Origin of the sequence: Embleya sp. NPDC005971 (assembly GCF_040629175.1) — a bacterium.
Lineage (GTDB): Bacteria > Actinomycetota > Actinomycetes > Streptomycetales > Streptomycetaceae > Embleya.
On record NZ_JBEXUX010000037.1, the window covers coordinates 57,672 to 102,930 of the forward strand.

Consider the following 45,259-nt stretch of genomic DNA (forward strand, 5'->3'; position numbering starts at 1 on the left):
GCCGGCGACGGTGCAGTGCAAGGGACCGAACCTGTTCGGCGAGTCGAGTTGGTGGAAGCTGACGTCGACCTCGGTGGGGGCCCGACCACCCGGGACGCGGGCGTTGGCCGCAGTGCAGACGAGTTGGTGGATCGCCTCCACGGGCACCTGGGCGGCGTCCACGGGCAGCGTGAGCGTGACGCTGCCGTTGCCGGTGTCGACGCCGACCCGGCCGACCAGATCCGCGAGGGCGCTCATCAGTCCCTGTCGACGTTCGGCCTCGGTCGGTCCCTTCAACAGCAGGGTGATCGCTTCGCCCGGGTCGACAGGCGTTTCGGTGGGCCGGGACACCGCTTGCACACCGGCGAAAGACACGAAGAACAGGCGGACCCGGTCGGGGACGGCGCCGATTTGCGGAACACCGCTGGCCGGGGGCCCGACTCCGTGTGGCGTCGTGGTGGAGATGCCGCATCCGGCGACGAGGGCGGCCACGAGAGCGGCGACCACGGTGGTGGGGAGCTTCACTGATCCTCCGGACGTTCGTGTCCGACCTCGCCCGACGACGCGGGCTCGCCGTCGTGATCGGCTCCGGCTGCGCCGATGCCGTCGAGGTGTCGGGGAGCCGACACGGCGGCCGGCGGTGCGAGTGGGAGTTCGATGGTGAACACGGTGCCCTCGCCCGCGGTGGAGGCCGCCCGCAGGGTACCGCCGTGCAGGTGGATGTTCTCGCGGGCGATGGCAAGTCCCAGGCCGCTGCCGTCGGATCGGGTCCGGGCCGAGTCGGCTTTGTAGAAGCGGTCGAAGATGTGCGCGAGCACGGCCGGATCGATGCCGGGACCGTGGTCGACGACGTCGAGCACGATCCGGTCGCCGGCGCGGCGCAGCACGACCCGGACGGGGCCGCCGCCGTGCCGCAGCGCGTTGCCGACCAGGTTGGCGAGGGCGACGTCGAAGCGTCGAGGGTCCAGGACGGCGCGGATCCCGTCGGGGAGTTCGGTGTCGACCCGGTCGCTCCAGCCGCGGGCTCGCAGGGTCCGGCGTACCGAGGTGGAGACGTCGACCTCGTCGGTGTGCAGGGTGGCGGCGCCCGCGTCGAAGCGGGAGATCTCCATGAGGTCGTCGACCATGCGCGCGAGTTTGCGGGTCTCCTCGGCCACCAGTCGGAGCGCTTCGGAGGTGTCGGGGTCCAGATGGGCGGTGTCCTCGTCGAGGACCTCGGTGACGGCGACCATCGCCGCGAGGGGGGTGCGCAGTTCGTGGGAGACGTCGGCGGCGAACCGGCGGGCACCGGCTTCGAGGCGGCGCAGTTCGGTGGCGTCGCGTTCGATGGTGTCGGCCATCGTGTTGAACGTCGCGGTCAGGTCCGCGAGTTCGTCGTTGCCGCGGACGGGGATGCGGGTGTCGAGGTCGCCCTCGGTGATGCGGTGGGCTCCCGCGCGGAGCCGCCGTACCGGGCGAAGGACGTGCGCGGCGGCGAAGAGCGCCGGGACGAGGGCGAGGCCGACGGCGGGGAGCGCGCCGTAGCGGGCCGCGGTGACCAGGGCGTGGATGTCGGCTTGCTCGCCACGCAGGGACATTTCGGCGTACACCACGATCCGGGTGGGGGTGTCGTCGTGCCCCGCGTGCAGGATCGGCATCCCGATGACCAGCCACGGGCCGTCGGGGCGCGCGACGCGCTGGGCCACCGCGCCGTTCTCCCGCAACACCGCGGAGCGCAGGGCCGCGGTGATCGCGCCGGGATCGCCGGGCGCCTCGGCGGGGACGAGTGGGCCGTCCTGGTACGAGACGTGCGTGTGCCAGTCGCGCGGGGTGCCCGCGCGGTCGAGCAGGACGGTCAGCCCCAGCAGGCTCTCCGTGCTGGGCGGATACGGCAGGTCGGGTGCACGCGAGTCGAGTTGGGCGCGCAGTTCGTCGGTCGCGGCGCTCTGGGTGCGGTCCAGGATCGCGTCGCGGGCCTTGTCGTACGTCAGCGCGGAGGTGATCAGGGCGCTGAACGCGGCGACGAGGAGAAAGGCGACGACCAGCCGGGGACGAAGACCCCGCAGCGACCACCGGCGTCCGAGGGTTCGCGGCGACCGGGACGCGGAACGCGCGGCGGAGGCGGTCACAGCGGACCGAAGCGGTAACCGAATCCGCGGACCGTCTGCACGTAGCGGGGTCGGCGCGGGTCGTCCTCGACCTTTCCGCGCAGGCGCAGCACACACGCGTCGACCAACCGGGCGTCCCCGGCGTAGCTGTGCTCCCAGACACGTTCGAGGAGGAGGTCGCGGCTGTACACGCGCCCGGAGGAGGCGGACAGGTACAGCAGCAGTTTGAGTTCGGAGGGCGCGAGCGTGAGCTCGGTTCCGTTCTTGGACACGATGAGCGCGGCCCGGTCGATCGTCAGATCGCCGTACCGGTCGACCTGCGGCGCCATCGGGTCCGCGACGGTGGCGTCCTCGGCGTCGGCGGGAACGGCGCGGCGCAGGGCCGCCTTGACGCGGGCGCCCAGGACCTCGCCGCCGGCCGGCTTGACGACGTAGTCGTCCGCGCCCGCCTCCAGGCCGACCACGACGTCGATGTCGTCGCCGCGAGCGGTGAGGATGATGATCGGGAGTTGGTGTCGCTCCCGGATCCGGCGGCACACCTCCAGGCCGTTCATGCCCGGCAACATCAGGTCCAGCAGGACGAGATCGGGGCGAAAGTCCTCCAGGGTGGCGAGTCCGGCCTCCCCGGTGGGCGCGACGGCGACCTCGTGGCCGCGCCGCCGAAGCGCGATACCGACGCCCCTTTGGACTGCGGGATCGTCTTCGATAAGCAATACGCGTGGCATGGTGGTGACAATTCCCTGCTGAGTCGTCACGGCGGATCATAAGGATTACGGGGGTTGTGTCCGGGCCGTCCGAAGACCGTGTGGTGCGGCAATGGACGGCAGGCAGCGGTGCCCTTCGACTTTACGACGGATTGCGGGGTGCCGGTCCCGTGCCGAACCGGTCGGCGGGCGGGTCGGCGCCTGTTTGCGCGGCTCAGGGCCTCGTTGACCACCGTATGGTCCCGGGATGACGGATCCGTGCGCGATATGTGACGAGACGATGACAGCCTCCGGTTTCGATATCCGAACGTGTTTGGCTCGGCGAGCAGTCGAACGAAGACCCGGGATATCGAGACAGGAATACCCATGACGATCGGTGGAATACGTCGCGGCGACATCGCGAGGGGCGCGGGTGCGGCAATAGCCCTCGTCGTGACCGCGGCCGCCCTCACGAGTTGCGGTGGCGGCTCCGACACAGCGGCGAACCGACGCGTCGGCGGCACCCACCAGGCGGCCCGCCCGGTGCCGGGCGCCGCCGATGTCGAATCGCCGACCGGCCCGGGTCCGAAGGAGAGCGGCAAGGTCGATCCATCGATCTCGCGGCACTCGGAGGACGGCGGCAAGTCGGTCAACCTCACCCTCGACGACGGCCCGGACGGCGTGTGGACGCCCCGCTTCCTGGATCTGCTCGAAAAGCACAAGGCCAAGGCCGTGTTCTGCGTCCTGGGGCCCAACGCCAAGGCCAACCCCGAACTGCTGGGCAGGATCGTCGACGCCGGCCACCGCCTGTGCAACCACTCGGTGCATCACGACACCGGCATGGACAAGAAGCCCGTCGACTACCAGACGCAGGAGATCCTCGACGCCAAGAACATGATCGACCAGGCGTCCGGAGGCCGACGGATCTGGTACTACCGCGCACCCGGTGGCGCGTTCACCCCGGAAAGCCGCCGGATCGCCGCCGATCACGGCATGCGCCCCCTCGGTTGGAACGTCGACCCGAGCGACTACCAGCGCCCCGGAGTCGACGCCATCGTCACCCGCGTCCAACAACAACTGACCAAGGGCCCCACCGTTTTGATGCACGACGGGGGCGGCAATCGCGAACAGTCCTTTCAGGCGCTCGAGAAGCTCCTGACGTGGTTCGACGAACAGGGTTACCGCTACAGCTTCCCGCAGGCGTGAACCTGCTTCGACGACCGACACGGCCCGCCCCGGCCCGCGACACGCGCGCCCCGCCCCGGTGTGCGCGCCCCCCCGAACCAAGCGGCCGGCCGGTCAAGCGACCGGCCGGCCTCCTCGTGGAACTCTCAATACCCGTCCGTGAGTCGGGTGACATCCACGGAGGTCGCGCCGCTCTTCGGCTCCGGTATGCCCGCCCACAGGGCCGCCAGCGCGGCGAACGTGGCCACCAGGGCGACGGCGCCGGTCCGCCCATGCGCCCAACGGGCCCGAAAGCGGATCGGATCCTCGACCAGGAACTTGGAAAGTACGGCGGCGGCAACGGAAACGGCCACGACGACAGCCGTCCGCCCCCACCCCGAGAAGCCGAGGCGTTCCTCGTCCAGCAGCAGATAGACCGGCCAGTGCCACAGGTAGAGGCTGTACGAGATCAGACCGGTCCAGCGCAGCGCAGCGCCGCCCAGGACCCGGCCGACGGGGCTGCCCGGCGCCCGGGTGAGGCAGGAGATGAGGAGGGCGGCGGCCAGCGCGTGCAGGAACATTCCCCCCTGGAACAGTGAGGGGGAATCCTCGCCGTCGGCCAGGACCCAGTACCCGCCGATGCCGCACACCAGGGCCAACGAGAGCCACCCGGCCGGGCGCTCGCCCAGTCGGGCCACGGCGCGAGTGGCCGGTCCGGTGGCCATCACAGCGCCCAACAGCAGGGAGAAGGCACGAGTGTCGGTGCCTTCGTACACCCGGGTACTGTCGATCGGATCGGCGAGATGGAGCATCAGGGCCAGCGAGGCGAGAGCTCCCGTCGCCGCGACGACGGCGACGTTTCGGCCCGCGTTCCGGCCCCGGGCCACCAGAACCAGGAGCAGCGGCCAGAACAGATAGAACTGCTCCTCGACGGCGATGCTCCACAGATGGCTGAAGACGCGGGTGTCGCCGGAGTTCCAGTAGCCCATCCGGTCCGCGATGAAGTGCCAGTTGGCGAGGTTCGCCACCACCCACGGACCGTCGTCGAGCGCGTTGCGGATCAGCGCGGGCGAGCCGAAGGCCCACACCAGCAACGAGGTACCGGACACCATGGCGGCGAGCGCGGGCAGGAGGCGGCGCGCCCGCCGGCCCCAGAACGCGATGAGGTTGATGCGGCCGTTCCCGGCCGCCGCCTCCTTGAGCAGCAGTCCGGTGATCAGGAACCCGGACAGCACGAAGAACAGGTCGACGCCCAGGAAGCCGCCGCCGAAGTTTCCGGCGTGAAAGAGCAACACCGCCGCGACGGCCACACCGCGCAGACCGTCCAGCGGTCCGATGTGCGCTTTGACGGAGGTGAGCGGGCTCTTGGGCGTCGCGGACGGCGTGGGAACCCGCCGATGGATACGCCGAGGGGAAGTCTGCGCAGGCATGGGGTATTTCTCCGAAAGACGCGGGGCGGAACGAGCCCGGGCCCGTTCCGCCCCTCGATCGTGTTGGCCGGGGAGGCGAGCGCGTCGCCCGGGGTCGACTACTTGCAGCCGAGGCGTCCGTACACCTTGTCGCCGGTCCACGACCCGGTGGCCCAGCGGTCCACCGCCGCCGGTGCGAAGGAGTACTGCCTGCCGAGTTCCTTGCCCAGCCAGTTGGCGAACGCGGCGGAACCCTGCTGACAGGAGTGGATGCCGTCGTTGCTCCGCTGCGCCTTGGCAGCGGCGCTGTCGGTGCCCCACAGGGCCGCGGCGTCGAGGAAGTGCACCTTGCCCGGGTGCTTGTCCGCCACCTCTTTGGCCGACTTCGGGGCGGACTTGATCTCGGCCTCGTGCCGCTTGTAGAAGTCGTCGATTCTGAACGGCGGCGCGGAGACGATGACGAGTTCGGCGCCCGCGTCGGTCACCGTCTTGACCAGTCGTTCGTAACTCGCTTGTTGTTCCGCCGCCTTGCCCCAGTCGTAGGTCGTGATCTGGTAGACGACGACGTTCGGTTTGAAGGAGCCGAGTTCCTTCGGCAGTTCTTCCCAGGTGGATTGGGCCACCTCGCCGATGACACCGCCGCCACCGGCCGCCGCCATCGATTTGAACTCCGTGCCGTTGGCCTTCATCGCCGCCCCGAGCGCGGGGGCCTCGACTTCGCCGATGGAGTCACCCATCCACAGCAGCTTGGCGAGCTTTGCGTTCTTGTTCCCGGCGCCGGACGGTTCCTGGCCGGCGCGGGCCGTGCCGGCGGGGGCGGAGGTCGAGGATACGGTCGAATCGGATCGGCCGTCGGCGGCCCCGCGTTGCTTGTCCGAGTCGTCGCAGGCGGTGAGTCCGAGGAGCCCCGTCGCGGTGACGAGGGCGATTCCCATGGTCAGCCGGACAGGGCGCCGACGGCGGGTGGAGGGGTTGGTTGTGCTGTTCATGCCGTTCAGTAGAGCCGCTGGAATCCCTCCCCGGAGGGGTCGTCATCGTTTCATCACATGCTGCGAGAGGAACAGTCATCCGCCATGTCCGGGGCCGACGCAGGCGGGCAACGGGGGTACGCCGCGGCCTCGGTCGGCAACTCCGGCGTGTCCTCCCGGGATTCGAGCTTCCGTGGGCCGTCGCGCGGTCCCGACCGTCACCGGGTTGCCGTCCGGCGCCGAGCGCGCCTTCGCCGCCGATGCCGACTTCGTCGGGTGCGATGCCGTCCTGCCGCTTCGCTCGACGCTGGTCGCCGCTGCGTCGATTCGGGTGAACTACCGTGCGGATCAGGCCAATACGACGAAGGGCATGACGGCGCCCGGGGGCGCGGAGGCCAACGCTGGCGGTCGACCCGGAGTAGCCTGCGGGGATGACCGACGTGATCATCCTGCACGGTGCCTGGCATCAACCGGCTCACTACGATGACCTGGTCGGGCTGCTGCGCTCCCGAGATCTGAGTGTGGAAGTGCCCGACCTCCACGAGCTGTCGTTGGCCGACGGCACCGCCCTGGTCGAGGACATCGTCACCGCCTCCGAACAGCCTCCGCTGGTGGTCGGGCACTCCTTCGGAGGTGTGACCGCCGGAACGGTACGCGGCGCGGCGGGACTGATCTTCCTGGCCGGTTGGCTTCTCGATGTCGGTGAGTCACCCGCGCAACTCCTGGAGGAAGTCGCGAAGGAAACCGGTGCCCCCGTCGAAGGGCTGCTCGCCACCCTCGACGACAACGGGCGGCTTCGACTCGATCCCGAGGATGCTCGAAAGAACCTCTACGGTGACGTCGACGAAGCGGCGGCCACCCGCGCGATCGAGCTGCTGCGTCCGGAACCGCCCTCGATCTTCGGGGCCACACCCGGCCACGTGAGCTGGCGCGACACACCCTCGCTCTATGTCGCCGCCCGCGACGACCGTGCCATCGCGGCTCCACTGGTCGGGCGCTTCGCGGCCCGTTGCTCGGCCTCGGAGACATGGGAGAGCAGTCACTCGCCCCACCTGAGCCGGACCGCGGCTGTCGCCGATCTCATCCACCGCCGGCGACGAAACGCGAGTGGTTGACCAACCCGCGCGTGCCGTGCGCATTGGCACATCCGGGAACCGGCGGCCATCGGGCCGACTTCCTCCGCTCGGGGCCCGCTCGGTCCATGCTCGACCTCGCGCACGGTGATCGCGTACACCGCGGCGGGATCGACCTTCGCCGCACGGCGCTGCGCCGCCCGGGCGGCGGGGGTGGACACACCCGACACGGCGCGACCCCGCCGGGAAGCGATGGCGGGGTCGCGTCGCGCTTTCGTCTCGCCGGCGGGCACCTGCCGCGCCCATGCGGCACGGCAGACCGGTGGCCTACGCCGGATCGCACGGACCGCCGGCCGGCGGCGCTACCGCATGCACCCCTCGTAGACCGGCTGCGCGTACTCCTCGGCCAGTCTCTCGCCCCATCCCTCGCCCAGAGCGTAGTGGTAGGCCGCGACGGCCTGGGACATACGGGTACGAATGGCGACCACTGCCGACCCGGAGTCGGCCGACGGAATCGAGGTCGGTAGCCGGGGCGGTGGTGCGGGCGAGCGGCGTGCTCAGGTGAGGAGCTCGGCGAGTCGGGCCATTTCGGTGGGCGGGTCGACCACCGGTTGGATGAGGAGTTCGTCGACGCCTGCCTGTTCCAGGGCAGTGATGCGGGTGAGGACATCGTCGCGTGTGCCGATCAGGGCCAGGATGTCCATCAGCGAGGGTAGAACCAGGTCCCGGTCCTGCGGCGCGATGCGCCCGAGGTAGTTGGGGTAGAGCTGGGTGTACCGGTCCGGCGCGACGGCGGTGGTGCCACGCCGGACCAGGAGTTCACGAACCGCCTCGCGTTCATCGGGGCCGAGTTGCTCTGCGAAGGCGGGCGCGTCCGCGGCGTAGTTCAGAAACGACAGGACGAGGTGACCTGTCGCATCCCGAGCCGCGTCGCCGTGCGGATCCTCGTTCTCGTGCAGCAGGTGGAGCGAGGTGACCACGTAGGAGTTCACGGGGGAGTCGGGGTCGCGGGACGTGCCGTGAACGGCTTGGCGGCGGGCGTCCTGGAGTGCGCGCCAGGCGGTCGGTTCGAGCAGGCCGAAGGAGATCAGGCCGGTGCCGCGGCGGCCGGCGACGGCAGCGGCCTTGGATCCGAGCGCGGCCACGACGAACTCGATGGGATCGGTGGTGTTCACGTGCGCCCCGGCGTGGAGGAACCGGATGTCGCGGACCCGGTCACCTTCGCGGTACTCGGTCGAACGCCCGGCACACAGATCCTGCAACCCCGCGGTGAATCCCTCCAGCGCGGACGTCGTGGTCGGCGGCATGCCCAAGGTGCGACGGGCGGTGTTCCCGGTGCCCACCCCGCAGATGATCCGGCCCGGCGCCAAGGCATTGAGACCGGCGATCCCGCTCGCGGCGGCCGGGGCCGAGCGCAGCGCCGGTGAGGTCACGCCGATACCCAGCTTGATGCGCCGAGTGGCCTTCGCACACAGGCTCAAGGCGACGAAGGGGTCACCGTGGACCATCGGGGTGTCGTTCACCCAGAAGCTGTGCAGGCCCAATTCCTCGGCCCGCACGGCGAGATCCTCCACACCGGGGCGAGCGGCAACCACGACACCTGCACGCATCAAGCCTCCAAGCCACGAGAACCGACCCGAACATGCTCATACTGGCAGGTCCCAGGTTTGCGCGAGATGCGAGTGGGAGCGTCTTTCGTGTCGGGCCGGCCGAGGCCAGGGTTTTGACGCAGCGAGTCACCCACGAGGAGCCGGCCTGCGTTTCGTCGCCGGCGATATCGTGCTTCGGAGCGTGTGCCTGGCTTCGGCCGCGTTCCAGTTCTCCTTCGCCGCCATGATGACCGTCTACCTGCTCTTCCTGCCGCGGGAACTGCACCTGCCGGGCATCGTCGTCGGGTTGGCGCTCGCGGCGGCGGGACCGGGTGCGCTCCTGGGCTCGCTGTCGGCCGCCCGCCTGCCGAGCCGGTTCGGCCATGGCGCGGTGCTCGTGGCCGCGGCGGCACTCGGCGACGGCGCGTTCCTGTGCGTGCCTGCGCCGCACGGCTCCTCTGCGGTGACGGTTCCCGCGCTCCTTGCGGCCGGCTTCGTGTTCGGGATGGGCGGACAGTTGGTGAATGTCACGGTCATGGCGGTGCGGCAGGCCGTCACTCCGGACGGGATGCAGGGCCGCGTGGCCGCGACGATCACGTTTGTCGGCATGGGGTTGGCCCCGCTCGGTTCCCTGGTCGGCGGATTCCTCACGGAGGAGTGGGGGCTGCGCACCAGCCTGTTGGTAACGGCCGCGGGCATGATGTCGTCCCCGGTGGTGATGGCTTCGTCCCCGCTCGCATGCCTGGGACGGGAACTGCCGACCTCGCACGACGTGCCGCCGACAGCCCGGGTCCGGGCAACTCCTGCGGCGTGACGTCACGATGTGATGCCTTCGTGTCACGCCTTCTCGGTGACAGCACAATCGCCGAGGAGGACGTCATGTCGCCAACACACAAGGACGAGGCTCCGGTCCTCGTCGACGCGCCGGTCGTCCAGGGCCGGTACGTCGACCTCGACCAGCGGATCGTCGACACCACGAAGCACGAGTTGGCCGACCGGCTCGTCACCTTTCTCGAAACGGGGATCCCGCCGGCGGGCCTGTTCGCGCCGGACGCGTTCTGCGACTTCACGCTGCCGCAGTGGCGCCTGCAGGCACGGGGAATCGACGACCTCGTCGCGCTGCGCAAGGCCGGGCACCCCGGCGCCGGTCGGGTGCCCCGGTCGCGGTTCGACGCCACGACGACGGGCTTCGTCCTGGAAGTCGAGGAACAGTGGGAGCAGGACGACGAATCCTGGTACTGCCGGGAGTTGTTCCGCGCCGACGTGATCGACGGGTCGATCTCGCAGCTCTCGGTGTACTGCACCGGCGACTGGGATCGAGCCCGCGTCGCGGAACACGCCAGGTCCGTACACCTGCACAAACCGTGACCGCGGGTCGGGCCGCAGTATGATCCGATCATGGAGTCTGCGGCCGACAAGGTCGCCGCCGCCCGGGCGGAACTGCTGGCGGCTTATTACGAGGCCCGCGACAACGGTGACGCCGAAGGTATGGCCGCGGCGGCGCTGAGACTGCCGTCGAGTCAGTACTTCGGCACAGATGCGGGTCAGGTGCCCGCCCTGATTCACGAGGCGTACACGGTCGCGGTCGGGCCGGCGAGCCGCTGCCGACTCGCCGCCGCGCTCGCGCGGGCGTGGGCCTACGGAGGCGAGGCCCGGCGAGCGGTGGCATTCGCCCGGGAAGCGGTCACGATCGCCGACCGCCTGGGTGACCCCGAGGTCGTCGCCGACGCCCTCGACGCCGCGCTGCTCGCAAACTGGGGGCCGGACGACTTCGCCGAACGGCCGGCCCTCTCGGCGCGTCTGGCCGACGTCGCGGCCCACCTCATCGATCCCGCACAGCGGCTGACCGCTCAGCTGTGGTGTCTGACCACCGCGTGGGAATGCCTGGACGTGGTCGCCGTACAGCGCCGGCTTCGGGCGCTCGACATCATCGCCGAGGAGTCGGGCTCGGCCCGCGCCGCCTTCTTCGCCGCGTCCCGCCGGGCCATGCACGCCCTTGTCACCGGCGACCTCGACACAGCCGATCGGCTCATCGCGATCACCCACGACCTGGGCGGCAAGGCCGCCGAGCCGGACCGGGAGGCGGTCGTGCACAGTCTCGTTGCCGCCCGGGCACGACAGATCGGTGACACCGCGACCCTGCGGAGCGAGGCCGCCGCGTTCGAGGCGTACGGTGCGGGCGAGGGGGTGCCCTCGGTGTCCGCCGAAGCCGCGGTGCTCTGGCTCGCCGCAGACGAACCCGACCGTGCGCGGCAGCTCTTGCACCGGCTCACCGGCGCCGGGCTGGGGACCGTGGCCCGCGATGTCGACTTCCTGCTCACCGTCACTTCGCTGGTCGAGGTCGCCGCCACGCTGCACAGCGACGCCATCGTGGCCGACGGTGTCCGCCTGCTGGAACCCTTTGCGGGCCGAGCGGTGCTCAACGCCGGTGCGGTGACCTTCCACGGCGTGGTCGACGACTACCTCCACCGCGCCGAACAAGCACTCGGCGGGCCCTCCGCGACGCGGTGGCGCGACAACGCGGCATCCGCCTACCGGCGAATCGGGGCCGCCTGGTGGCGGGACCGGCTGATCGCCCCCGCAGCGGCGATGCGGCCGGCCCCTCCCGTCACCGTGCACCTGCATCGGGACGGCACACTCGGCTGGGTCGTCGGCGCCGACGGCACGACGGTCGTGCTGCCGGACCTCAAGGGACTGTTCTACCTGCGTGAACTGCTCCGCAGCCCAGGCGTCGAGTCGAGCGTGCTCGACCTGTCCGCCGCGGCACCGGGTCATGCCGGCGTGGTCACCGAATCGGATACGGCCGAAGTGGTCGACAGACAGGCTCTGGCGGCCTACCACGACCGGCTGCGTGCCATCGACGTCGAACTGGACGAAGCCGAGTCGTGGACCGACCAGGCCGGACTCGACCGATTGCGGCTCGAACGCGAGGCCCTGCTCGCCGAGGTACGCACCGCCACCGGCCTCGGCGGTCGACGCCGACGCTTCTCCTCCGCGCACGAGCGAGCGAGAATCGCCGTGCGCAAGGCGATCGCGTCGACCCTCGACCGGATCGAGCTCCACGATGCCCCGCTCGCGCGGCTGCTGCGCGACACCATTCACACCGGAGCGTCCTGTCGCTACGACCCGGACCCCGCTCGGCCGGTGACCTGGCTGCTCGACAGCCCGACAACCGAAGAGTGATTCCCGACCGTGGCAGAGGCCCGGGTCGCCCGACCTTCGCTCGCCCGCGTGTGGTCAGGGCGCTTTCGGGCCGTCGACCGTGTGCGGTAGGTCCAGGCCGGCCAGTACGGCGTCGGCGCGATGGCGCCAGGTGTACCGGTCCAGGACCTGCCGTCGGGCCTCCGCGCCCAGGGCTCGGCGCAACCCCCGATCGGCGATCAACTCCCGTACGGCGTGCGCCCATGCGGCCGGGTCGTCGGGTGGTCGGATCAAGGAGTTGACCCGATCGGTCAACACCTCGTGCAGGACCGGGAGGTCGGACGCGACGATCGCCCGGCCGTAGGACATGTACTCGAACAGCTTCATCGGGGACGTCCATCGACCGGTCTCCGCGAGCCTGCCCGTCACGTACACCTTCTCCTCGTACGGCGCCAACACGACGTCGAAGAGCGGGTAGTAGCCGGGCAGCGCGGCCGGCGGCCGATGGCCGTGGAAGTACACGTTGCCCGGGGTGCCGGGCCGTTCCCAGCGCTCTCGGTCCTCGGGTGTGCCGCCGACCAGGTGGAAGTCCAGGTCCGGGAGTCGGTGGGCGAGGTCGAGGATCAGGCCGATGCCGCGGCCGTCGTAGAGGTGGCCCACGTAGCCGACCCGGGGCACGTCCCGGCGGCCGGGCAACCGCACGACCTCCGTGGGCGGTTGGGGCGGGTCGGCGCAATCGGGGCTGATCAGGATCGGAAGCGGAGCCGGGTCCGCGTACTTGGCCCGCAGGTCGCGGGCGAGCGCGTGGGTGATCACCACGACCCGGGCGAGCCGGGGCCGGGCGAGCAGGTGCCGTTCGGTTTCGGGCGGGGACAGGTCCTCGCGCAGTTGGTGGACCTCGTACACGAACGGTGCCAGATCCGCGGCGGCGGCGAGGCTGTAGGGATCCCGGCCGTAGATCAGGTCGGGGACGCCGTCCTCGACCAGCAGTTCGCGGACGCGTTCGGCGCGGTGCCGGTATCCCGCGGGGGTGTACTCGGGGACCGGCACGGTGTGGATCGGGAATCGATGCCTGACCCCGTAGTAGGCGTACACGTCGTCGACCGGATGGGTGCCGGGCGCGGCGTACAGGCGAATTTGGTGCCCGGCCGAGGCGAACGCGTCGCACATGCGCATGACATGGACGTTGTTGGCCCAGAGCGAGGGGATGCTGCCGCCGTGCAGGTAGGCGATGCGCATGTCCGATCGGCCCTTCGTCGAGGGGTGGGGCTCGGATGCGCGCGGAGACGGCGACGCCGGCTCATCATCACTCGTGATCACCCGAGTGCCAAGAGTGACGCGTGGGGGAGGGTGATAACCGGTCGGGGTCGAGCGAAGCGGGAAGGGGCGGTGTGGTCACGGGCGTACGACGGGTGCGGCCGGGTGATCACAGGCGTGCCAAGGGCGAGTGGGCGGTGTCCGTCCGATGGAGTAGGCGTGGCACGGGTCCCGGCACAACGTCCGGATCCGGGTGCCGCGGTGGTCTTCGCGAGGGTGGGGCTGATAGGCAGTGGCGCCGCATGCGTCGGCGCCGGCCGGTGCTGGTGGGCCGGATCGAACGACCTGTGGGAGGCGTATGTCCGACACGTTCGACGGCACCGGATCCTCCGATGATGCCGCCGATACCCGACCGCGCGTCGACGGCTATCCCGCCCGGGCGGGTGTGCGGGCCGGCGACACCCTCCGGCTGCATGTCTCGACCCGGGCCCGCAGGTTCCGAGCCGACTTCTACCGCTGCGGCGTGGGGCTGCGATACATGGGTCGGTTGGCGGGCGAGGGCCGCTTCGCGCCCGACGGTCGACCCGAAGGGGACTGGCGTTGGCCCGCGTACGACTTCCCCGTTCCCGGCGACTGGCCCTCGGGCGTGTACCTCGCCGTGCTCCACGCCGCGGCCGACACGCCGCCGTACCCCGCGTTCGATCGGGCCGAAACACTGGACGCGCGCCACGCGCGGATCCTGTTCGTGGTCACCCCGCGCGGCCCCACCAGGGCACGCATCCTGTACAAGGTCCCGCTGTTCACCTACCACGCCTACAACGAGAGCGGCGGTGGCAGCCTGTATCGATCGCGATTCGACGACGGCGTCGCACCGCCCGGCGGAACCAGGTCCGTCGGCCTGCGTCGGCCCGGCGGGGGAATCGGCGGCCCGGTCAAGGGGCACCCCGACGCGCACGACCCGCGCACCCCGCGTCAGACGTTCGCACACTGGGACGCCCCGTTCATCGCGTGGCTCGAAGGCGCCGGCTTCGCGGTCGACTACTGCACCGACCTCGACCTGCACGAGTCGTACCGACCCCTGGACGGATACCGCCTGTTGTTGTCCGTCGGCCACGACGAGTACTGGAGCGCCGCCACCCGCCGACACGTCACCGCCTTTCGCGACCGAGGCGGCAACATCGCCTTCTTCGGCGCCAACACCTGCTGGTGGCGGGTCACGGTCGGCGCCGGCGGCAGCGTCCTGCACTGCGCCAAGTACCCGCCGGGCGTCCCCGTGCACGCCGACGTGGACGGGCTGCGCCAAGTCCCCGGCCACTGGTGGGAGATCGCACCGGAGAACACCCTCACGGGCGTCAGCTACCGCAACGCGGGCGGCCACTGGAGCGGGCGCCGGACCGGCCTGGGCCTGACCGTTCGCCACGCCGACCACCCGCTGTTCGCCGGCACCGGACTGCGCGACGGCGACGTTCTCGGCGCCGAACACGCCCTGGTCGGCTACGAATGCGACGGAGCCGCGCTGAGTCGGGGCCCGGACGGCACGCTCGCGCCGACGGGGGAGGACCGGAGTCCGGCGGGGTTCACGATCCTGGGCGTCGCCGAACTCCCCACCGACCCGAACTCCGGTTGGTACCACCCGATTCGCGAGCGGGAGAGCGGAATCCGAGCCGCGACCATGGGTCTGTACACACACGGCGGCACGGTCTTCACCGCCGCCACGACCGACTGGGCGCGGGTCCTGCCCTTGGACGAACGGGTGCGCACCGTGACGCGCAACGTGGTGACGCTGCTGTCGGCCCGGTGATTTCGAGAAACGACGTCGTGACGCCCGCCCACTCGTTCGCGCCGCCGCCCGCGCGGTTGTGCCGCGCCGCGCGGGAGGGCGGTCCGACGTTTCCGGCCAATTTTCCGGCGGTTCGATCGAGCGAGCGGGCCGGATACCGCGTTGACGGGGTTCGGCTCCGGTACTACCGGCCCCGGGTCCGACCGGCGAACTCGCTGCTGGGCGTACTTTCCCGGGTTCGGCCTTCTCGGCTCGGCCCGATGCACGCAAGGCGGATTCCGGCTGAACCGACTCCGCTCACCACGGAACGCGACACCTTCACGACTTCTTGTATTCGCCGCCGTCGGGACCCAGCATGACGATCCCGGCCTTTGCCGCCGACGGCGGGGAGCCGGCAACCGAAGGGAGTCCGATATGCAGGACGACATCGAACTGATCTCGGAAGAGGAACTGCCGGAACTGGCCCTGATGATCGACGTGCCGAGCTGAGGCGGACCGACCGACACGCGGCGGATCGGCGATCGCCGGTCCGCCGCTCCCGCACCGGGATCACGGGAAGGCAGTCACGATGCGCGTGGAACCAGATGCCGGGCAAAGCGTGAGAGAACGCGCGGCGTTGGCGCGGATGACCTGCTCCGTCCTGGCCCGAGCCGACCTCGTGGCGACCCCTCACGAGGCGACCCACCCCGCCGTCGTCGAGACCGCCCACCTCGCCCAGCGCGTGCTGCACAAGGACCCACCGGACGCGCAGCGCCTCGCCGCCCTCGGCCGGCTGCTCGATCACGCCAGAGCCGACATCGCCGATCCACCCGCCGAACTCCCCTGGCCGGTCGACCTGGTCGCCCCGCGCGCACATCTGGACCGCAGCGTCGCCCGGGCCCTGAAGGCGATCCCGAAGCCGAAAGGGCACGAAGACGGGGACGGCGCGGAACCCGCACGCACCTCGACCACGGTCGCCTGGCGCGCGCAGGACACCGAGACATGGCACGCGACGACCGTGCTCCTTGCCGCCGCCTGGCCCGAAGCGAACGCCGAACTCCGAGAAATCCTGGTCCAGATCGCCCTGTTGCACGGGGCGGCCATCGACGGATTCACCGACTTCTCGGTACACGGCGCGGTGTTCGTGCGCCGCGACCGCCTGGAGCCGGGCGCCGACGGCCTGCCGGGCCCGGTCCGATTGGCCGAAGCGCTCGTGCACGAGGGAACGCACACCCGCTGCAACGCGGCGTCGGTCGCCGACGAGCCCTTCCTGCGTCCGGCCGAGGGCGACGGCCCGCTGGTGGCCACCCCGCTGCGCGCCGACCCGCGACCGCTCACCGGCCTGTTCCAGCAGGCGGTGGTGCTGGCCAGGAGCGTGCTGCTGTACCGACGCGTCCTGGACACCGGCACCGGCGTGGGCGGGAACGCGGGCACCGGTGCGGGCGGCACGCGCGCCACGGCCGCGATCCGGGCCCGCCTGGAGCAACTGGAGCGATCCGCGACCCAGGCCGCGGGCACCCTGGTCGAGCATCGGCACGCGCTGACCGATCACGGCCTCGCCGTGCTGGACCAGGTCGCCCCGGTCGTCGAGGCGACTCGGGTGCGTGGGTGATGCCCGAGTCGGCGTGGGATCCCCAGGTGTTCAGCCCCTACGATAGCGACCCCGACACGGTGTTCGCGCGGATCGCGGCGCGCTCGCCGCACTTCGACGCCGTCGACGCCTCCGGCGGCCGACCGATCCTGGTCGGCAGCGCGGCGGGGCACGACCGCGAGCGCGTCGCCGCGAGCGCGCGCGGCGAACTCCTGGAACGCGTCGGCAACATCCTGGCCGGCCGCGCCGCCGAAGCGGACGCGAGCATGATCGGGACGTACGCGGAACTGTGTCGCAAGGGTGTCCCGGCGCTCGACCCGGCCGGCGACGACCCGGCACCAGCGCGGCCGCCGCACACCGCACCGACCGCCCGGGAGACCCGGCGACTCTGGGTCCGGGGACACCGGTTCGACAGCGGCGAGGAAACCTACCTGCCCGCCGATGCCGTCTTCCTGCACCACCGGCCGCCGACCGGCTGCGACCCGGGGCCGCGTGCGGGCTCGACCGGGGTCGCCTCGCATCCCGACCCGGCGTCGGCCGCCGAACACGCCGCCTGGGAAGTGCTCGAACGCGACCTGGTGCGGCGTAGCTGGTACGGCCTCGACCCACCACCCGTGCGGCTCCTTCCGGCCGGACCGCCGGAGCCCCTGGCGAAGCTGCTGCCCGAACTCGGCGTGCTCGCCACCACCCTCGACCTCGCAGCCCCCGACGGCGCCCGCTGCGTGGTCGTCTGCCTGCACGCCCCCGATGGCACCCGCCAGTCCTTCGGCGCCCGCTGCGGCCCCGAGGCGGATCTGCCGACGCTGATCGAGAAGGCGGCCTACGAGGCCCTGATGGTGCGCTGGAGCATGGACACGGCGGTGGCCCGGGCCACCTGGGAACGGTGGCGGGGCGGCAGCCCTCCGGAAACGGCCGTGCAACACGCCCTGTGGGCCTATCACGTACAGGACAGCCTGAGTTCATGGACCACGCGGTCGACGCGGCAGAACGTGCCGCCCTTTGAGGCGGGACTGTTCGAGGAGGGCACGGCACATCCACCGGGCTCGACGCCGCCCGTCGTGCCCTCCGGCCTCGACGCCCTGTCCGCGCACACGGGCCGCGAGATCGTCCTCGTGGACACCACCGCGGGCCCGGCCCGCGCGCTCGGCGCGACGGTGATCCGGGTCGTCGCCCCCGGGGCCGCCGGGCTTCCCGCCGGGCCGGACGACGCGCACCGGCACACACCGACGACCCCACGCGGACCCCACCCCTTCGGTTGACCGACCGAGCGCAACGACCGAAAGCGGACCCGGAACACCGCCCCGGCCCCGGATCGGATCGGCGGCCGGACCACCCGAACGCCGAAGTGCCCCGGCAGCGGGGCCGTCACGCGTTGAGGAGCCAATGTGCCAAGGACCCACACCACCACGCGCCGAACCACATCCATACACCCCGCCACGCCCGCCACCCCCCGCGAGTCACCCGCGCACCCGTACTATGCCGACGCTCACGCGGCCGACTACGACCGCTGGTTCGGCAAACCGGGAATCACCGACGCCACCGTGGACACCCTCGCCGCGCTCGCCGGCCCCGGCCCCGTGCTGGAACTGGGCGTAGGCACCGGCCGCATCGCACTGCCCCTGGCCGCACGCGGCATCCGCGTCCACGGCGTCGACGCCTCGGAGCCGATGATCCGCCGGCTGCGCGGCAAACCCGGCGGCGAGGACATCCCCATCACCGTCGGCGACTTCGCCACCGTCCCGGTCCCCGGCACCTTCTCGCTGATCTACCTCGCCGGCGGAACCTTCTTCGAACTCCCCGACGGCACCGCCCGACAACGCTGCCTCACCGCCGCCGCGACCCACCTCGAACCGGGCGGCCTCCTCGTCTTCGACGCGCACCTCCCGGAAGCCCTGGCGGTCGCCGCAGCCTCCGGCATCCCCGAAGTCGTCGCCGAAACCGACGAACACCTCATCCTGTGCCACCGCCGGATCGACCCTGCCACCCAGACCTACCGATCCCACTACCTCATCCACGAAGCCGACCGCACCCGGCACCTGCGCGTCTCGTTCCACTACGCGTCGCCCGGCGAACTCGACCTGACGGCCCGGCAATCCGGCCTGCGCCTCAAACACCGCCGGGGCACCTGGTCCGGCGACCCCTTCACACAAGCCAGCACCTACCACGTCTCCGCCTACGAACGGGACACCGAGGAGACGCCGTGACGGAGCCCGGCACCGACCCCCGAAACACGAGCACAGGTCAACAAACCCAACCCTTCACCCCGAACCCGAACCCGAACCCGAACCCGAGTCCGACCTCGAACCGACCGTCCATCGAACCCGGGCCACCCACCTGCGCGTTCCCGTTCCCGCACCAAGACGGCCTCGGCCCCATCCCCGAGTTCGCCGCGCTGCGCCGCGACAACCCCTGCGCCCGCATCCGACTGCCCAGCGGCGACCCCGCGTGGCTGGTCACCCGCTACGCGGACGTACGCACCGTCCTGGGCGACCCCCGCTTCAGCCGCACCCGCGCCACCCGCAGCCCGGGCCCCAGGATGGCCGCCGTCCCCACCCTGCCGGACTCGATCCTGGCCGCCGACCCGCCGGAGCACACCCGGCTGCGCAAACTCGTCGCCGCCGCCTTCACCGCCCGCCGCGCCGAGGCGATGCGCCACGACATCGCCCGCCTGGTCGCCGACCTCCTCGACGCCCTCACCGACCACGGCCCCCCGGCCGACCTCGTCCCACTCCTGTGCCGCCCCCTGCCTCTCGCCGTCATCTGCGACCTGCTCGGCACCCCACGCGAGCACGGCGACCGCCTCGACACCTGGTGCGACGCGCTGCGCAGCCTCACCGCGATACCCGACACCGCCGTCACCGACGCGGTCACCGAGATGACCGGCTACATGACCACCCTGATCGCGGCCAAACGCAACCACCCGGCCGACGACATGCTCAGCGCCCTGATCGCCGCACGCGACCACGAGGAGCGCCTCACCGAGGACGAACTGATCTCCTTCTGCGTCGTCCTCCTGGCCGGCGGCTACGGCACCACCGCCGACCGCCTGGCCGGCCTGATCCACCTCCTCCTCGACACCCCGACCCACTACCGCCGGCTGCGCGACCGGCCGGAAATGGTGCCCACGGCCGTCGAGGAACTCCTGCGCTACGCCCAGACCAACGTCCAGGCCAACCTGCGCGTGGCCACCGAACCCATGACCCTCGCCGGCGTCCGCATCGCCGAAGGTGAAGCCGTGATGGCCGTCAACTCCGCGGCCAACCACGACGATTCCGTGTTCCCCGACCCCGAGGACCTGGACCTGACCCGAACTCCCAACCCCCACCTCGCCTTCGGCCACGGTGTCCATCACTGCGTCGGCGCCCAGTTGGCCAGGGCACAACTCCAGGAAGCCGTCACCGCCCTGCTCCACCGTTTCCCGACACTGCGTCAAGCCGGCTCACCCACCTGGAAATCCGGCCTCAAAACCAGAGCCCCCCGCACACTCCCGATCACCTGGTAGCCCGATGCCCGAGCCCAACGCCGAGCCCAACGCCGAATCCGACGCCGAATCCGACGCCGACCCCGAGAGCAACGCCGAACAACCGCCGCCGGCCCGCCCCCGCGTAGACCTCTCGCGATGCATCGCCTCAGGCATCTGCACCGCCACGGCCCCGAACCACTTCACGCGATCCCCGGATGGCAAAGCCCAGCCCCACCCCGACGCGCCTCCGTGGAACACCGAAGCGCAAGACGCCGCATCACTTTGCCCCATGGAAGCGATCCACCTCCCGCCACGATCCGGATCGCATACCCCCGAATGAAAGGGCCGCGACCCGCGACATCCAGCCGGCGCGGGGCCTCGGTGGAACCGCCGTCCGATACCTCCGCCGTATACGGATCCGGCGGGTATCGGATCGGGTTCGTCGTAAGCCGGTGAACGACACCTTGCGCACGTCCGGGTGGCGGACGAGGTGCGCGCCGACCGTCTCGCCGGGACCGGTGATCACATGGAACGCACCGGCCGGGAGCCCGGCATCACGCAGGATCGCGGCCAACTCCAGCGCCGCGATGGGCGTCTTCTCGTCGACCTTGAGCACCACGCTGTTGCCGGCCGCGAGCGCCGGTGGCCTGCGACGGACGCAGCGGGAAACCGCACTCGCGGGCACCGATCCCGGTGAACTCCTCCATGCGCGCGCCGATCACGCCGATCACCCGGTCCAGGACCGCCGTCCGAGCCGCTGACGGCGCTGCCGGCGACCCGCCTGCGGCACGCACGGCGCAGGACGGCGCCGACGTCGACGCCCGGGGGAGAGTTGTTGCCGCTTGGAGTCGCCGCGCGCCATGGGTGCCCCGTTCGCCTGTGCTCGGGGTCCAGGAGTTCGGTGGCGCTCGGGCGCGCCACCGAACTCTTCGACGCCGTGGTCGGCGATCCGCGAGGCAGTGGATGTGAGGAGGACGGCTTCGAGACCCCACAGGTCACCCGGTTGGCGAGGGCCTGGTGCGCGGAGTGGCGGCTGGGCAGGCTAGTTTGCTCGGGTGAGTCTCCTTGATGATGTGGCCGAGCGCGACGGCTGGCGATGCTGGGTGTGCGACGAACCGGTCGACCCCGACAAGTCGGTGAACGACCCGCAGGGGCCCAGTGTCGACAGTCGGACCACCGACCGGAAGGCCAAGGTCGCCGAGCGGCTCGCGCACCGCGGGTGCAATTCCCGCAAGGGTGCGGTCAAGGTGGTCATCGCCTGGCCGGACCGTCCGTACGTGGTCGAACCCGCCCCGCTGATCGCCGTTGCCGCGCGACTGGAGCGCAAGGGGGGTCGCGAGATGGTGGGCCGTTGTCCGACCCGGCAGGACGCCCAAGCGGCGGCGGATTGGCTGGTGGACCGGTTCTCCCGATTGGCACCGGGGCTGCCGGTGACCGCCGACATCGAGGCGGGTGGCGGCCAGTTCCTCGTCATCCTGTCCACCGGCCGTCGCTGAGCGGGGATCGGCGGCGCACTCGTGCCGCAGGGCGCCGAGCCCTCGTCGTCGCTCACGTGCAGCCTTGACGCTTTGCATGATGACTCCGGCCGGCGAAAGGTCGACCGTCCGGTCGACCCGCCGGGGGGCGCGCTCGTCGATTCGCCCGCCCGATCCACGCCGTCGCCGCCCGCCTGAGCTTCACCGTTCCCGCGCGACGCTGCGGCCCGCGCCTCACAGTCGGACTGCGACATCAACCGACCGACGACGGTTGTCTGTTCCGGCCGTGTGGGCGGCGACGCGGGACGCCTCGTGTGCGGCGGGGGCAACACGGCGGCACCGTTTTACGACGGTGCCGCCGCTCGCGTCGGGCGTGATCAGCGCGAGGTCCTCCGGCGGGCGTAGACGAGGGATCCGAAGCCGATGGCGACCGATCCGGCTGCGGCGCCGGCCAGGATCAGCCCGGGCTGCGATCCGCTCCCGCCGGTCCGGGCGAGTTCGGGGTTCACCGGTGCCGGGGCCTGTTCCGGCGCCGCGGACTCGGACTCGGGCACCGGTGCCGCAGCGGGCTTCGACGGGGTGAGTGAGGCCGGTTCCGTGCGGGGCTTCGACGAGGCTGCGGTGGGAGTCCCCGAGGCGGGCCGGGTGTGCGCGTCGTGTCCGCCGCCCGCCGCCGCAGTGGCGGGGGAGGACTTGCCGGTGGGGGCGGGGACGGAACTGCCACTGCCGTCGAAGACCACGTCCGAGCAGGAGTAGAACGCCTCGCCGCTGTCGGAGCGTTGCCAGACGATGTAGATCAGGTGACGGCCGGACCGCGCCGGCAAGCGGCCCTGGACCACGTAGGAGCCGTTTTCGAGCGAGGGATCGGTCGCCGTCACGAACGGCGCCGCCTCCAGGTCGGACCAGCGAAGGGGCTTGGTGACGTCGAAGCCGTTCTTGGTGATGTAGTACTCGAACGTGCCCTTGTGGGGCGCGGTGGCCTTGTAGCGGAACGTGTACGACCCCCCGGAGGGCAGGTTGGCCGTCGGCCAGTCGGCGCGCGGGAGATCGAGACCGGCGTACTGGGGGTTGTTCGCGCTGCACAGTTTGCCGTCGGGAATGATCTGCCGATGCCTGCCTGCGGCATCGGCGATGTTGACCGCGTTCGGGTCGTAGAACGGGGCGGGGTCGTCGCCCACCGCAGCCTTGGCGGCGCGGCACGCCGGGAGTCGGAAGTTCTCCGGATTCTCGCCCCCCTGGGTCGAACACAACTGGATACGACTCGGAGGATTCAGCGACGTGCCATGCGCGAACGCCGTTCCCGTGCCTATTCCGGAGAGAACGAGCGCGAGCGTGAACGGAAACGCTGCCAGAATTTGCACCGGATGCTTCTTCACCGACGGTTGTCCTTCGTTCGTGTGGGGTACGGGGGCTGCATTGGAACCTAACGTCAACGAGGAAGCCGAAGAAGGGATTACGAAGGAATCGGTCCGATCCAGAGCAGCGTTTATGTGGGAGATGAGTCGTACTTAAGGGAGGCGCGGTCGTGGACATGCCGGGTCCGCTGGTGGGGTGCGGCGGCCACCCTCGGTGTCATTTGCTTCGCCATTCGTGATGCACACCTGAGCACGGATATTTTCGACGGATGTGTGGGGATCTCTCTCGGTGTCCCCAGCCGGCGGAATTCCCGCGTCAGCCGTCAGCCGTCAGCCGTCGGCCATCAGCCATCAGCCGTGCGCCGAGGGTGCGGTGGGCGCGCCCGACCCGGCGGCGGCTCGGTCGGGTCAGGTCGGTGCCTGGAGCTTCACCCCCACACCGCGCACGGTGTGCACGTAGCGTGGTTGCCGGGCCGTTTCGCCGAGCTTGCGTCGCAACCAGGACAGATGCACGTCGATGGTCTGGTCGTCGCCCTGGGCGTGGCCCCATACCTGCGCGAGGATGTCACGGCGGGTCACCACCGCGCCCACCTGGGATGCGAGGCACGCCAACAGGTCGAACTCGCGCCGGGTCAGGTCCACGGTCCTACCGTCGAACTCCACCTCACGGCGCAGGACATCGACGCGCAACGCACCGCAGACGAATACGTCGCGGGCGTCGCGGCGTCTGTCGTAGCGTCTCATCACCGCCGACATCCGTGCCCGGAGGTGCTCTCCCGAGAACGGTTTCGTCACATAGTCGTCGGCGCCGGCGTTGAGCAACCGAATGATTTCCGCCTCGTCGGCACGACCGGTCGCGACGATGACCGGGACGTCGGATATGCCGCGCAACATCTTCAGTGCCTCACCACCGTCGAGATCCGGCAATCCCAGGTCGAGAATGACCACGTCGAAGGATTGCCGGGCGATTTCACGCAGAGCGTCCAGGGCGGTTCCCACGCTGCGAACTCCATGAGCTTCCTGCGTGATGAATCGAATCAGAGCGGAACGTACAAAATGATCGTCTTCAACCAAGAGCACCTGAGCCATGACCCGAGACCATAGTGCCTCGGCGTCGCCATGGAGATCGGGAATCGAAACCCTGCGGGAAATCAAGGCCGGAAAGGAGGCGGAGGGAAAGCGAAATAAGCGGCCGGTTTCTGCTACCGGCCCGTTCAGGCATGGTCGTCCGATGCGATCTCACGGCACCCGGGCTCCCACGATCGTCCCCGAACCGGGCGCCGCCTGCGGAGTGGTCGCCGGCGCGCCCTGCGAACTCGTGCGGTCCGGGGCAACCGGCGCGCTCGGTGCGGGAACGCCGGTGAGGGCGACGATCAACACGCTCGTGGCCGTCAGCGAGAGGGCGGTGGCCGTGCGACGAAGAGTCATGACGGTTCCTTGAACGAAGGAGCGAAGGGGAGGTGTCGGCGCGTGCGGGCGTCGGCCGCGCGGGAGTTGCTCGGCGGGGGATCGAAGACGCGCTAGGCGTCGAAGACTTCGGCGTGGACCTGCCCGCGTGGCACACCGGCGCGGCGCAAAACTCGCAGGGTCGCGCGCGTCATGTCCGGCGAGCCGCACAGGTACACGTCGTGCTCGCCGATGTCGGGTACGAGTCGGCGCAGTCGCGCGGACGTGACGGGGTTGTCGGGCCCGCGCGAGGAGCCCAGCAGGTAGTGGACGTGGCACGAGCGGCGCCACGCGATCTCTTCCAGTTCCTCCCGGAGCGCGAGTTGCGCCGAGTCGGTCGCCCGGTAGAGCAACGTGATGTCGCCCGGTTCGCCGGGCAGCGTTTCGAACAGGGCGCGCATCGGGGTGATCCCGATGCCTCCCGCGATCAGCAGTACTTTGCGGCGGGTGCGGCGTCGGGCGGTCATCGCACCGAACGGGCCCGTGGCGAGCACCCGGGTGCCCGGCCGCAGGCGTTTGACGCGTCGGGTGTGATCCCCGACGACCTTGACCGTGATGCGCAGCGTGTCGTCGCGCACGGGCGCCGAGACCGAGAAGGGCAGCGACGTCCGGCACAGGCGGCGGGTCAGGAATCGCCAACGAAAGAACTGACCCGAGGCGGCGTCCAGGGACGCGAGCCCGCGGCCGGTCATGAGCACCGAAACGACGTCCGGGGTTTCGTCGTAGACGCGCAGCACGCGGATGTCGTGACGGCGCAGCGCACGAAGCGGGACGACGACCCGGTACCACACCAGCAATACCGCGACTTGGACATGGAGGAAGGTCCACAACCACGCGAGGACCGGCGCTCCGCCGAGGTCGGGGCCCGCGGGCTGATGGAAGAAGGCGATCGCCGTCCCGACGTAGGTGAGCAGATGGATCCGAAGCCAGCTCTCGTGGCTCACCCGGGTGCGCACCGCGCGCGCGGAGAACACCGCGACCGCGACCAGGAGCCCGCAGCCGAACGTGGCGGCGGCCAGCGCGGGGTAGCCGAGGATGTCGAGCAGCCCGTCGACGGGCCCCACGTGGTTGTAGGCGCTGTAGGCCCACCAGGCGAGTCCGGTATGTGCGAGCATCAGCAGGACGATTGTGCGCCCGCCGCGTGCGTGCCAACGCGCCAGTGTGTCCGCGCCGATGCCGTGTTCGACCGCCGGTATACGCGTCATCAGGAGCAGCATCGCCAACATGCCCAGACCCGCGAGCAACCCCGTCAGGTGCGCTGCGGTCGCCAGGAGGGCGGCGAGGCGCGTGCTGGGTCGGATCTGTGCGGCCCATATGCCGAAGGTCGTCCCGCCGACGAACAGCAGGGCGAACTGCGGGACGTGGGGGGAGATTCGCGGTGGGGCCACGGTTCGGTGCGTGCCCGCTCCCGTCCTGGGCCCCTCGCTCCCGGGCATGGGGTGGTCTTCGGCGCGGACGGGCAGTCGTGGAGGTGCCGGAGGCGTTGCGGACTTCGGGGAATCGGCGGGGGGAGCCTGCGGTGACGGTGACGGTGCCGTGCGCGGGACGGCGGGAGGCTCGATCTGTGTCCACGACAGGGTGCGTGCGTGTGCGGGCATGGATGCCGCCGGAGGGTTGTCGGTCGACGCGGAAGCGGGCGGGAACGGGGACGCGGACGGACACGGAGACAGGGATACGGGTGGCGCCACCGGTCCCCGGGAGGACACGGGTGCCACCAGTGGTGGTGTCTTCCCGGTCGTGAGCGGACCGGGCGCGAGTCGGGTGGGCACTGCGGCTTCCGGGGAAGTACCGACGGGGGCCGCGCGGCGGCGTCGGCCTCCGGGGCGTGACGCCGCGTTGTGAATACCGTCGGGACGAGGGTGCTGTGCGGCGGTGTGCGGCATAGGCGGGAAAATAGCGGTGAACCGAAGGCTTGTCAGGACGAAAAGCCCGACCGCGACGGTACTTAAGATCAACTTATGATTTCCTTGACGTCAGTTTGAGAGACCCGCTCCGGCTTGTTGCCGAAGACAATGTCCGGGTCGGCAAAGGAGCGCCTGTCCCACGTGACCGTGCACCCGTTTCGTCGTGCACGACCGGGCGATTCGGAAGTCGCGTGGACGGTGTCCGTCGGCAGGCCGATCCGTCGTGGGTCGGCCCTTCGGGCTCGGCTGCGCAGGCTGCCTCGACGCCCGAACACGGAACGAGGAGCGGGTACTTCGTCTCCTTGGGTGCCGGTGCGTACATCTGTGCGACCAGGTCGGATGAGCCCGGCCATGGACGCTCGCCGCCCGTTCCCGCGCCCGCGTCGACGGCCTTCGGCAAGCGGAAAAGGTTCGTCCGGATGCCTCGGGAAGAATCCACAATGCCCGACGAGGCCCCAGTCGTTGAATAGTTCGAGAATTGCTCGATCCATGCTCTCGCCCTCGGCTCGACCGAACAATCGGCCGCGTGTGTTTCCCCCGCGACCGGACCGCCGGGAGCGAGGAAAAGTGTAGGGAAGACGTGCCGAATGGAATTCCCCGGAAGCGGATCGGATGGCCGTGTGAATCGTCGGGGACCGGACGGATCACGGTCGGTGGACCGTGTACCCGAGAAGCAGCGTCCAGTGGGGAACACCCATTGCGTCGATGTGGACCCCCGCTCCGACGCGTGTCCAGCGCGGGTCCAGGATGTTCGCCCGGTGTTGTGGGCTGTGCATCCACAGCGCGAGGACGGCCTCGGGGGAGGGTTGGCCGAAGGCGAGGCTCGCGCCGCCGATCCCGGCGATCCGCGGGAGGCCGCCGCGAGTCCACGGTCCGATGTTCCATCGGTCGCGTGCACTGGTGCGAGTGTCGTTCGCATACCTCGGCGTGGCCGCGTCCCGGCTCATCGTGTCCGCGACGCGCACCAGTTCGGCGTCCGTCGCGAGTGGGCGGAGTCCGGCGGCCTCGCGTTGCCCGTTGACCATGCGCAGGACGGTGCTCGCGAACGTCGACCCGGCCGGCGGTGGTGCCGGTGCTTCCCTGGTCGGCGGTTTGATCGGCGGTTTGGTCGGGGGAGGGGCCGGGGGTGGTGCCGCGGCGGGTTGCCTGGCGGCCTTGATCGGCTCGGAACGGGCGGTCGGGCGGGTGGCGGGCGGAGCGGTCCGAGGGGCCGCGGGCGCGTCGGAGTTCGCCGACGAAGCGGGTGGTACGGGCGGGATGAGCGATACGGAGGCGGCCGGGGACCCGTCTGCGGCGGGTGCCGCTTCGACGACGTTGTGCCGTGGGGCGGTCGCCCGGTCGACGACGGTGACACTGACACCCAAGGCCAGCACGCTCGCGCCCACGGCGTACGCCACGCCCCGCTGCGCGCCGAGCGGTGCGGCCCCGGCCTGCGGCCACGTCGGGCGCCGGTGGCTCCCGGTCCTGTCGCGACGGCGATGCTGTCCCACGTTCGGTCCTTCCTGAAGTCTCAAGTGCGCGGGCGGATACGGGCGTTGTGGATACGCACCGGGCTCACGTCCGGTTGGCGCCGATGGCTCCTCGGCCGTCGGCGGGCGCGGTGGACGTGGTCGTACCGGCTTCCAGGGCGCGGACCACGATGCGCGGCGCCGCAGGGAGTTGTCGGTGCCGGCGGCGTGGTGGCCCGGCGTCGACGACGGTGCCCGGCACGGTGACCGGGGGCGGGCCGAAGGGGCGGCTTCGCTGCGCGGTGGCGTGGGCGTCGGGGAGGTCGTCGTCGCGGTTGTCGGCGTGCCGGCCCCGGCGGGCGGGCTGTGCGGAGGGCTGTGCGGCGGGCTGGGCATGGGTGGCTGCGGTCGTCGCGACGTGCGCCGCGGGTTGCTGCCGGCGGGCGAGTTCGGCCGTCGGTTGTGGTGAGCCGTCGGCCGGTTGCAGCAGCCGGTCGGCCAGGTGCGCGGCCTGGCCGCAGTCCTCGGCGAGTTGCCGCAGGATGCGATTGGCTTCGGGCCACAGCACGCCCGCCGGGTCCTCGACGAGACGGGTCAGGATCTGCGCCGTCCGGTCGAGCGGGGCGCGTAGTTCGTGGTCGAGGACGGCGGCCAGCCGGTCGCGGCGAACTGCGGCCGCGTGCACGGCGGATCGGTCGGTGAAGGCCACGACCGCGCCGACGAGGTGGCCCTCGTCGGTCATCGGGACGGTGCTGAGCCGGACCGGGTGCCACGTGTCGTCTCGGCCCCACAACACGGCGCCGAGGTCGTGGTGGCTGCGTCCCGTCCGCAGGGTGTCGGTCAGCGGCGACTCCTCCGGGGGCAGCGGGCTGCCGTCCTCGGTGGAGTGCAGTGCCAGGGGCAGGAGTTCGCGGCCGCGGAGTTCGCTTGCGGGGCGTCCCAGCAGACGGGTGGCCGCCGGGTTGGCGAGCACGATCCGGCCGCGGATGTCCACTCCGACGATGCCTTCGGCGGTGGCCCGCAGGATCAGCTCCGTCTGCCGGTTCAGGCGCCGGCAGGCGCGCTCCGCGGAGAGCTGTGACGTCACGTCGGTGACGGTGACCATCAGGAAGTCGCGGTCGTCGTGGTCGAGACCGTGCGGGGCGGGCCCGGCCGGCGGGGACATCGGCGATGCCGGTTCGTCGTCGAGGTCGGCTCGGCGCACCAGGCGGATCGCGACCTCGGCGGTGAACTCGAAGCCGTCGGTGCACCGTACGGTCATGTGCGTCGGCTCGTCGTCCCGGTCGTCGTCGCAGGCGACGCCGCCCGGAGTACGGCCGAGGTCGAACTGCGGGAGGATGTCCAGAACCCCGCGGCCCAGCAGGTGGGTCGTGGGTGCCTGCAGACCGTCGACGGCGGCCGTGTTGGCGCCGACGACGGTTCCGTTGCAGTCCACGAGCAGGACCGGTTGGGGGAAGGCGTCGGTGATGCGCGGCAAGCGTGCGGTGCGACGGGCGGGCGCGCCGCAGGTGACGGGCGGGACCGGGTCGGTGGTGGCCGGCGGTGTCCAGGCGGGGGTGTGCGGCTCCACGGGTGCAAGGTCTGCGTAGTTCACTGTGACGCCAATCTCGGAGTCGGAGGCGAGGTCGGTGCCGCGACGTGGTCCTGTGAGCGGGACCGGGGCGGGGCGGTCTCGGCCGCCCCGCCCCGGTCCCGTCAGCGTCGCCGTGCCGTCACGTCCGGCGGCGGCGCCGGGCGGTTGCGAAGACGCCCGCGCCACCCGCCAGGGCGACCGCGGCCGTTGCGGACACGGCGAGGACGGTTGCGTGCGAACCACCGGTCTCGGCCAGCGACTTGCCGTCGCCGGGCGTGTTCGGGCCGGCCGACTTCGGCGGCGTGGCGCCCGGAGACTCCGCGGACGGGGTCGGCCGGTCGGGCAGGCCCGGTTGCTCGGGCGTACCCGGTCGGGAGGGCTGCGGGACGGATGCGGACGGTGTGGGAGGCGCGGGGAGTTCGGGCTTGCAGGCGAAGGCCGGCGTGCCACTCCACGGATAGTTGTGGCTTTCGTTGCCCGTCCCGTGCATTCTTACGTTCCCACCGACGTACAGACGGCCGTTGGTGCTCGCCGTCAGATCCGCCGATGCCTTGGGGGCGAGGATCGACCCGATGAAATTGCCGCCGCCGCCCAGGGTCAGGGACGCGGCTTCGCGGAAGTTGTACAGGATGCGCGAAGCGGCCTGGCCGTATTTGGGTGACGAATAGATATCGACGCGTTCCCCGTTGAATCCGACGGACATCGGCGAAATGGATACCCCCGGTGTGCCGGTCACGTTCACCAGGACCGAGGAGTTCTCCGGGATCGCCTCGAATACGAACGACGAAGCGCCGTTGATATCCGCCGCGGATATTGCGAACACCTGGATGTTCCGGACGCTCGCCGCGGTGCTCTTGAACGTCACCGTCGCGCCCGAGCGGATCGCCGTGCCGGTCTGCTTGAGTGCGCCGAGCGATGCGGACTCGTCCTGCAGGGTCCGGTCGAAGCCGGCGTACGGCTCGATCGCCCGGGCGGGCCCCATCTGCGACGGGCCGGCCCCGCCGTTGGTCTGCAACGAGCCGGCGGCGTTCAAGGAGCCGCCGATCTGTACCGAACCACCATATTTGGGCCCGGTGGTGAGTCCGGAGCCGACGTCGACCGTCGTACCCTTGGCGATCGAGAGATCACCACCGACGGCCAGCATGACGTTGCCGGAGGTCGGCAGGATGCCCGAACCGGCGCCCACACGGCCCACGTTGAACACGCCGCCGGAACTCTTCGCGAACGTCGCCCGCCCCTTGACCACCAACAGGCCCTCGGCCTCCGCGGCCGCACCGTCGGCCGTGTAGTCGCCACCCGCGAAAAGCGCCACATTGTTGTCGGTGAAACGCGGCGAATTCCCTATGGCCGGCATTTCTCCGGAGGTCGGACAGGACGCCGGCCGGCCGCCCGACTTTTCCGCGTAACCGGGTCCTGCGCCGATCAGACCGAGAGCGGCCGCTGCGGCGATGGCCGCGGTGACGCCCGCCATGTTCTTTCCATTGATTCTCACGACGCGAAAGATTAGCAGCCCGTGCCACAAATGAACTCGTCCACCTGGTGGTTCATGATTAATATTGGCCTAGTGTCGCCTTAAAAGAATCTCAAGAACATCGCCGGCGGGTGCGGGAATCTTCCCGCAGGGCGCGGCGTCGACACGCGTATTGGGAGATGCCCCCGCGGACGGGCACCGACACTTCCTGAGGTCGATGGCTTTCGATGGGGCCGCAGCGGGCGAGCACGACGCACCGCGGCCCGCACGCCGTACGCGAGGTGGTCGGCCGGACCGGGCGGCACGAGGCCCGGTCGACCGGGCGGTAGGAAGAAGCGGACGGGCCGGACGCGGCACCACGCCTGTCGATTCCGAACCCGGCGGCGTTGGGTACGCGCCGTCGTCGGGTTGGAAGTACGGACGGCATCGGCTCCGTCGGGGAGCGCGGCGGTCCGTTCGAAACCACCCACGGCCGGGAGCAGCCTCTGCGCACATCCCGTGCATCGGCCCGAAGGCACATCCGGCTCAACGAACCCCGGACCGAAGGGCACACCCGACACGGGTTTGTGCGGCCCGCCTATTCCTCGTGGGTGGAGACCACGGGCGGGTGGTCGTTCCAGGTGACGAAAATCGAGGACGTGTGCCCGTCCTTGGTGAAGTCCACCCGGATCCACTCGGCGCTGTTCCACACCTTCGCGGCCCAGTTCGGCGCAGGGGTCGCGGCGATCAGCGATGCCGACGTGGCACCGATTTCGAAGGACGCCCGCCCGCCGAGGACCTGGTACGTCCCGGGCGTCGTGTTCGCGTCGGCGGGACTCTTCTTCGGTGTCGGGGACTTCGACGGCGGACGGGTGGATGCGGGTGGCGGGGCCGCCACCACCTTCTTGCCGGTCGGGGTCGGCGCCGCGGGGCTTTCCGACGACTGGGGCCGGGCCTGTGCGGACGGGCTGTGTTGCGGCGCGGCCGGGAACGGGGGCCGTTCGAAGACGGTGTCGCGCAGCACCGCGCGCACCCCCCACCAGGCGAGTGCGGTCACGATCGTGGTCGTCGTCACCCAGAGCGCGAGGGAGGCGGCGGCCCGGCGGGCGCGCCGCATCGTCGTTTCCCGGATGGCTCCGGGCACCGGGGGGCGCGGACGCGCGGGAGCGACGGCGTCTCGGGGCCGGGCGTGGGACCGGCGCTGCGGGGCCGGGGGCGCGGATCGGATGTGGACGGCGATTTTGGTGGACCTCGCAGTTTCGCCCGGCCGCGTGCGCGGCACGGTGTTTCCCGGCACGGGGAACCTGCGTCGGGCCGCCACCGTAGCGGCCTTCCCGAAGGCACGTCCTTAAGCGGTGTTGAGCCGTCCCTTAACGTCCGCTCAAAGATCACGGCGGCCACACGAGGAGTACCTTCCACCGCGCCCGCCCGGCCGGGCGCGACGCTCGTTCACCAAGGCCGGATGTTCCCGGGGCGGGGGTTCGTGCCCGGGCCGACGGCGGGAAGGGCGGACGGGCGTCGAATGGGCGCGTCGGCGGCGCTCCACCTGGCATCGCGGCCGACCCGCCCATCCGCGATCGGAACTCGGGGCCGTGGATGTGTGCGGTGGCGGCTCGGAATCGTCATGAACGGTAAGGGAGGTCTGCCATCAACCGGTCGAGTCCTTCGGGGAGTTCCGTTGTCGCGCACCCGCCACCCGCGTAGGCCCGTGATCCGGCGGCCCTCGAAGCACGAGTCGGCCGAACACGTCGAGTGGGTGCGCCAAGGGGCCGCCGAGGTGATGCTCACGTGCCGCGCGACCGGTCCATCGGAATCGACTCCGAGTGGACCACTCGCGCGGACCGATGCACGCCTACCGTTGCGGCCATGACCGAAAAGCGCGGTGGGACGGTACTGACGACCCTTCTCCACCAGACTCCGCCGTTTCTGCCCACGGCCGCCGAAGTGATGGCCATGACGGTCGAGTTGCCGCCCGGAGACGCGGGTACGCCGCCTCACCGGCACTCGGGTCCGGTGTTCGGCTACATGCTCGAAGGCGAGATGGTGTTCGAGCTCGAAGGCGAACCCGAGCGGATCATTCGCGCCGGCGAGGCGTTCTGGGAGCCGGGCGGCGACGTCATCCACTACCGGGCGGGCAACAATCTCGCGGACGCGTGGAGCCGGTTCGTGGTGGTCATGGTCGGCGTCCCCGGCGAGCCCATGCTCACCCTCGTCGACGCGGAGGAACTGCTCGTACGGCGGGACCGCCGGGCGCCTCGACCGACCGGGTGAGCGCCGAACCCGTACACCGCCCGGGGCACCGACGCCTCGGCCCGACCACGACCGAAAGCCGAAGTTGCGAACATGCGTATTCTCATTGCCGGTTCGACCGGCGTCCTGGGCCGGCGGGTCGTCCCCGCGCTCGTCGCCGCGGGGCATCGTGTCACAGCGCTGACGCGTCGCCCGGAAGCCTCGACCGATCTGCGAGCACACGGCGTCCAGGTCGCGTCCGCGGACGTCTACGATCGCGAGGCGCTCACCCGCGTGGTCAGCCGGGCCGAGCCCGACGTGGTGATGCATCAACTCACCGATCTGTCCGCGGTCGACCTCGTGGCCAACGCGAGGATGCGCGCCGTCGGCACCCGTAATCTCGTCGATGCCGCACAGGAGGCGGGAGTTCGGCGCATCGTGGCGCAGAGCATCGCGTGGGCGTACGAGGCGGGTGAAGGGACCGCTCGCGCGCGGTGGCATCACGTCCGGGGCCCCTTGGTCAGGTGGGCCCGTGGCCCTCGCCCACCCGCCGCCGTCCTGGCCCACACACGATCGCGCCTCACACGTCCTCGTCGAGCTGTGAACGCATCCGCGCTGCCCGGAGGCGAGTTCGGGCGGAACACGCGCTGTCCCGGCTGAAGAAACGGAAAACAACCTCCGGTGCCGAGACTCAAGCAGGGGGATGGATCTCGGCTGCGGTCAGGTCCGCGAGTCGTTGTGCGGTGTCGAAGTGGGGGGTGAGACGGGTCTTGGTCATGGCGAACGAGGTGCCGGTGGCGGTATCGGCATAGACGTAACTGCCGCCACCACCGACCCAGCCGAACGTGGTGAGCCCCTCGTCCGGCCGAGCGCCGATGCGGCCGAGCGGGTAGCCCAGCGCCAGTCGCACATGGTTGCCGAAGACGAGGTCGGTGCCCTCGAAGGCCACCGCCGTCACCTCGTCGAGCCGGTGTGCATCGATGAGCCGACCGTCGAGGAGCGCGGCATTCATGGCGGCGATCGCCCGCGCGGTGAACGTACCGACGGAGGGGATGTCGGCTTGCAGGATCTCGTGGCTGTTGCCCATCGCCGCGGTCGGTCGCAGTTCCCAGGGCGCGAGCATGGCGTTGCCGTCGGGTGGGACGACCGGTTGTGGCGCGGCGTCTTCGAGTCGTGCCAGGCGGGCAAGGTCGGTTGCGGGCACACCGAAGAACAGGTCACCGTCCAGGCCCAGCGGCACGGCGATCCACTCCCGCAAGAGCTGCCGCATCGGTTTGCCCGCGGCCCGGCGTGCGACCTCGCCGACAAGGAAGCCGAAGGTGAACGAGTGATATCCCGTCCGAGTACCGGGGCGCCATCGCGGTTCGGCGTCGGCGATCGCGCCGCACACCCGCGACCAGTCGCTCAGGTCGGCGGGGCCGATGCCACGAGGCATCGCCGGCACACCGACCGAGTGTGTCAACACGTGCCGAAGAGTCGCGGTCGCCTTGCCGTGGGCACCGAACTCCGGCCACAGGTCGACCACGGGCGTGTCGTACCCGACGACACCGGACTCGACGAGCAGGTGAGCGATCAGCGACGTCACCACCTTGCCGGCGGAGAAACCGAAGAACGGGGTCTCCGCGGTCACCCTGCGCCCGGTCCGGCCGTCGGCGACACCGGCGACGGCGTCGACGACGAGCGCACCGCGGTGGTACACCGCCACTTGCAAGCCGGTTTCGGCTCCCGTATCGACGAGGCCGTCCAGGACGTCTTGGACCTTTTGCTGCAGTGAGGCCATCGTGGTCACCGGCCGGGCCACGTGTAGCGAGTCTGACTGGCCACCGGCAGCTTGCCGAAAGCGAATCCGACGGTCGGCGCGACTCGATACAGCCTGACGTCGCCCCCGATGACAGCCTCGCCCAACCCGTACCAGGTCCCCTCCGGGCTGGTCAGATGTGCGCCGTACTTCAGCTCGAAGTCCGCGACCGCCCGCTCACGCTCGGAGCGCCCGTCCACCACGGACGCGACACCCTCGATGACGACGTCCACACCGGTCAGGGCATTCGTGCCGGTCGTCAGCACACAGCGGGGATTGCGGTCGAGGTTTTGTGCCTTGCGCTCGCGACCACCCGTGGTGAAGCACATGGCCCCCAAACTCCAAACGGCCAACAAAGGCGTCACGTGCGGTCGCCCGTCGGGCCGCGTCGTGGAAAGCCAGAACACCTCCGCCGCACCGATGACCGCCAATGCCGACGCCCACGGCGTCGCTCGCGCGTCCGGAGACGAGAACGACCCCAACACGGTGTCCGGTTCGCTGTCCAACATGTCACTTCCTCGATGAGGCATGGTCGGCCAACCGACACCGGGAAGCAGCACCGCCGAGCCGACCCGTCATGCCCTCTGGTAGGTGTTACGTGCCGTCATGATGATGACCTGAACGCGCCGAGAAACTCATCGGTCCGCGCACACCCGAGTGCCGTCGCCACGAGGCACACCCGCTCGCGAGTGCGAGGACCGCCTCACGAAAGCTCCCATGGCATCGGGGAAGTCCCGGTCGAGGTCGTTCGACAAAACGGGGAATCCCGGCGGGTCCGAACGGGGTGTCGTGGTTCGTTCGGGGCGGGAATCGGGTTGCCTCGGGTGCCGGGAGTGGGGTGGTATCACGGGATGGGTATGGATGCCGAGGTCGTCGTGTTGGCGTTGCACGCGCACGAGGTGATGGAGCCGTTGGAGCGTTTCGACGACAGTCGTCCGTGGCGGGGGCGGTTCGAGCCGATCGCCGTGCTGGGCGGTTACGGGTGGGCGGCGGAGTTCCCGCGCCAAAGTGGCAGGACCGGGCTGCTGCGGTATCTGGAGTCCCTGGAGTGGCCGCACCCGGGCAGTGTGCAGGTGTTGATGCATGACGTGGACGATGAGTGTTTCGGCCTGTGGATGCTCCACGACGGGGTGCTGACCGAGGTCCCGCTTGCGCGTACGCGCCGCTTCCACCTCCCGGCACCGGCGAACCTCGACTACCCACCGCATCCCGGTTTCATCCTGCGCACCGACGACGATTCGCGCGCCCTGCCCGAACAGACTCCGCAGCACCTGCGCGACCCTCGACCCGCCTGGTGACGACACTTTCCGGCTGCTCGACTGGTGCGCCGTGCCGGGGCGGGCGGACCTGGTCGACACCGCCCGCGTGCTCGGTGGCCCGCCCGCGGCCGGTCCCCTTCTGCGCCCGCCTCGCCGGCTCACCTGCACGGCCTTGCCCGACCGTGGCCGAGGTCCGGCTCGCCACGCTCGACGACACCCGCGCCACCTGGTGGTGGCAGGACAAGGAGAACGGCACACGCGGATGAGGCCGTACACGCCATCGCCACGGCGCAGCGCGGCGATCCGGCCGTAGCCGGTGTCGGTGGCGTACCCCCACAACGCGGCGATCGCCTCGTCGTACGTCAGCCGATGGTGTCGGCGCGTTCGCGCACCAGCACCTCGGCGCCGGTCTGGCGGAAGCTCTGCTCCGACACCACCACCATGCGCGCCGACTCCCGGAACGCCTCCAGCGACGTGGAGCCGCAACTGACCATCGTCGCGCGGATCTTCGACGTCGTCATCGCGACCGCGTCGTACAGGCTGCCCGCGTACGGCACCAGCCCGTCCACGCCCTCGGCGAAGGCCACCGCCTGCGTGTGCTCGTGGTGCTCGTACCGGGCCGTGTTGCGGGCCCGCATCGAACCCTCGCCCCAATACTCCTTGTAGTCCTGCCCGTTCACCCGTACCCGCCGGGTCGGACTCTCGCTCGTGCGCGCGAAGTAGCGACCGAGCATGATCGCGTCGGCGCCCATGGCGAGCGCGATCGCCATGTGGCTGTCCTCCAGGACGCCCCCGTCGCACACCAGCGGCACATACTCGCCCGTCCGCCGCGCATACGCGTCCCGAGCCTGCGCCACGTCCAACAACGCCGACGCCTGACCGCGGCCGATCCCCTTCTGCGCCCGCGTCGTACAGATGCTGCCGCCACCGATCCCCACCTTGACGAACGCCGCGCCCGCGTCCGCGAGGTACTCGAACGCCCGACCGTCCACGACATTGCCCGCACCCACGTACACCCCCTCCCCGTGCGCGGAACGCACGTCCTCCAGCACACGTGCCTGGTAGACGGAGTAGCCGTCCGAGGAGTCGATGCACAACAGGTCCGCGCCCGCCTCCACCAACGCCGGCACCCGATCGCGATGGTCACGCGTATTGACCCCGGCGGCCACCCGCAACCGCTTGAGACCGTCGACACTCTCGTGCCGGAACCGCTTGTGCGTGTCGTAGTCGCGGCGCAGGACCAGCGAATCGAGCACGCCCGCGCCGTCCACCACCGCGAGCACGTCCGCGCGCCGGTCCCACAACAACGCGTTCGCGTCACCCAGGGACACGCCCACCGGCGCGGTGAGAAGGTCCCCGACCCCGCGCATGCGCGCGGACACCGGCGCGCCCCCGCCGTGGCGGTCCCGGTGGAAGTCACCGGGACCGATCAGCCCCACCAGCCGTCCGCCCACCGTTCCGTCCTCGGTCACGGGCACCTGCTCCGCCCCCGACTCCCGGACCAGCTCCGCGACCTCGTCCAGCGTCGCGGTGGGCTTGAGCGACACCGTCGCGGGCCGAAAACCCGCCTTGTGCCGCTTGACCGTCGCCACATCCTCGACCTGTGCCTCGACAGGCTGGTTCTGGTGGACGAACGACAAACCGCCGCACTGCGCCAGGGCGATCGCCAGACGCGGGCCGGACACCGCCTCCATGATCGCGCTCAGCAGGGGAGTGGCCACCCGCAACGGCGATGCCTCGCCGACCCGGTGCCGCACCAACGCGGTCGTCAGATCGACCCGGTCCGGGGTGCATTCCTCGGTGGTCTCGTTCGGCAGCAGCAGGTACTCGCCCAGCGTGCGCGAGACCTCGGACAGAACCTCCACGGCGCGCGTCCTCTCATACGTGCCACGCACGCCCGCCCCCGCGCCCAGCCGCGATCGACGGGATCGCCCGGCACCGACACGACGCAACGCCGAACGGACCGGACAGACCCGGCGGGTTCACACGATGAGACGAACAGGCGCACGAACCGTATCCCGGACGGCTGCGCCACGGGTTCGAGAGCGTGCGGTGGGTGACAACGGTTGCGCGATCCTAACCCACCCCGACACCCCGACCGCACCGTCGCCCGAATGCCCGCCGACGCTCGTCAACCACCCCACACACGGGTACGGCTCCGCGACCGACCCACCCAACCCAGGAACGGCGCCCGGATGAACGCACCACCCGCCCCCTCGACCACAACACTCCGACGCGGCGGCGTACTCGCACCCGGGCTCGGCGCCTCCCTGGTCGTGGCCAACACCAGCAGCGTGTCCGCCATCCTCCCGTGGATCGCCACCGACCTGCACATCGATCGCACCCACACCCAATGGCTGTTCGCGTCCTACGCCATCACCCTCGCCGCCGCCCTCCTCCCGGCCGGCGCCCTGGCCGACCGCCACGGACACCGCCGCGTCTTCCTCGCCGGACTCGCCGCCTTCGCGGTCCTCGCCCTCGCCGCCGCGACCAGCACCCACCCCACCGAACTCCTCCTCGTACGCGCCGCCCAGGGCCTCGCCGGAGCCGTCCTCACCACCTCCTCGCTCGGCCTGCTCAGACACCACCTCCCCGGCCACGACCAGACGCGAGCCTTCGCACTCTGGGGCGCCACCATCGGCGCCGGCGCCGCCATCGGCCCCCTGTTGAGCGGATGGCTCACCGAACACCACTCCTGGCGCTGGGCCATGGCCGCACCGGCGCCCGCCTGTGCCGCGGTGATGCTCATCGCCCTGACGCGCCACGCCCCCATCCCCGGCCACCACAGCACCGTCGACCAACGCCAAACGGCCAGGGTCGCCATCGTTCTCGTGACGGCCGCCTTCGCCGTCGTCGACGGTCCGCTCCACGGCTGGTGGCAACCCCACGACACCCCGCAGCTGCTCGGACGCCCATGGCCCCTGCCCATCGCCCCCGCCGCACTCGCCGCAGCGGCCGCCCTGGTCCTCGTCCTCCGGCGACCCCGCCGTACGCCGTCGGCGCTGCGCCCGAACACCGGCTTCAGGACCGCGAACCTGATCGCCGGCGTGATCGCCCTCGGCGAGTTCGGCCTCCTGGCCGTCATCCCCGGCTGGATACGGGAGACCTTCCACGCCTCGCCCACCCAGGTCACCGCCGCGCCCACGGCACTGTCCGTGGGTGTGCTGATCGCGGGAGCCCTCGCGAGCCGGACCCGCAGCCATGCCCCGCTCCGCTGGGTGCGCGCCGGCCTCGGCATCGAAATCGCCACCATGGGCGCGTTCGCCCTGGCCGCGTTGTCTCCGTCGACCTGGTGGACGCCCACGGCGTGGCTGGGCCTGTACGGACTCGGAGTGGGCCTGGCCGGCGCCCAACTCACCCACATCGCCCTCCGCGAGATCCCGCGCGAACAATCGGGAGTCGCCGCCGCAACCCACAACGCCGTACGTCAGATCGGCACCGCCGCCGGCATCACCCTCGTCGTGGCGGCCTACATCGCCCTCGCGGGCTCCCGAGAGGGCCCCACGAGCGTTCTCCCGTCGAGCAGTTCCGCCATCTCGGCCACCGCGGCCCTGGTGGCAGCGATTCTCCTCGTCGGCCTCACACTCACCTTCCTCCTGCACCCCGACCCGCGTGGACCACGTGGCCCGAATCGACCGACTGCGGACAGGCGCACACACGAGTGACCCGCCCGATGCGACGGAACAGGTGAGCACGGTGCGGCAGCCCCCTCGGCGGGCCGGTAGCGTCCGGCTTCCAGTCGCCCCCATCGCAAAATACGGCACCGGATTCCGGCGGGATTGGTCGTCGAGCAATCTGCACGACAGAGCCCACGGTCTCGGCTATGGCCTCCGGCGTCGGGAGGGGGGTCCCGTTCGGCTGCCGGGCGGGCGATCTCCGCGCCATTGCCGCTTGTCGGGGAGATCGATACGCAACTGCACCGCTTGCAGCGGTCGTTCGTCTGGCGGTCGAGTGGGGCCTGATGGTCCCGCGCACGCCGAGTGCCTGGCCGGCACCGAGGCGTTCCGGGCAATGGGTGTGAACGGCAGTGCCGACTGGAGCGCAAGCCCCACGGATCGCGGTTTCGCTCCCGGCGGGTGCCGGACGGGCCTTTTCGGGGCTTCGGCGACGACATCGACGGCATCGCCGGCGGGTGGGTCGTGCGCTCCGGCCGGCTCGACGCCCTGCGGGTCGAACACGGCGGCGAACTACCCGAGTTGCACCTCACCGCTCCGGTCTCGTCGGCGACGTGGGGACCGCCCGCCCCCACATCCGAGCCCCCGTCGCGATCCCGACCACCCCGACGGCTTCCCAGGGTTCGTCGGCTCGATGCGCCGGCGCGGAATTCCCTTCCCTGCGCCGGTCGTACCGTCTACGTGCCTGCTCCTGGTGTCGCCCGGCCGCCCTGCGCGGGCGGACCGGTGACGACTCTGTGGGAGATGACGCACGCGTTGGTCCCGCCGTGTCGGTCGCGGCTTCCCGGGGTCGCCGTCACGTCGTGGTCGGCACGCACCGCGTGTACTCCCGCAACCGGTCGTTCCGTTCCGGTCGGGCCGACGGTCGTCGACAACGCGAGGTACCGCAGGGCCGACCGCTCGCCGGGAGCTGCCGGGGCCGTCCGTGCGCGCGGCCGCGACGCGGGCGGCCGGTGGTCACGCTCGCTGCCGGTCGTGTGAAGGCGCGGGTGTGGCGGGGGCGGGGGCGGTGAGGAGCGCGGTGCCGATGACCACCAGGTTTGCCACGAGTTCGTCGGTGGTGAAGCCGAGCGGAGCCGTGGTGCCGCTGCTGTGGCGGGCCCAGTCGGCGAGCGCGCCGGTGGACATGGCGGACCAGGAGAGCACGCGGAACTCCCGTACCGACTGCGGGAGATGCGCGAGATGGTCGTTCAACCGATCGAAGAGCCAGGGCAGTTCGGGAGCGGCGTCTTCGGGGATGAGGGTGGCTGCCGACAGGCCGCGGTCGTGGCGCATCCGGTCCACGATGCGGATGCGGTTGCGACCGGACGGGGTGCCGAGTTGGGCGGCGAGCGGGGCGACCAGGGCGTCGAGGACGGCCGGGATGTCCGGTGGGGCGGGGGCCGCGCGGAGCCGTTCGACCAGGGCGGCGCGCAGCGGGTCGACGTGCGCGTGGTGGCGTTCCATGACCGCGTCGAGGAGCCGGTCGCGAGTACCGAAGTGGTAGTGCAGCGCGGACTTGTTGGCCTGCCCGGCCAGGCGGTGGATGTCGCGCAGGTTCGACTCCCCGACGCCCTGCTCGGCGAACACCTGTTCGGCGGCATCGATGATCCGGTTGCGGGTGGTGGTCGCGTCGCGAGGCATTGGGCCAGCGTAACCGCGGGTTCGAGCGATCCGGGAAAGCGGGTTCGACGGTTCGTGCGAGCCGGTTCGGGCCGTCCGGGGAGCGGGTTCGACCCATCGTCGCGAGCGGGTGCCGACCCTGCGTGACCGCGGGGCGGGACTGCCCGAGACGGGATCCGGGGCACGCCCGGGGGCGCGTCGGAGCCGCCCGTGAGCGCGCCTTCCCCGGGTGGGGATGGCCCTTGACTCGGCATGTGCACCGTGCCTTACTAAGGCGGTGCCTTAATTAAGGCGTCGCCTCAAAACGTGCTCAGATCAGAAGGGCGGGCAGCCTCATGGCCGACACTTTCGAAACGCTCGACGACCCGGCGCAGCCGGCGGCGCCCGAGGCACCGGCAACACCCGAGAGGCTGGAGACACCCGAGACCGCAGCAACGCCCGAGACCGCAGCGACGCCCGAGACACCGGCGACGCCGGAGCAGGCCACTGCCGCGTGCTTCGCCACGTGGGACCGGTTCTGCGCGGAACTGGCGGACCTGGGTCGCACGATCCGCGCCGGCGATCACCCCGATCCCGCCGACGGCCTCCGCCACCTGACCCGGGTGGCGATCCACGCGCTGCAGTCGACCGTCGAGCACGGCGATCCGGCGTTCCCGACGTTCCACCGATTCGACGACGACGTGGTCAAGTGGGGCGGCCCGAACGTCGACAACGTGTACCTGCGGGCCCGCGTCGACGCCGACCACGGCTACCGGGTGACCGGCAACCTCGCCGGGGTGCGCAACCTCATCGTGTCGGTCGTCGAAGGCGACATGCAGATGGAGCAGTACGGCGTGTTCGCCGAGTGCGACATCGATGCCCTCGACGTCGCCGAGGACGGGTCGTTCGAACTGGTCGTCGCCGCGGTTCGGCCCGGCGAGCACACCGGGCCGTGGCTGCGACTGGATCGGCGGGCGCGATACCTGTCGATCCGGGTGTACGTGTGCGACCTGGACCTCGACCGCACGGGCGAGTTCGTCATCGAGCGGATCGGCTCGGCAGGCCGGTTCCCGGCGCCGCTGACGCCGACCCGGCTGGCCGCCCGCATCGCCGAGGCCACCGTGTGGCAGCGGGCCACGATGGAGTACTGGGGCCCCTTCATGGACACCGTGTACGAGCGCGCGGGCGGCCCGAACCGCATCTCGCCGCCGGCTTCGGTACCCGGCGGCGCCCAGGGCATCCGCTACGGCGGCGGCGCCTACGAACTGGGACCGGACCAGGCGCTGCTCATCGAGACCGAGGCGCCGGACGCGGACTACTGGAGCGTCATGCTCTACAGCAGGCCGTGGTTCGAATCGCTCGACATCCACAACCGGCAGAACGCCCTCAACGGCCAGGAAGCACACGTGGACGCCGACGGCGTCGTGCGCATCGTGGTCGCCCACACCGACCCCGGACTGCCCAACTGGCTGGACACCGAGGGACGTTCCGCCGGGCACGTCGCCTGGCGCTGGGTCCGGGCCCGCACCGCGCCCACGCCGGTCGCCCATGTGGTCCCGTTCGCCGACCTCGACGACCGCGTCCCCGCCGACGCGCGCCGGACGTCCCGCGCCGAACGCGCCGTCTCCCTCGCGCGCCGCCGGGCCCACTTCGCCCGACGCTTCCGCCGCTGACCCCCGACCATCCGCCACCACCCGTTCGCCGGACGCTCCAACTTCGATGCGAGGAACCACACATGCGCGCTGCCGGACATGCCGATCGCCCCCGAACGGTCGCCGCGACGTTCATCGCCGCCGCCCTGCTGACCACCACGGCATGCGCGGGCGGGGACACGGACGGCAACGGGAACGGGCCGACCGGGGACGGGAGTAGGGCCGGAACCAGGCCCCCGCGGGCCGGTGGCACACTCACCATGCTGGCCACCGGCGAGGCGAACTCCCTCGACCCGTTCGGCGCGAGCTACGGTGGCGCGCCGGCCGACAACGCCCGCATGGCCGCGCTCTACGACCCGCTGGTCTACCTCGACCCGGAGTCCGACACCGTCAAGCCCCACCTCGCCGAGGCCCTGACCACGACCGACGGCACCACCTGGACTCTCCGGCTGCGCCGGGGCGTCGCCTTCTCCGACGGGACCCCGTTCGACGCCGACGCGGTGCGTACCAACTGGGAGATGCACGCCAGGCCCGACGTGCGTTCACAACACCGTGTCGCCGCCCTCGGGCTCACCCTTCGGGTGGTCGACCCGCTCACCCTCGGCATCACCCTCGCCGCGCCCAACCCCACCTTCGATCGCACGGTCGCGGTGGACCTGACCTTCATCGCGGCCCCCTCCGTGCTCGCGAAAGGGCCGGACGTGTACCGCAATCAGCCGATCGGCGCCGGGCCGTTCACCCTCGCGCGCTGGACCCGTGGCGCCGAGCAGATCTACCGGAAGAACCCCGCCTACTGGCAAAAGGACCAGGGCCTGCCCCATCTCGACCAGGTCAATGTGAAGGTCGTCGGCGACATCGAACAGCAGTACAACACGTTGAGCTCCGGCGGAGCCGACATCGTCATCGGCGCCGAGGCGCTGCTCGACCGCGCGAAGCACGGCCTGCACAGCCGGCCGGTACGTGCCAACGGCGGCCAGGCGGTGCAGTTCAACCTCACCCGAGCTCCTTTCGACGACGTCCGGGCCCGCCGCGCGCTCGCGCTCGCCATCGACCCGGCGGAGATGGCCAGGACCCTCGATCTCGGCGTGGTTCCGGCCCGCGGCTACTTCAACACCGGCTCGCCGTTCTTCGACCCCGGCGCCGCCCAACCGGCCCCCGACCGGGTCGAGGCACAGCGCCTGTTCGACGAACTCGCCGCCCAGGGCCGCCCGACCGACTTCACCTTCGTCGTCCCGAAGGCATCGGTGACGGACAAGATCGCCCAGTACCTACAGAGCCGGCTGCGCGCGTACCGCAACGTGTCCATGCGCATCGAACCGCTGGACATCACCGCGTACATCACCCGTGTGGCGGTGAACAGGAACTACCAGGCCACCCTCTACCAGGATTGGGTGATCGACCCCGAACCCCGCGCCTGGAACGCGTTCGTCTCCACCAGCCCGCAGAACCTGATCGGCTGGAAGAACCCGGACGCCGATCGTGCCCTCGCGGCCGGCCGTGCCGCCACCGACCCGGCCGCTCGCAAGGCCGCCTACACCGACCTGCAACGCACGCTCGCGGCCGACCTGCCGATGTGGGTGTACGCCGAATCGACCCAGGGTCCGGTGTTCACCGACCGCGTCGCCGGCGTCGAACTGTTCAACGCCGGCTCGGTCCTCATGGACCGCCTCGGCCTCGCCCCGTAGCGGCCGACCCCCAAGCGCGCTCGCGCGACACCGCCGTACGCGGCCTCCGCACAGGGAACCGCCCACCGCACCACACCGGAAGTCGAGCAACCCCCGCCATGACCGACCTGCCCGCTGCCTCTACGTCAAACCCGTACCCGGGTCTGCCGGAACCCGCCCCGCCCGGCGCCCGAGCCCTGCCACCCGACACATACGACGGATCCGTGGTGCTGGTGACCGGCGGCGGTACCGGCCTCGGCAAGGCCATCGCGACCGAATACGCCCGCCTCGGCGCGGACATCGTGGTCGCCGGCCGCAAAGCCGAGCACCTGGCGGCAGCGCGCGAGCACCTGGCCGGCCTCGGTGCCCGGATCGCCACCGCGACCTGCGACATCCGCGAGCCGGCCGAGATCGAGGCGGCCTTCGACGCGGCCGTCGACACGTTCGGACTCCCGGACGTGCTGATCAACAACGCCGCGGCCAACTTCCCGGCGCCCGCCGAGGAGATGTCCCCCAACGCGTGGCGCACCGTCGTGGACATCACCCTCAACGGCACCTACTTCTGCGCCCGCGAGTTCGCCCGCCGCC

Annotated in this window: 38 protein-coding genes and 1 pseudogene (1 of these 39 running past the window's edge); 19 read left to right on the forward strand and 20 right to left on the reverse strand. The window is 70.9% G+C overall.

Annotated elements, in window-relative coordinates; genetic code table 11:
- The 3 genes from ABZ374_RS28855 to ABZ374_RS28865 all read right to left on the reverse strand — a co-directional run.
- On the reverse strand, positions 1–504 hold the 5' portion of the coding sequence (locus ABZ374_RS28855; protein ID WP_360316203.1) for a hypothetical protein. It extends 51 nt beyond the left edge of the window; only the first 504 of its 555 coding nucleotides appear in the window; its start codon is at positions 502–504; the stop codon falls past the left edge of the window.
- Positions 501–2,003 carry a HAMP domain-containing sensor histidine kinase gene (locus tag ABZ374_RS28860; RefSeq protein ID WP_360316306.1) on the reverse strand — a complete coding sequence of 501 codons (1,503 nt, stop codon included), beginning with the start codon at positions 2,001–2,003 and terminating at the stop codon, positions 501–503. The genes ABZ374_RS28855 and ABZ374_RS28860 overlap by 4 nt, the downstream gene beginning before the upstream one ends.
- A gap of 80 nt (positions 2,004–2,083) precedes the next feature.
- Positions 2,084–2,791, reverse strand: coding sequence for a response regulator transcription factor (locus ABZ374_RS28865; protein ID WP_360316309.1), 708 nt, complete (start codon positions 2,789–2,791; stop codon positions 2,084–2,086).
- A gap of 411 nt (positions 2,792–3,202) precedes the next feature.
- Here ABZ374_RS28865 and ABZ374_RS28870 point away from each other — a divergent pair, with 411 nt between their 5' ends.
- Positions 3,203–3,955, forward strand: a complete 753-nt coding sequence (locus ABZ374_RS28870; RefSeq protein ID WP_360316312.1) for a polysaccharide deacetylase family protein — start codon at positions 3,203–3,205, stop codon at positions 3,953–3,955.
- Between the two features lie 125 nt (positions 3,956–4,080).
- On the opposite strand, the gene ABZ374_RS28875 is transcribed toward ABZ374_RS28870, so the two are convergent.
- Entirely contained in the window at positions 4,081–5,343 is a 1,263-nt protein-coding gene (locus tag ABZ374_RS28875; RefSeq protein ID WP_360316205.1) for an acyltransferase, read from the reverse strand.
- Between the two features lie 98 nt (positions 5,344–5,441).
- Complete coding sequence (locus tag ABZ374_RS28880; protein ID WP_360316208.1) at positions 5,442–6,311, reverse strand: SGNH/GDSL hydrolase family protein; 870 nt, start codon at positions 6,309–6,311, stop codon at positions 5,442–5,444.
- 410 nt (positions 6,312–6,721) lie between these two features.
- Between ABZ374_RS28880 and ABZ374_RS28885 the strand changes: the two genes are divergently transcribed.
- On the forward strand, positions 6,722–7,405 hold the full coding sequence (locus ABZ374_RS28885) for an alpha/beta hydrolase (protein WP_360316211.1): 684 nt from the start codon (positions 6,722–6,724) through the stop codon (positions 7,403–7,405).
- A 515-nt stretch (positions 7,406–7,920) separates the two neighbouring features.
- On the opposite strand, the gene ABZ374_RS28890 is transcribed toward ABZ374_RS28885, so the two are convergent.
- Complete coding sequence (locus ABZ374_RS28890) at positions 7,921–8,973, reverse strand: LLM class flavin-dependent oxidoreductase (RefSeq protein ID WP_360316213.1); 1,053 nt, start codon at positions 8,971–8,973, stop codon at positions 7,921–7,923.
- A gap of 142 nt (positions 8,974–9,115) precedes the next feature.
- On the opposite strand from ABZ374_RS28890, the pseudogene ABZ374_RS28895 reads away from it, so the two are divergent.
- The 3 genes and pseudogenes from ABZ374_RS28895 to ABZ374_RS28905 all read left to right on the forward strand — a co-directional run.
- Positions 9,116–9,766 (forward strand): annotated as a pseudogene (locus ABZ374_RS28895) (MFS transporter); the annotation flags it as partial.
- A gap of 65 nt (positions 9,767–9,831) precedes the next feature.
- Complete coding sequence (locus tag ABZ374_RS28900) at positions 9,832–10,320, forward strand: hypothetical protein (protein ID WP_360316216.1); 489 nt, start codon at positions 9,832–9,834, stop codon at positions 10,318–10,320.
- A 30-nt stretch (positions 10,321–10,350) separates the two neighbouring features.
- Positions 10,351–12,135 (forward strand): hypothetical protein, encoded by a 1,785-nt coding sequence (locus ABZ374_RS28905; protein WP_360316218.1) that lies wholly within the window; start codon positions 10,351–10,353, stop codon positions 12,133–12,135.
- 54 nt (positions 12,136–12,189) lie between these two features.
- On the opposite strand, the gene ABZ374_RS28910 is transcribed toward ABZ374_RS28905, so the two are convergent.
- A complete protein-coding gene (locus ABZ374_RS28910; protein ID WP_360316221.1) occupies positions 12,190–13,332 on the reverse strand; it encodes a glycosyltransferase family 4 protein in 1,143 nt (380 codons plus the stop codon).
- 376 nt (positions 13,333–13,708) lie between these two features.
- Between ABZ374_RS28910 and ABZ374_RS28915 the strand changes: the two genes are divergently transcribed.
- From ABZ374_RS28915 to ABZ374_RS28940, 6 genes are all read left to right on the forward strand, one after another.
- Complete coding sequence (locus ABZ374_RS28915) at positions 13,709–15,151, forward strand: N,N-dimethylformamidase beta subunit family domain-containing protein (RefSeq protein WP_360316224.1); 1,443 nt, start codon at positions 13,709–13,711, stop codon at positions 15,149–15,151.
- Positions 15,152–15,698: 547 nt separating this feature from the next.
- Positions 15,699–16,721: an HEXXH motif-containing putative peptide modification protein gene (locus ABZ374_RS28920; RefSeq protein ID WP_360316227.1), complete on the forward strand. Its 1,023-nt coding sequence runs from the start codon at positions 15,699–15,701 to the stop codon at positions 16,719–16,721.
- A gap of 26 nt (positions 16,722–16,747) precedes the next feature.
- Positions 16,748–17,959 (forward strand): YcaO-like family protein, encoded by a 1,212-nt coding sequence (locus ABZ374_RS28925; RefSeq protein WP_360316230.1) that lies wholly within the window; start codon positions 16,748–16,750, stop codon positions 17,957–17,959.
- A 126-nt stretch (positions 17,960–18,085) separates the two neighbouring features.
- Complete coding sequence (locus ABZ374_RS28930; protein ID WP_360316233.1) at positions 18,086–18,904, forward strand: class I SAM-dependent methyltransferase; 819 nt, start codon at positions 18,086–18,088, stop codon at positions 18,902–18,904.
- On the forward strand, positions 18,901–20,202 hold the full coding sequence (locus ABZ374_RS28935) for a cytochrome P450 (protein WP_360316236.1): 1,302 nt from the start codon (positions 18,901–18,903) through the stop codon (positions 20,200–20,202). The genes ABZ374_RS28930 and ABZ374_RS28935 overlap by 4 nt, the downstream gene beginning before the upstream one ends.
- Before the next feature lie 4 nt (positions 20,203–20,206).
- Positions 20,207–20,503, forward strand: coding sequence for a ferredoxin (locus tag ABZ374_RS28940; protein ID WP_360316239.1), 297 nt, complete (start codon positions 20,207–20,209; stop codon positions 20,501–20,503).
- Here the strand turns inward: ABZ374_RS28940 and ABZ374_RS28945 are convergent.
- Positions 20,441–20,782 (reverse strand): aldehyde dehydrogenase family protein, encoded by a 342-nt coding sequence (locus ABZ374_RS28945; protein ID WP_360316242.1) that lies wholly within the window; start codon positions 20,780–20,782, stop codon positions 20,441–20,443. The two genes, ABZ374_RS28940 and ABZ374_RS28945, sit on opposite strands and share 63 nt — an antisense overlap.
- A gap of 436 nt (positions 20,783–21,218) precedes the next feature.
- Between ABZ374_RS28945 and ABZ374_RS28950 the strand changes: the two genes are divergently transcribed.
- Complete coding sequence (locus ABZ374_RS28950) at positions 21,219–21,659, forward strand: hypothetical protein (RefSeq protein WP_360316245.1); 441 nt, start codon at positions 21,219–21,221, stop codon at positions 21,657–21,659.
- A 356-nt stretch (positions 21,660–22,015) separates the two neighbouring features.
- Here the strand turns inward: ABZ374_RS28950 and ABZ374_RS28955 are convergent, their stop codons facing one another.
- The 8 genes from ABZ374_RS28955 to ABZ374_RS28990 form a co-directional block, all read right to left on the reverse strand.
- Positions 22,016–22,999 carry a lytic polysaccharide monooxygenase gene (locus tag ABZ374_RS28955; protein WP_360316248.1) on the reverse strand — a complete coding sequence of 328 codons (984 nt, stop codon included), beginning with the start codon at positions 22,997–22,999 and terminating at the stop codon, positions 22,016–22,018.
- A gap of 402 nt (positions 23,000–23,401) precedes the next feature.
- Entirely contained in the window at positions 23,402–24,082 is a 681-nt protein-coding gene (locus ABZ374_RS28960; RefSeq protein WP_360316251.1) for a response regulator transcription factor, read from the reverse strand.
- Positions 24,083–24,232: 150 nt separating this feature from the next.
- Entirely contained in the window at positions 24,233–24,421 is a 189-nt protein-coding gene (locus tag ABZ374_RS28965) for a hypothetical protein (RefSeq protein ID WP_360316254.1), read from the reverse strand.
- A 92-nt stretch (positions 24,422–24,513) separates the two neighbouring features.
- Positions 24,514–25,827, reverse strand: coding sequence for a ferredoxin reductase family protein (locus tag ABZ374_RS28970; protein WP_360316257.1), 1,314 nt, complete (start codon positions 25,825–25,827; stop codon positions 24,514–24,516).
- A 1,160-nt stretch (positions 25,828–26,987) separates the two neighbouring features.
- On the reverse strand, positions 26,988–27,368 hold the full coding sequence (locus tag ABZ374_RS28975; protein ID WP_360316260.1) for a CAP domain-containing protein: 381 nt from the start codon (positions 27,366–27,368) through the stop codon (positions 26,988–26,990).
- Positions 27,369–27,897: 529 nt separating this feature from the next.
- Positions 27,898–29,361 (reverse strand): PAS domain-containing protein, encoded by a 1,464-nt coding sequence (locus ABZ374_RS28980; protein ID WP_360316263.1) that lies wholly within the window; start codon positions 29,359–29,361, stop codon positions 27,898–27,900.
- Positions 29,362–29,503: 142 nt separating this feature from the next.
- Complete coding sequence (locus ABZ374_RS28985; protein WP_360316266.1) at positions 29,504–30,856, reverse strand: choice-of-anchor A family protein; 1,353 nt, start codon at positions 30,854–30,856, stop codon at positions 29,504–29,506.
- Between the two features lie 556 nt (positions 30,857–31,412).
- Positions 31,413–31,931 carry a hypothetical protein gene (locus ABZ374_RS28990; protein WP_360316269.1) on the reverse strand — a complete coding sequence of 173 codons (519 nt, stop codon included), beginning with the start codon at positions 31,929–31,931 and terminating at the stop codon, positions 31,413–31,415.
- A 749-nt stretch (positions 31,932–32,680) separates the two neighbouring features.
- On the opposite strand from ABZ374_RS28990, the gene ABZ374_RS28995 reads away from it, so the two are divergent.
- Both ABZ374_RS28995 and ABZ374_RS29000 read left to right on the forward strand, forming a co-directional pair.
- Positions 32,681–33,085: a cupin domain-containing protein gene (locus ABZ374_RS28995; RefSeq protein WP_360316272.1), complete on the forward strand. Its 405-nt coding sequence runs from the start codon at positions 32,681–32,683 to the stop codon at positions 33,083–33,085.
- Positions 33,086–33,157: 72 nt separating this feature from the next.
- The gene (locus tag ABZ374_RS29000) at positions 33,158–33,703 is read left to right on the forward strand and encodes an NAD(P)H-binding protein (protein WP_360316275.1); all 546 of its coding nucleotides are present in this window, start codon (positions 33,158–33,160) and stop codon (positions 33,701–33,703) included.
- Positions 33,704–33,734: 31 nt separating this feature from the next.
- Here the strand turns inward: ABZ374_RS29000 and ABZ374_RS29005 are convergent, their stop codons facing one another.
- Both ABZ374_RS29005 and ABZ374_RS29010 read right to left on the reverse strand, forming a co-directional pair.
- Entirely contained in the window at positions 33,735–34,823 is a 1,089-nt protein-coding gene (locus ABZ374_RS29005) for a serine hydrolase domain-containing protein (RefSeq protein ID WP_360316278.1), read from the reverse strand.
- A 5-nt stretch (positions 34,824–34,828) separates the two neighbouring features.
- The gene (locus tag ABZ374_RS29010) at positions 34,829–35,350 is read right to left on the reverse strand and encodes a pyridoxamine 5'-phosphate oxidase family protein (protein ID WP_360316280.1); all 522 of its coding nucleotides are present in this window, start codon (positions 35,348–35,350) and stop codon (positions 34,829–34,831) included.
- Positions 35,351–35,692: 342 nt separating this feature from the next.
- Here ABZ374_RS29010 and ABZ374_RS29015 point away from each other — a divergent pair, with 342 nt between their 5' ends.
- Positions 35,693–36,139: a hypothetical protein gene (locus ABZ374_RS29015; protein ID WP_360316282.1), complete on the forward strand. Its 447-nt coding sequence runs from the start codon at positions 35,693–35,695 to the stop codon at positions 36,137–36,139.
- Between the two features lie 323 nt (positions 36,140–36,462).
- Here ABZ374_RS29015 and ABZ374_RS29020 read toward each other — a convergent pair whose 3' ends face one another.
- A complete protein-coding gene (locus ABZ374_RS29020; RefSeq protein ID WP_360316285.1) occupies positions 36,463–37,965 on the reverse strand; it encodes an IMP dehydrogenase in 1,503 nt (500 codons plus the stop codon).
- Between the two features lie 330 nt (positions 37,966–38,295).
- On the opposite strand from ABZ374_RS29020, the gene ABZ374_RS29025 reads away from it, so the two are divergent.
- Complete coding sequence (locus tag ABZ374_RS29025) at positions 38,296–39,765, forward strand: MFS transporter (RefSeq protein WP_360316288.1); 1,470 nt, start codon at positions 38,296–38,298, stop codon at positions 39,763–39,765.
- A 966-nt stretch (positions 39,766–40,731) separates the two neighbouring features.
- On the opposite strand, the gene ABZ374_RS29030 is transcribed toward ABZ374_RS29025, so the two are convergent.
- A complete protein-coding gene (locus ABZ374_RS29030; RefSeq protein WP_360316290.1) occupies positions 40,732–41,397 on the reverse strand; it encodes a helix-turn-helix domain-containing protein in 666 nt (221 codons plus the stop codon).
- 314 nt (positions 41,398–41,711) lie between these two features.
- Here ABZ374_RS29030 and ABZ374_RS29035 point away from each other — a divergent pair, with 314 nt between their 5' ends.
- The 3 genes from ABZ374_RS29035 to ABZ374_RS29045 all read left to right on the forward strand — a co-directional run.
- Positions 41,712–43,028, forward strand: a complete 1,317-nt coding sequence (locus ABZ374_RS29035; protein ID WP_360316293.1) for a DUF1214 domain-containing protein — start codon at positions 41,712–41,714, stop codon at positions 43,026–43,028.
- A gap of 62 nt (positions 43,029–43,090) precedes the next feature.
- Entirely contained in the window at positions 43,091–44,692 is a 1,602-nt protein-coding gene (locus tag ABZ374_RS29040) for an ABC transporter substrate-binding protein (RefSeq protein ID WP_360316296.1), read from the forward strand.
- Between the two features lie 203 nt (positions 44,693–44,895).
- A partial coding sequence (locus ABZ374_RS29045; protein WP_360316298.1) for an SDR family NAD(P)-dependent oxidoreductase occupies positions 44,896–45,259 on the forward strand: 364 nt, incomplete at its 3' end.

What these genes read in the sequence shown, in the direction of transcription:
- ABZ374_RS28865 (WP_360316309.1), bottom strand. Translation starts at nt 2,791, where the DNA reads ATGCCACGCGTATTGCTTATCGAAGACGATCCCGCAGTCCAAAGGGGC.
- ABZ374_RS28875 (WP_360316205.1), bottom strand. Translation starts at nt 5,343, where the DNA reads ATGCCTGCGCAGACTTCCCCTCGGCGTATCCATCGGCGGGTTCCCACG.
- ABZ374_RS28880 (WP_360316208.1), bottom strand. Translation starts at nt 6,311, where the DNA reads ATGAACAGCACAACCAACCCCTCCACCCGCCGTCGGCGCCCTGTCCGG.
- ABZ374_RS28885 (WP_360316211.1), top strand. Translation starts at nt 6,722, where the DNA reads ATGACCGACGTGATCATCCTGCACGGTGCCTGGCATCAACCGGCTCAC.
- ABZ374_RS28890 (WP_360316213.1), bottom strand. Translation starts at nt 8,973, where the DNA reads ATGCGTGCAGGTGTCGTGGTTGCCGCTCGCCCCGGTGTGGAGGATCTC.
- ABZ374_RS28900 (WP_360316216.1), top strand. Translation starts at nt 9,832, where the DNA reads ATGTCGCCAACACACAAGGACGAGGCTCCGGTCCTCGTCGACGCGCCG.
- ABZ374_RS28905 (WP_360316218.1), top strand. Translation starts at nt 10,351, where the DNA reads ATGGAGTCTGCGGCCGACAAGGTCGCCGCCGCCCGGGCGGAACTGCTG.
- ABZ374_RS28910 (WP_360316221.1), bottom strand. Translation starts at nt 13,332, where the DNA reads ATGCGCATCGCCTACCTGCACGGCGGCAGCATCCCCTCGCTCTGGGCC.
- ABZ374_RS28915 (WP_360316224.1), top strand. Translation starts at nt 13,709, where the DNA reads ATGTCCGACACGTTCGACGGCACCGGATCCTCCGATGATGCCGCCGAT.
- ABZ374_RS28920 (WP_360316227.1), top strand. Translation starts at nt 15,699, where the DNA reads ATGCGCGTGGAACCAGATGCCGGGCAAAGCGTGAGAGAACGCGCGGCG.
- ABZ374_RS28940 (WP_360316239.1), top strand. Translation starts at nt 20,207, where the DNA reads ATGCCCGAGCCCAACGCCGAGCCCAACGCCGAATCCGACGCCGAATCC.
- ABZ374_RS28960 (WP_360316251.1), bottom strand. Translation starts at nt 24,082, where the DNA reads ATGGCTCAGGTGCTCTTGGTTGAAGACGATCATTTTGTACGTTCCGCT.
- ABZ374_RS28965 (WP_360316254.1), bottom strand. Translation starts at nt 24,421, where the DNA reads ATGACTCTTCGTCGCACGGCCACCGCCCTCTCGCTGACGGCCACGAGC.
- ABZ374_RS28975 (WP_360316260.1), bottom strand. Translation starts at nt 27,368, where the DNA reads ATGGTCAACGGGCAACGCGAGGCCGCCGGACTCCGCCCACTCGCGACG.
- ABZ374_RS28990 (WP_360316269.1), bottom strand. Translation starts at nt 31,931, where the DNA reads ATGCGGCGCGCCCGCCGGGCCGCCGCCTCCCTCGCGCTCTGGGTGACG.
- ABZ374_RS28995 (WP_360316272.1), top strand. Translation starts at nt 32,681, where the DNA reads ATGACCGAAAAGCGCGGTGGGACGGTACTGACGACCCTTCTCCACCAG.
- ABZ374_RS29000 (WP_360316275.1), top strand. Translation starts at nt 33,158, where the DNA reads ATGCGTATTCTCATTGCCGGTTCGACCGGCGTCCTGGGCCGGCGGGTC.
- ABZ374_RS29005 (WP_360316278.1), bottom strand. Translation starts at nt 34,823, where the DNA reads ATGGCCTCACTGCAGCAAAAGGTCCAAGACGTCCTGGACGGCCTCGTC.
- ABZ374_RS29010 (WP_360316280.1), bottom strand. Translation starts at nt 35,350, where the DNA reads ATGTTGGACAGCGAACCGGACACCGTGTTGGGGTCGTTCTCGTCTCCG.
- ABZ374_RS29015 (WP_360316282.1), top strand. Translation starts at nt 35,693, where the DNA reads ATGGGTATGGATGCCGAGGTCGTCGTGTTGGCGTTGCACGCGCACGAG.
- ABZ374_RS29025 (WP_360316288.1), top strand. Translation starts at nt 38,296, where the DNA reads ATGAACGCACCACCCGCCCCCTCGACCACAACACTCCGACGCGGCGGC.
- ABZ374_RS29030 (WP_360316290.1), bottom strand. Translation starts at nt 41,397, where the DNA reads ATGCCTCGCGACGCGACCACCACCCGCAACCGGATCATCGATGCCGCC.
- ABZ374_RS29035 (WP_360316293.1), top strand. Translation starts at nt 41,712, where the DNA reads ATGGCCGACACTTTCGAAACGCTCGACGACCCGGCGCAGCCGGCGGCG.
- ABZ374_RS29040 (WP_360316296.1), top strand. Translation starts at nt 43,091, where the DNA reads ATGCGCGCTGCCGGACATGCCGATCGCCCCCGAACGGTCGCCGCGACG.